This window comes from Pantoea sp. B65, from assembly GCF_047308185.1.
Lineage (GTDB): Bacteria > Pseudomonadota > Gammaproteobacteria > Enterobacterales > Enterobacteriaceae > Erwinia.
The window spans coordinates 17,665-74,626 of sequence record NZ_JAHXPU010000023.1; the positions used below are offsets into that span (position 1 = coordinate 17,665).

Annotated in this window: 55 protein-coding genes, 3 tRNA genes and 1 pseudogene (1 of these 59 cut by a window edge); 29 read left to right on the forward strand and 30 right to left on the reverse strand. The window is 52.7% G+C overall.

Features of this window, described 5'->3' with window-relative positions; genetic code table 11:
• From JWF83_RS10090 to JWF83_RS10120, 7 genes are all read right to left on the reverse strand, one after another.
• Positions 1 to 1,674 (reverse strand): ATP-binding protein (locus JWF83_RS10090; RefSeq protein ID WP_413650077.1); only part of this gene is annotated, 1,674 nt, incomplete at its 3' end.
• Positions 1,671 to 2,420 carry a DUF4194 domain-containing protein gene (locus tag JWF83_RS10095; RefSeq protein ID WP_413650078.1) on the reverse strand — a complete coding sequence of 250 codons (750 nt, stop codon included), beginning with the start codon at positions 2,418 to 2,420 and terminating at the stop codon, positions 1,671 to 1,673. The genes JWF83_RS10095 and JWF83_RS10090, both read right to left, overlap by 4 nt.
• Positions 2,421 to 2,422: 2 nt before the next feature.
• Positions 2,423 to 3,922: a DUF3375 domain-containing protein gene (locus tag JWF83_RS10100; protein WP_413650079.1), complete on the reverse strand. Its 1,500-nt coding sequence runs from the start codon at positions 3,920 to 3,922 to the stop codon at positions 2,423 to 2,425.
• Between the two features lie 200 nt (positions 3,923 to 4,122).
• On the reverse strand, positions 4,123 to 4,437 hold the full coding sequence (locus JWF83_RS10105; protein WP_413650080.1) for an AzlD domain-containing protein: 315 nt from the start codon (positions 4,435 to 4,437) through the stop codon (positions 4,123 to 4,125).
• Entirely contained in the window at positions 4,434 to 5,168 is a 735-nt protein-coding gene (locus tag JWF83_RS10110; RefSeq protein ID WP_413650081.1) for an AzlC family ABC transporter permease, read from the reverse strand. Before JWF83_RS10110 ends, JWF83_RS10105 begins: the two co-directional genes overlap by 4 nt.
• Before the next feature lie 239 nt (positions 5,169 to 5,407).
• On the reverse strand, positions 5,408 to 6,943 hold the full coding sequence (locus JWF83_RS10115) for a methyl-accepting chemotaxis protein (protein WP_413650082.1): 1,536 nt from the start codon (positions 6,941 to 6,943) through the stop codon (positions 5,408 to 5,410).
• A gap of 421 nt (positions 6,944 to 7,364) precedes the next feature.
• Positions 7,365 to 7,577 carry a hypothetical protein gene (locus tag JWF83_RS10120; RefSeq protein ID WP_413650083.1) on the reverse strand — a complete coding sequence of 71 codons (213 nt, stop codon included), beginning with the start codon at positions 7,575 to 7,577 and terminating at the stop codon, positions 7,365 to 7,367.
• Here JWF83_RS10120 and JWF83_RS10125 point away from each other — a divergent pair.
• From JWF83_RS10125 to JWF83_RS10140, 4 genes are all read left to right on the forward strand, one after another.
• The gene (locus JWF83_RS10125; RefSeq protein ID WP_413650084.1) at positions 7,576 to 7,848 is read left to right on the forward strand and encodes a DUF3289 family protein; all 273 of its coding nucleotides are present in this window, start codon (positions 7,576 to 7,578) and stop codon (positions 7,846 to 7,848) included. The two genes, JWF83_RS10120 and JWF83_RS10125, sit on opposite strands and share 2 nt — an antisense overlap.
• Positions 7,849 to 7,853: 5 nt before the next feature.
• Positions 7,854 to 8,351, forward strand: coding sequence for a DUF943 family protein (locus tag JWF83_RS10130; protein ID WP_413650085.1), 498 nt, complete (start codon positions 7,854 to 7,856; stop codon positions 8,349 to 8,351).
• A gap of 269 nt (positions 8,352 to 8,620) precedes the next feature.
• On the forward strand, positions 8,621 to 9,478 hold the full coding sequence (locus JWF83_RS10135; protein ID WP_413650086.1) for a DUF3289 family protein: 858 nt from the start codon (positions 8,621 to 8,623) through the stop codon (positions 9,476 to 9,478).
• Positions 9,475 to 9,972 carry a DUF943 family protein gene (locus JWF83_RS10140; protein ID WP_413650087.1) on the forward strand — a complete coding sequence of 166 codons (498 nt, stop codon included), beginning with the start codon at positions 9,475 to 9,477 and terminating at the stop codon, positions 9,970 to 9,972. The genes JWF83_RS10135 and JWF83_RS10140 overlap by 4 nt, the downstream gene beginning before the upstream one ends.
• Positions 9,973 to 10,149: 177 nt before the next feature.
• On the opposite strand, the gene tkt is transcribed toward JWF83_RS10140, so the two are convergent.
• The 7 genes from tkt to pdxA form a co-directional block, all read right to left on the reverse strand.
• On the reverse strand, positions 10,150 to 12,153 hold the full coding sequence (gene tkt / locus JWF83_RS10145) for a transketolase (RefSeq protein WP_413650088.1): 2,004 nt from the start codon (positions 12,151 to 12,153) through the stop codon (positions 10,150 to 10,152).
• A 22-nt stretch (positions 12,154 to 12,175) separates the two neighbouring features.
• Entirely contained in the window at positions 12,176 to 13,126 is a 951-nt protein-coding gene (tal, locus tag JWF83_RS10150; protein ID WP_413650089.1) for a transaldolase, read from the reverse strand.
• Positions 13,127 to 13,158: 32 nt separating this feature from the next.
• Positions 13,159 to 13,617: a ribose 5-phosphate isomerase B gene (gene rpiB / locus JWF83_RS10155; RefSeq protein ID WP_413650090.1), complete on the reverse strand. Its 459-nt coding sequence runs from the start codon at positions 13,615 to 13,617 to the stop codon at positions 13,159 to 13,161.
• 84 nt (positions 13,618 to 13,701) lie between these two features.
• Positions 13,702 to 14,076 carry a PTS glucitol/sorbitol transporter subunit IIA gene (locus JWF83_RS10160; RefSeq protein WP_413650091.1) on the reverse strand — a complete coding sequence of 125 codons (375 nt, stop codon included), beginning with the start codon at positions 14,074 to 14,076 and terminating at the stop codon, positions 13,702 to 13,704.
• Between the two features lies 1 nt (position 14,077).
• Positions 14,078 to 15,103: a 2-keto-3-deoxygluconate permease gene (locus tag JWF83_RS10165; protein ID WP_413650092.1), complete on the reverse strand. Its 1,026-nt coding sequence runs from the start codon at positions 15,101 to 15,103 to the stop codon at positions 14,078 to 14,080.
• Between the two features lie 96 nt (positions 15,104 to 15,199).
• Positions 15,200 to 16,918 carry a four-carbon acid sugar kinase family protein gene (locus JWF83_RS10170; protein WP_413650093.1) on the reverse strand — a complete coding sequence of 573 codons (1,719 nt, stop codon included), beginning with the start codon at positions 16,916 to 16,918 and terminating at the stop codon, positions 15,200 to 15,202.
• A gap of 37 nt (positions 16,919 to 16,955) precedes the next feature.
• Positions 16,956 to 17,963 (reverse strand): 4-hydroxythreonine-4-phosphate dehydrogenase PdxA, encoded by a 1,008-nt coding sequence (pdxA, locus tag JWF83_RS10175; protein ID WP_413650094.1) that lies wholly within the window; start codon positions 17,961 to 17,963, stop codon positions 16,956 to 16,958.
• 252 nt (positions 17,964 to 18,215) lie between these two features.
• Here pdxA and JWF83_RS10180 point away from each other — a divergent pair, with 252 nt between their 5' ends.
• Positions 18,216 to 19,010 (forward strand): triose-phosphate isomerase, encoded by a 795-nt coding sequence (locus tag JWF83_RS10180; protein WP_413650095.1) that lies wholly within the window; start codon positions 18,216 to 18,218, stop codon positions 19,008 to 19,010.
• 35 nt (positions 19,011 to 19,045) lie between these two features.
• A complete protein-coding gene (locus JWF83_RS10185) occupies positions 19,046 to 20,008 on the forward strand; it encodes a sugar-binding transcriptional regulator (protein ID WP_413650326.1) in 963 nt (320 codons plus the stop codon).
• Between the two features lie 124 nt (positions 20,009 to 20,132).
• Here JWF83_RS10185 and JWF83_RS10190 read toward each other — a convergent pair whose 3' ends face one another.
• From JWF83_RS10190 to JWF83_RS10210, 5 genes are all read right to left on the reverse strand, one after another.
• Complete coding sequence (locus tag JWF83_RS10190) at positions 20,133 to 20,606, reverse strand: lysozyme inhibitor LprI family protein (RefSeq protein ID WP_413650096.1); 474 nt, start codon at positions 20,604 to 20,606, stop codon at positions 20,133 to 20,135.
• 170 nt (positions 20,607 to 20,776) lie between these two features.
• Positions 20,777 to 21,223: a lysozyme inhibitor LprI family protein gene (locus JWF83_RS10195; RefSeq protein ID WP_413650097.1), complete on the reverse strand. Its 447-nt coding sequence runs from the start codon at positions 21,221 to 21,223 to the stop codon at positions 20,777 to 20,779.
• A 241-nt stretch (positions 21,224 to 21,464) separates the two neighbouring features.
• Entirely contained in the window at positions 21,465 to 21,944 is a 480-nt protein-coding gene (locus JWF83_RS10200; protein WP_413650098.1) for a lysozyme inhibitor LprI family protein, read from the reverse strand.
• Positions 21,945 to 21,988: 44 nt separating this feature from the next.
• Positions 21,989 to 22,456: a lysozyme inhibitor LprI family protein gene (locus JWF83_RS10205; RefSeq protein WP_413650099.1), complete on the reverse strand. Its 468-nt coding sequence runs from the start codon at positions 22,454 to 22,456 to the stop codon at positions 21,989 to 21,991.
• Positions 22,453 to 23,382 (reverse strand): peptidoglycan-binding protein, encoded by a 930-nt coding sequence (locus JWF83_RS10210; RefSeq protein ID WP_413650100.1) that lies wholly within the window; start codon positions 23,380 to 23,382, stop codon positions 22,453 to 22,455. The genes JWF83_RS10205 and JWF83_RS10210 overlap by 4 nt, the downstream gene beginning before the upstream one ends.
• 372 nt (positions 23,383 to 23,754) lie before the next feature.
• Between JWF83_RS10210 and JWF83_RS10215 the strand changes: the two genes are divergently transcribed.
• Positions 23,755 to 24,465, forward strand: a complete 711-nt coding sequence (locus JWF83_RS10215) for a GNAT family N-acetyltransferase (protein WP_413650101.1) — start codon at positions 23,755 to 23,757, stop codon at positions 24,463 to 24,465.
• Between the two features lie 56 nt (positions 24,466 to 24,521).
• On the opposite strand, the gene opgB is transcribed toward JWF83_RS10215, so the two are convergent.
• The gene (gene opgB / locus JWF83_RS10220; protein ID WP_413650102.1) at positions 24,522 to 26,819 is read right to left on the reverse strand and encodes a phosphatidylglycerol--membrane-oligosaccharide glycerophosphotransferase; all 2,298 of its coding nucleotides are present in this window, start codon (positions 26,817 to 26,819) and stop codon (positions 24,522 to 24,524) included.
• Positions 26,820 to 27,089: 270 nt separating this feature from the next.
• Positions 27,090 to 27,479 (reverse strand): tautomerase family protein, encoded by a 390-nt coding sequence (locus tag JWF83_RS10225; protein WP_413650103.1) that lies wholly within the window; start codon positions 27,477 to 27,479, stop codon positions 27,090 to 27,092.
• A 118-nt stretch (positions 27,480 to 27,597) separates the two neighbouring features.
• Here JWF83_RS10225 and JWF83_RS10230 point away from each other — a divergent pair, with 118 nt between their 5' ends.
• From JWF83_RS10230 to JWF83_RS10240, 3 genes are all read left to right on the forward strand, one after another.
• Positions 27,598 to 28,521 (forward strand): LysR family transcriptional regulator, encoded by a 924-nt coding sequence (locus tag JWF83_RS10230; RefSeq protein ID WP_413650104.1) that lies wholly within the window; start codon positions 27,598 to 27,600, stop codon positions 28,519 to 28,521.
• Between the two features lie 190 nt (positions 28,522 to 28,711).
• Entirely contained in the window at positions 28,712 to 29,746 is a 1,035-nt protein-coding gene (locus JWF83_RS10235; protein ID WP_413650105.1) for a tartrate dehydrogenase, read from the forward strand.
• A gap of 55 nt (positions 29,747 to 29,801) precedes the next feature.
• Positions 29,802 to 30,356 carry a GNAT family N-acetyltransferase gene (locus JWF83_RS10240; RefSeq protein ID WP_413650106.1) on the forward strand — a complete coding sequence of 185 codons (555 nt, stop codon included), beginning with the start codon at positions 29,802 to 29,804 and terminating at the stop codon, positions 30,354 to 30,356.
• A 50-nt stretch (positions 30,357 to 30,406) separates the two neighbouring features.
• On the opposite strand, the gene JWF83_RS10245 is transcribed toward JWF83_RS10240, so the two are convergent.
• Positions 30,407 to 31,228 carry an SDR family oxidoreductase gene (locus tag JWF83_RS10245; protein WP_413650107.1) on the reverse strand — a complete coding sequence of 274 codons (822 nt, stop codon included), beginning with the start codon at positions 31,226 to 31,228 and terminating at the stop codon, positions 30,407 to 30,409.
• A gap of 100 nt (positions 31,229 to 31,328) precedes the next feature.
• Between JWF83_RS10245 and JWF83_RS10250 the strand changes: the two genes are divergently transcribed.
• The gene (locus JWF83_RS10250; RefSeq protein WP_413650108.1) at positions 31,329 to 32,222 is read left to right on the forward strand and encodes a LysR substrate-binding domain-containing protein; all 894 of its coding nucleotides are present in this window, start codon (positions 31,329 to 31,331) and stop codon (positions 32,220 to 32,222) included.
• On the opposite strand, the gene JWF83_RS10255 is transcribed toward JWF83_RS10250, so the two are convergent.
• Entirely contained in the window at positions 32,215 to 32,769 is a 555-nt protein-coding gene (locus JWF83_RS10255; protein WP_413650109.1) for a histidine phosphatase family protein, read from the reverse strand. The genes JWF83_RS10250 and JWF83_RS10255 overlap by 8 nt on opposite strands.
• A 621-nt stretch (positions 32,770 to 33,390) precedes the next feature.
• On the opposite strand from JWF83_RS10255, the gene JWF83_RS10260 reads away from it, so the two are divergent.
• The 3 genes from JWF83_RS10260 to JWF83_RS10270 all read left to right on the forward strand — a co-directional run bounded on the left by JWF83_RS10260 (position 33,391) and on the right by JWF83_RS10270 (position 36,908).
• Entirely contained in the window at positions 33,391 to 34,782 is a 1,392-nt protein-coding gene (locus tag JWF83_RS10260) for an MFS transporter (protein WP_413650110.1), read from the forward strand.
• A 92-nt stretch (positions 34,783 to 34,874) separates the two neighbouring features.
• Positions 34,875 to 35,909, forward strand: a complete 1,035-nt coding sequence (locus JWF83_RS10265) for a LacI family DNA-binding transcriptional regulator (RefSeq protein WP_413650111.1) — start codon at positions 34,875 to 34,877, stop codon at positions 35,907 to 35,909.
• 12 nt (positions 35,910 to 35,921) lie between these two features.
• A complete protein-coding gene (locus JWF83_RS10270; RefSeq protein WP_413650112.1) occupies positions 35,922 to 36,908 on the forward strand; it encodes a nucleoside hydrolase in 987 nt (328 codons plus the stop codon).
• A gap of 41 nt (positions 36,909 to 36,949) precedes the next feature.
• Here JWF83_RS10270 and JWF83_RS10275 read toward each other — a convergent pair.
• The 3 genes and pseudogenes from JWF83_RS10275 to JWF83_RS10285 all read right to left on the reverse strand — a co-directional run.
• Positions 36,950 to 37,150: pseudogene (locus JWF83_RS10275) on the reverse strand (PepSY domain-containing protein); the annotation flags it as partial.
• A gap of 30 nt (positions 37,151 to 37,180) precedes the next feature.
• The gene (locus JWF83_RS10280) at positions 37,181 to 37,648 is read right to left on the reverse strand and encodes a YbaK/EbsC family protein (protein WP_413650113.1); all 468 of its coding nucleotides are present in this window, start codon (positions 37,646 to 37,648) and stop codon (positions 37,181 to 37,183) included.
• Positions 37,649 to 38,139: 491 nt separating this feature from the next.
• Positions 38,140 to 39,237 carry a diguanylate cyclase gene (locus JWF83_RS10285; protein ID WP_413650114.1) on the reverse strand — a complete coding sequence of 366 codons (1,098 nt, stop codon included), beginning with the start codon at positions 39,235 to 39,237 and terminating at the stop codon, positions 38,140 to 38,142.
• Positions 39,238 to 39,478: 241 nt separating this feature from the next.
• Between JWF83_RS10285 and JWF83_RS10290 the strand changes: the two genes are divergently transcribed.
• Positions 39,479 to 39,760, forward strand: coding sequence for a DUF1435 domain-containing protein (locus JWF83_RS10290; RefSeq protein WP_413650115.1), 282 nt, complete (start codon positions 39,479 to 39,481; stop codon positions 39,758 to 39,760).
• 117 nt (positions 39,761 to 39,877) lie between these two features.
• Here the strand turns inward: JWF83_RS10290 and JWF83_RS10295 are convergent.
• The 4 genes from JWF83_RS10295 to rsmC form a co-directional block, all read right to left on the reverse strand.
• Positions 39,878 to 39,964: transfer RNA gene (locus JWF83_RS10295), tRNA-Leu, on the reverse strand.
• 31 nt (positions 39,965 to 39,995) lie between these two features.
• Positions 39,996 to 40,082, reverse strand: a tRNA-Leu gene (locus JWF83_RS10300).
• 27 nt (positions 40,083 to 40,109) lie between these two features.
• Positions 40,110 to 40,196: transfer RNA gene (locus JWF83_RS10305), tRNA-Leu, on the reverse strand.
• A gap of 172 nt (positions 40,197 to 40,368) precedes the next feature.
• The gene (gene rsmC / locus JWF83_RS10310; protein ID WP_413650116.1) at positions 40,369 to 41,403 is read right to left on the reverse strand and encodes a 16S rRNA (guanine(1207)-N(2))-methyltransferase RsmC; all 1,035 of its coding nucleotides are present in this window, start codon (positions 41,401 to 41,403) and stop codon (positions 40,369 to 40,371) included.
• A gap of 297 nt (positions 41,404 to 41,700) precedes the next feature.
• On the opposite strand from rsmC, the gene JWF83_RS10315 reads away from it, so the two are divergent.
• From JWF83_RS10315 to tagH, 14 genes are all read left to right on the forward strand, one after another.
• Entirely contained in the window at positions 41,701 to 42,120 is a 420-nt protein-coding gene (locus tag JWF83_RS10315; protein WP_413650117.1) for a DNA polymerase III subunit psi, read from the forward strand.
• Positions 42,083 to 42,523, forward strand: a complete 441-nt coding sequence (gene rimI, locus JWF83_RS10320; protein ID WP_413650118.1) for a ribosomal protein S18-alanine N-acetyltransferase — start codon at positions 42,083 to 42,085, stop codon at positions 42,521 to 42,523. The genes JWF83_RS10315 and rimI overlap by 38 nt, the downstream gene beginning before the upstream one ends.
• A 43-nt stretch (positions 42,524 to 42,566) precedes the next feature.
• Positions 42,567 to 43,247, forward strand: coding sequence for a pyrimidine 5'-nucleotidase (gene yjjG / locus JWF83_RS10325; RefSeq protein WP_413650119.1), 681 nt, complete (start codon positions 42,567 to 42,569; stop codon positions 43,245 to 43,247).
• An 852-nt stretch (positions 43,248 to 44,099) separates the two neighbouring features.
• Positions 44,100 to 44,606 (forward strand): SH3 domain-containing protein, encoded by a 507-nt coding sequence (locus tag JWF83_RS10330; RefSeq protein ID WP_413650327.1) that lies wholly within the window; start codon positions 44,100 to 44,102, stop codon positions 44,604 to 44,606.
• A gap of 24 nt (positions 44,607 to 44,630) precedes the next feature.
• Positions 44,631 to 45,134 carry a type VI secretion system lipoprotein TssJ gene (gene tssJ / locus JWF83_RS10335; protein WP_413650120.1) on the forward strand — a complete coding sequence of 168 codons (504 nt, stop codon included), beginning with the start codon at positions 44,631 to 44,633 and terminating at the stop codon, positions 45,132 to 45,134.
• A gap of 29 nt (positions 45,135 to 45,163) precedes the next feature.
• Positions 45,164 to 46,507 (forward strand): type VI secretion system baseplate subunit TssK, encoded by a 1,344-nt coding sequence (tssK, locus tag JWF83_RS10340; protein ID WP_413650121.1) that lies wholly within the window; start codon positions 45,164 to 45,166, stop codon positions 46,505 to 46,507.
• Between the two features lie 17 nt (positions 46,508 to 46,524).
• Positions 46,525 to 47,751, forward strand: a complete 1,227-nt coding sequence (locus tag JWF83_RS10345; protein WP_413650122.1) for a DotU family type VI secretion system protein — start codon at positions 46,525 to 46,527, stop codon at positions 47,749 to 47,751.
• Positions 47,752 to 47,754: 3 nt separating this feature from the next.
• Positions 47,755 to 51,381, forward strand: a complete 3,627-nt coding sequence (gene tssM, locus JWF83_RS10350) for a type VI secretion system membrane subunit TssM (protein ID WP_413650123.1) — start codon at positions 47,755 to 47,757, stop codon at positions 51,379 to 51,381.
• A 16-nt stretch (positions 51,382 to 51,397) separates the two neighbouring features.
• The gene (gene tagF, locus JWF83_RS10355) at positions 51,398 to 52,111 is read left to right on the forward strand and encodes a type VI secretion system-associated protein TagF (protein ID WP_413650328.1); all 714 of its coding nucleotides are present in this window, start codon (positions 51,398 to 51,400) and stop codon (positions 52,109 to 52,111) included.
• A gap of 23 nt (positions 52,112 to 52,134) precedes the next feature.
• Entirely contained in the window at positions 52,135 to 53,151 is a 1,017-nt protein-coding gene (tssA, locus tag JWF83_RS10360; protein ID WP_413650124.1) for a type VI secretion system protein TssA, read from the forward strand.
• Positions 53,152 to 53,208: 57 nt separating this feature from the next.
• Entirely contained in the window at positions 53,209 to 53,745 is a 537-nt protein-coding gene (tssB, locus tag JWF83_RS10365; RefSeq protein ID WP_413650125.1) for a type VI secretion system contractile sheath small subunit, read from the forward strand.
• 6 nt (positions 53,746 to 53,751) lie between these two features.
• Positions 53,752 to 55,251 (forward strand): type VI secretion system contractile sheath large subunit, encoded by a 1,500-nt coding sequence (gene tssC, locus JWF83_RS10370; RefSeq protein ID WP_413650329.1) that lies wholly within the window; start codon positions 53,752 to 53,754, stop codon positions 55,249 to 55,251.
• Positions 55,252 to 55,412: 161 nt separating this feature from the next.
• Positions 55,413 to 55,883, forward strand: a complete 471-nt coding sequence (locus JWF83_RS10375; protein ID WP_413650126.1) for an Hcp family type VI secretion system effector — start codon at positions 55,413 to 55,415, stop codon at positions 55,881 to 55,883.
• A gap of 248 nt (positions 55,884 to 56,131) precedes the next feature.
• Positions 56,132 to 56,962: the start of a type VI secretion system-associated FHA domain protein TagH gene (gene tagH / locus JWF83_RS10380; RefSeq protein WP_413650127.1), read on the forward strand. The gene runs 873 nt beyond the window's last position; 831 of the gene's 1,704 nt are visible here — the first part of the coding sequence; it begins with the start codon at positions 56,132 to 56,134; the stop codon falls past the right edge of the window.

Here is a 56,962-nt window from a genome sequence, read left to right on the forward strand (position 1 = left end):
TTTAACCGCCTCTCTCCACGGGTGATCTTTCCAGCTCAGCTTACGGGTAAAGCCGTCGTAAAAAAATGTGGGGGGTGAATGCGGTGTTTTTACTTCGAGCAAACGTACATGTAGCCGGTTGTGTCGCTGGTTAATCCAGCGCAGAGCTGGCTGAGCGGATTGCGGCGGCACCAGAATTCGTAGTCGGTGACTGCCGATGGCGCGCTCTATCGCGCCGCGCCATGCCTGTTCTTCAGGCCGGACCTGCACCAGTTCGGCGACAAAAGGCAGCACCGATTCATCAATATCCAGAGCAGCAGCCAGTTCGCTGCGGAAGGTCTGAAACGGGGCGGGAAGGTTAGAATCCGGCCGACGTTCAACCTCCGCTTTCTCTTTTTGCAGTTGCCGGAGCTGTTCGGTTAAGCTGAATTCTGCCGCGCCTTTCTGATAAACCTCGAGCTCTCGGGCGGGTATCTCATCATGTAACTGCGCCAGCCGTGCGCTGGCGGCATGTTGGTTCGCAAGTAATGTCGCCTTTGTCAGCTCTGGCGCTAGCGTAAGATTTCGCGCCAGCTGCTGATACTGTTCTGCCTGGATTTCTCGTTTGCCACGGATATTTTGCCATTCTTTGATGCGGTCCCTGAGCTCATCAATATTGCTGCCGCCGAGTTGCAGATAGCGTTGCAGGCAGGCGGTTACCCGCGATTTCTGCCGTTCAAGCTCTGTCTGCAGTCCGGCCCGGTTGATTTCCGCTGCGGCGATCTCCGCTGCCAGTTGCGTAACTTCAGCCTGCCACAGCTGAGATGCCTGCCCGGCAAACCAGCCGGGCAGCAGGGATTCAAGCATCAGTTTGTCGCTGAGTTTGCCTTCCTGCGTCTGATACTTAGACCAGCTATCGGCGATCGGTTGCAGTGAGCGTTGTTGCCTGCGTGCGGTTTCCAGTTCCTGATGGATATCGGTAAGATCATCAAAGCTGTTGGCGACTTCTGCTGCGCGTTCAAAGGCCGAGTGATCGTCGAGCACCAGTTCACGGAAAATTTCATCAATGCTGTTGAGCTGTTTCAGTCCTGCCGCCCGGTTGAGCAGGGTAAAGGCATTTTCACCCACCTCAAAGAAGTCGCGTAAGCGTGCCAGGTAGGCTTTTTTATTTGGCCACATCCAGATTCCGCTGCTGCTTTTTTCCATTTGCCGCAGCGACCGCATGCCGCCTTCGTGATAAATGTTGAGCCAGTGCTCCAGTGTCTGTTCCGGGTTATCACTGAACAGCCAGAGCTTTTTCAGATCAGAAGCGGCAGAGCTGGTATTTTCAAACCACAGCAATGCCCCCAGGCGAACTTGCTGACCTTCGCGCTCCAGCGTAGCGGCAATCGCGGTAACGGTTTTACCCGGTCGGGCGATATGAGACTGTCCGGCGCCGCCATCGCCAGGACCGGATACGCCACGAACATAAGATACCAGATCCCGGTCGCTCTCATGTCCGCCGGTTGAGGCCAGGTTGTAGCGGGGACTGGCGCACAGCAGTGTCATAAATGCATCAACCAGCGTGGTTTTGCCGCTCCCGGTTGGGCCGATGATCGCCGTTCCTGCCGCATCAATGGCAGCCTGGTGCCGTCCCTGAAAACTACCCCAGTTGAATAATTCAAGGTGGCTCATAATAAAGGTTTCATTTTCCGCCCGGAGCGTTATCGGGTTCATTCTCTCTCCTCCCTGAATTCATCCGATGTCTGCTCTGCCGCAGGTAGCCGGCGGTTCAGCTGTTCCCGTAGCCAAATCAGTAAGGCCTGCAGGTTAGCCGGAGAGGCGAGGTGAGCGATGATCGGTCGGATTATGACGCGTTCATGGGCATCCGGCGCGGACACCAGTCCATGGGCTTTAAGTTGATCCAACAGGTTAATCACCCGGGTTCGTTCCTTCGATTCGCTGCCGGGATCGCCAAGGTATACCTGTAATTGCGGGATCAGATCATCAACGGCAATCAGTGCCTGACTGGCGCCGGTACCGCTCTCCTGTTCGTAAGCGATAAAATGCTGACGCAGGATCGCCACCAGTAACGACTGCTCCAGATTGAGGCGCTGTCGCCGTACTAACGGATGTGACCACTCGTCCTCCTCCGCTAATTCATCCTGGCGCACCCTGATAAACAACAGGCCGCGGATTTCATCGATACCCATGCAAAGATCGAGAGGTTCGAGAATATCGGCTATCTGTGCGCTGCTGGTCAGGGCTGTGCGGTAAAGGTTGGGTTTCTGGTTCTCCTCAAGCAGGCCATATTTCAGCAGCTCCTGGGCGGCTTCGCGTACCCGCTTTCCGGTGCGCTGCTCGCTGTCGGCGCTGTCGGCCGGCGCCGGGTGGGAGGTTAAATCATCCGCTGGCGATCCTGCCGTTATGGTCAAGGGGTCAGGGGTCTCAGAGAGGATTGCCTTATCAAAAAAGCCAGCCATGCCTACTTCTCCCAGTCAATATCTTTCAACGCCCGGTTTTCCAGCCCGGTGTAAGGCAGGCTAAATTGCCAGTGGCGCTGCTGATGGTCGGTGAGTTCAATGATTTCCCGCTGTTCATCGCGCACCTCAATTCCTGCCTCACGCGCCATACCCAGCCATATGGCGAAGGTTTCCAGGTCGTGAACCGGCGGTAGTAAGCGCGCCAGCTCGCCAAGGGTGACCGCGCGGTTTTCCTGTGCCAGTACGTCCAGGGTTTGTCGGATCAGCGCTTCACGATCCAGGCCGTTAAACGCATCCCAAAAGTCATCGCCAATCTGTTGCAGATCGGCAGCATGCTGACTGAGATCCAGCACCTGTTCCGCATCTTCATCCATCTCTTTAAAGCGTAAACGTTCTACTGCCGAAACCCCGGCAACCGCCACACCTAACGCTGGCAGGGAGACTTCACGTTTGCGGGTAGCCTGTCGTTGCCAGTCCAGTCGCAGTGCAAGGCTGAAGAACTCATTTAGCAAGTGTCCGACGCGATGATGCTCAGCGGCCAGTCCGGTCTTCAGAAAACCTTTCACGTCGCGTTCACTGCGCGATCGCGCCTGAAGTACGGTCTGCGACTCATCGACCAGACGTTTAACCAGCCAGCGTAGTTCCTGGCGCTGAGAGCGCGACAGGGCATCAGCAGCGGCAGGATGGTGCAGAATAATGCGCAGACGTTCACTCATTGCCGTCAGCTCATCAGACTGGCGAAGTTGTTGCTGAAAACTGTCGAATACCCGGCCTTCGGCAGTATTGAGCAACGAGTCCTGATCGTTGAGCAGGCGGTCGACGATTTCACCCCGGTGATATTGTTCACCGATAATCGACTGTCTGAGCGCGCGATCGGCTTCACGCCAGGAGTCTTCCACGCGACGAAAATCGGCGCGTAACCCGCTGGCGAGGCTGTAGACTTCGCGAATGCCTTCCACCGCCTGATATTCTCCCGGCACGGTTATATGTCCGGCTTCGGCCTCTGCCAGCTCACGTTCAGTATCGGCTTTTCGTCGGCGCAGGGTGGCGATGCGGCTTGCCGGATTGGGGTTGAGGCTGGTTTCCAGGTTTTCGATTTCACGTTGCACTATCGACAGCCGCGAGGCGGTAGAGGTCATAATGCGATTATCGAGCGCTGCAACAAAATTGATCGCGACCTCCAGAGCATCCGTCGCATAGATGCGTCCTTCACGTTCCACAACCAGACGGCGCTTAATCCATTCCCGTAGTTCACGACCCGCCTGAAGCGCAGTGTTTTCAGCATCAATCTGGTACTGCTCCTGGCTGGCATGATCCGCAAGCATCACCGTTAATGCCTGCAGGGCATCTTCAACGGCGATGCCATCGTGTGATTTTTCAAATAATACCTGCAGGCAGCTTAGTACGAGGGGCGCGCGGCGCGCGGCAAGTAGCACCCAGGCTGGGTGCTGATTTCTTGCTGAAATGTATTTCTCGGTTCGTTGTTGCGTGTTTTCTTCCATGGTTACCGGGCCTTTTCTTGGTTAAAGGGAAACGGTACGGGATTGAATTCATCAACATCTGTTACAGTGAATAACGCTCAGGGGCCATGCTGTCAAGAAACGCGATATTGTCCGCTATCGTCATATCCGGCTGTCTATTATTCTGATTATAAATAATATTTTTTTGTATTAATGCCAGAACGGCCAACGCCATCCGACAGTTAGCCAACAAAAAACCAAATCAAATAACAGCCAACCCCTGCCAGCACCGTAGCAAACAGACTCCTGGTCAGAATGGCTACCAGCGTTGCCAGCGCCGCAGAAACCAGCGGCGCAGCGGTGCCACCCTGTTGTCCTGACTGGCTGGTCAGTTCTAATGCCACAATAGCGATCATAATCCCGGAAGGAACAAAGCTCAGCATATTTAACACAAAACGCGGCAGGGTGGCGCCAGCCAGAAAGACGATCGGTAAGGCCCGAATGGCGATGGTGACTGCCGCGCAAAGTGCCACGGTGACAACAATCGATGTGCTCATACTTCACTCCGGGCAGCATAACATTTCATAATGGTGGCACACAGGGTTGCGGCTACTGCCGTGGCAACCAGAATCGAGATATTCACATCCAGAATCCCCAGGGTCGCCAGCACCACGATGGCGGAAACCGCCATCGCCACAATTTCCAGCTTTTTATGTTTACTGCCAAAGTAATTAAGCGCCAGCAAGCCGATAAACATCGCGGTCAGGCTAAAGCCGAGCCGGTGCGAAACTTCTGCCGGAATATAGCTGGCAAACAGCGCACCAATAATATTGGCGATAATCCAGTTAGCGTAAGCGGTGACGTTTAGCCCCAGCATCCACCAGAACGGAATTTGTCCGTGCCTGCCGGCATATTGTGCCGCGACACCAAACGTCTCATCCGTCAGCAATATGCCGCTGGTGAATTTCTTTGCTGCGGATAGTCCGGCAAAAAAACGTGCGAGGAAGGAGCTCATCAGCAGATAGCGAATATTTACCAGCAGCACCGCCAGCAAAATGGCAATAGTGCCTGCGCCACCCGCCCATAATGAATAGAACAGAAACTGTGCCGAGCCGGCATACAGTAGCGCTGATAACAGCGTGATATCGGTTAATGAAAAACCGGACAACGATCCAATCGCGCCAGAGGCAAAGCCAATACTCCAGTAACCCAAAATTGTCGGACCGCAGGCGATAACGCCGGCGCTAAAAGCGGAGCCTTTCCCTGCTATGATTTCTTGTCTGCACATAGAGAAGCGATTAACTCATTCTGGTTGTCTTGATGGTTAGCCAGTTTATCCTGACGCGCTATTTCCGTATTGGAAAATCCTGCGCATGAATATACAACCAGTCCGGGTGTTTTAGATAACGGATTGTAAGGGGGGCATTAATGGCTTCAGGTATTCTACCGTAGAGGCGGCATTAATGCCGCCGGTGCTTATGGTTTGTACTGCTGCCAGCTTGTGGCTGGGGTTAAGGTATTCTCCCGTTACCTGGCATAAACGTTAAGCGCATTAGTCAGTCGTATTGCCTGGCGATTGATGGTTTCCGCCGTGTCCGCCGACTGGAGAACCATTTCGGTATTGCTCTGAGTCATGGTTTCGATCTGGGCAATCGACTGGTTAATCAGGCCGAGCGCCGAGGTCTGCTCCTGTGCGGCATCGGTGATCTCTTTAATCATGGTGGAAACTTGCGTGACTTCGTTGACGATTTCATCAATGTGCTTGCTGGCGTTCTCGACCATCCTTTCACCGGACGCCACGCTTTTAACATTGTCATCTATCAGCGTCTTGATCTCTTTGGCTGCGGAGGCGGAGTGCTGCGCCAGATTGCGTACTTCGGTGGCCACTACGGCAAAACCGCGTCCCTGCGCGCCCGCCCTGGCGGCTTCGACTGCGGCATTCAGCGCGAGGATATTGGTCTGAAACGCAATACTGTCTATGACGCTAATGATATCGACAATCTTGCTACTGGCGCTGGAAATGGACTCCATCATGCCGATAGTTTCGGCCATGATCTCGCCGCCTTCCCGTGCGGTCTGGCTGGCCGCTTGTGCTAAATGGGTTACCAGAACGGCGGTTTCCGAGCTTTGTTGCACCGCGACGGTAATCTGCTCAATTGCCGCTGCCGTTTGTTGCAGATTGGCGGAGGTCTCTTCGCTGCGGCTGTTGAGCGCGGTATTGTTTTCGCTCATGCGCTGGCTGACATCGGTCATACCTTTTACCTGGGTGCCGACATCATCCACCAGCGAATTCAGGTTGAGCCCGAACTGGTTAATTGAGCGCAGCAGCAGGCCGATTTCATCCACGCGGTTGAGATGAATATGTTTAATTTTGCGTCCGGATACCAGGTTTTGCGCCTGCTGTTGTATGGTTTTCAGCGGGCGACTGATCTGACGCTGCAAAAAAAGATCGCACAGCAGAAACAGCAATCCGCTGATCAGCGCGTTCCAGCCGGGAGTGACGCCGCCGGATGCCAGCAGCACCGGGAGCAGAGCAGTAACAAATAGCGGGCTGCGGATGCGCCAGCGCACGGAGACTCTTTGTAATAGTGAGAGCGGCGAAAACAGCCCGGTACGGACCACCAGCCCTTTATAAAAACGGCGGCTTCCGGCCTGTTTTTTTCGCACCGCATCATACAAACGTTCGGCGAATTTGATTTCCTCAGCGGCTGGCGTATTGCGCACGGAAATATAGCCGGATAACTCATCGTTATGAAAAACTGGCGTAACGTTTGCCCGCACCCAGTAGTGTTCGCCCTGTTTACGCCGGTTTTTCACCAGTCCTGTCCAGCTGCAGCCCTGCTGCAGGGTATACCACATATCGGCGAAAGCCTCTTTTGGCATGTCCGGGTGGCGTACCAGGTTGTGAGGCTGAGTCAGCAGTTCCGCTTCGGAATATCCACTTACCCGGATGAAACTGGAGTTGGCATAAGTGATGTAGCTCTTGATATCGGTGGTGGACATTAATGTTGTATCCGCATCTAACAGATACTCCTGCTGTCTGACAGGCACATTGGTCTTCATCTTAAACCCTGATGTGAGATGGCACGGTGATAATTCATTCATGCCCGAATTCAGGCATGCAATAAAAAGTTATTAACATATGTCGTTTTATAATGATCATAAAAACGTAATAACTTAAATGGCGACGCTGTCAGCATCACCATTTTCTGAATTCGAATATATTGATAACAGTTTGTATAAATCTATGCCGCGGCTACGGATGCTGTCAAATTATTAATATTTAAAAATATTTTTATAATGGCATTAAGCAAAACGGGTTAAATTATCTGATTATAATAATTGTTTGTGTAATCGTATTGCTGCTGTCAGGAATGGTTTGTTATTATTTCTGGTGGGATTGTTTTATCTTGTCGCTAAAGTTAACCATATTTGATCGGTTTCAGTCGCAATGGCAGTCAGATGATTATAGCTGGAAATTGAATTAAGTTAGCAGAATTAAATGATGGCCTGCTGACTGATGCACTAACTTTTCCCAGCCAGCGGCGGCGATTGCGCTGGAGGATAAACAGAGGGTCTGCGGCGCGGTGAAAAAACGGAAAAATGTGATCGGGCAGGTTTCCGGCAGGCGCGTATTTACGCTATAAAAACCGTTCACGGGCATGAAGCCCAACCCGGACGAGAAGGAATCTCCCATGTCACCACCCCCGGCTTTAAGTTCCGCCGCGTTACAGTTTCCCTTTACGCTGTATCAGACAAAAAAACCGTTTGAGGATTATCATGCTGATGATATGAGGTATGGTGATTTAAGTGAAATTATTTTGAAAGCGTCTTATAAATTAAACCCTATTGTCGAAGGGGGCGCCCCCTGGCGGGGAGACGTTTCCACATATCCTTTGGGTAATTATTCTTTTGCCAGACCTTTTATGACCAATATAAGTGCTACTGTGGAAATGAGCGGGGAATGAAGTAAATGAAATACGCCATCTTAAAAATTTTGTTTGCTTTGCTGTTAATTATACTTTTATCTTTTTTCTGGAAACTCTCCCGTCCGGTAGAGATTGTGGCGATCCATTATATGAATTCTTCCGCCTATATACTGGTAAGAAACTTTCCCATAACCATCAACAGAAAAATTGCCTGGTGGCAGGAGAATAGACCGATGCTGGAAAAGAAATATGGTTTGCCAGCGCTGGATTATGATGGCATGCAGCGTATGTCTTTCTGGAATTTTGCTCAGGGGTATCAGACGGAGAAACCACGAGATGATACCTTTTTCCCCAGTCAGGATACCTCTTATCTGCTCTGCTTCGATGATATGCAGGTGAAAGAGAATTGCATAGTTAAAGATCGTCAGATGGATATGGGAAAAACCCGCGATGGGCTGGTACTGTTCTATTTCGCGAATAAAGTTTTTATTGAAAGACCTGATGGCGAAGTTGTCCGTGGCAAAGATCTGTTGCAACGCTAAGTTGCATCAATTTATTGATTCAGGAAACGGGATATATACCAGCAGTAAGATAATGTAAATATCTGGTTGTGGCATTAGCGTTTTCCGGGTAGCAGGAGTGGTATTTACGCCACTGTCAATGGCTGCGATTGATTGGCGGATAAAAGGCTATCTGCGGCGCGGTGAAAAAATGGAAAAATGTGATCGGGCAGGTTTCCGGCAGGCGCGTATTTACGCTATAAAAACCGTTCACGGGCATGAAGCCCAACCCGGATGAGAAGGAATCTCCCATGTCACCACCCCCGGCTTTAAGCTCCGCCGCGTTACAGTTTCCCTTTACGCTGTACCAGACAAAAAATCAGTTTGATGATTATCATGCTGATGATATGAGGTATGGTGATTTAAGTGAAAATTGTTTGAAGGCTCATTATAACTTAAACACTATTGTCGAAGGGGTTGATCCCTGGCGGGGAGAAGTTTCCGCATATCCTTTGGGTAATTATTCTTTTGCCAGACCGGTAATAATCAGTGAAACACGCCGCCATGCAGAGATAGCAAGAATATTGTTTGACCAGTTCAGGCGCTTCTCCTGGCCAATGTCTTTTATCGGGCATCGTGGGCTCATCCTTGATCTGATTAATCATATGCAAACTAACATAGGGACGCCATTTGATTCATCCGAACTGGATACCGCTTACTATATTCATATCCTTAATGATAAATCAGATAAAAGCTCATTGGCGGCAATTGGAGCTGTGTTGAAATCGAATATTGACTGGGATAATAAATATTATCCTTTTTCAAAGTCAGATGACTTTAATACTATACTGAAAAATACAATTTTACCTAAATTTAACCGCTGGCAGGATCGACTTAACGGATTGGGGGTTTCTGTACATGATGTTTTTGCTACACAAATTACCTTTCAATCTCTACATATTGCAGATGGACGTTTTCGCGCAATGATTCATTATAAAGGACAGGACCATTTTGGACTGGATGAGGGGGATATAATGAATCATTGCTTTCATAATATACCGCTTTTCCGTATCTGGTTTCTTTTGCAGCACTGGGAGAAGTTCGCTTTCAGACCTTTTATGACCAATATGAGTGCTACTGTGGAAATTAGCGGGGAGCGAAGTAAATGAAATACGCCATCTTAAAAATTTTGTTTGCTTTGCTGTTAATTATACTTTTATCTTTTTTCTGGAAACTCTCCCGTCCGGTAGAGATTGTGGCGATCCATTATATGGATTCTTCCGCCTATATACTGGTAAGAAACTTTCCCTTAACCATCAACAGAAAAATTGCCTGGTGGCAGGAAAATAAATCGATGCTGGAAAAGAAATATGGTTTTCCCGTGCTGGATTATGATGGCATGCAGTGGGTGTCTTTCTGGGATTTTGCTCAGGGGTATCAGACGGAGAAACCACGAGATGATACCTTTTTCCCCAGTCAGGATACCTCTTATCTGCTCTGCTTCGATGATATGCAGGTGAAGGAGAATTGTATAGTTAAAGATCGTCAGATGCAGTTAAGTAAATCCCGCGATGGGCTGGTACTGTTCTATTTCGCGAATAAAGTTTTTATTGAAAGACCTGATGGCGAAATTGTCCGTGGCAAAGATCTGTTGCAACGCTAAGTTGCAGAGGTGTATTGATTCAGGGATAGATCGGAAGATGGCTACTATCATTTATACAGATTAATTATTTTATTATTAAGTGGTTTTTTCTCTGATCCAGTTGGCACGCCATATAGCCGTGCTGAAAATAAAAAATGCTCCCACCCCGGCGGATGGAAGCATTTTACCGCTGCGGTTTTACAGCAGCGCTTTCGCTTTACTTACTACATTTTTTACCGTGAAACCAAACAGCTCGAACAGTTTATCCGCGGGTGCGGACTCGCCAAAGGTGGTCATACCGACGACGGCGCCATTCAGGCCGACGTATTTATACCAGTAGTCAGCGATGCTGGCTTCAATCGCCACCCGGGCCGACACGGCATGCGGCAGAACCGCCTCACGGTAAGCAGCATCCTGCTGGTCAAACAGATCGGTGGACGGCATGGAAACCACGCGCGCTTTCACTCCCTCAGCAGACAGCTGATCCCATGCGGCTACCGCCAGCTCCACTTCTGAGCCGGTGGCAATCAGGATCAGTTGTGGCTGACCGGCGCAATCTTTCAGGGTATAAGCCCCGCGGGCGATATCGGCCAGCTGTTGCGCGCTACGTGGCTGCTGCGGCAGATTCTGGCGTGAGAAGATTAGCGCGGTCGGACCATCATGACGTTCGACGGCATATTTCCACGCCACCGCCGACTCGACCTGGTCACAGGGACGCCAGGTACTCAGGTTCGGCGTCACGCGCAGCGCGGCCAGCTGTTCTACCGGCTGGTGAGTCGGGCCATCTTCGCCGAGACCGATGGAGTCATGGGTATAAACCATCACCTGGCGTTGCTTCATCAGCGCCGCCATCCGCACCGCATTACGCGCATATTCAACGAACATCAGGAAGGTGGAGGTATACGGCAGGAAACCACCATGCAGCGCGATGCCGTTGGCAATAGCGGTCATCCCGAATTCACGCACACCGTAATGGATATAGTTGCCGGCTGGGTTTTCATTGATTGCCTGCGAGCCGGACCACATGGTCAGGTTGCTTGGCGCCAGGTCAGCGGAGCCGCCCAGGAATTCCGGCAGCAGATGACCAAAGGCTTCGATCGCATTCTGCGAGGCTTTACGGCTGGCGATATTGGCCGGATTGGCCTGCAGATTAGCGATAAATTCCTGCGCCTTAGCCGCGAACTCAGCGGGCATCTCTCCCTTGCTGCGGCGGGCGAATTCCTCCGCCAGCTGCGGGAAGGCTTTGGCATAAGCGACAAACTTATTCTTCCAGGCAGTTTCCTTCGCCAGACCGGCTTCGCGAGCATCCCACTGCGCTCTGATCTCGCTCGGGATCACAAACGGAGCGTGTTTCCAGCCCAGTTGCTCACGCGTCAGGGCAACTTCCGCCTCACCGAGCGGGGCGCCATGGGAATCATGGGAACCGGCTTTGTTCGGTGAGCCGAAGCCGATGATGGTTTTGCAGATCAGCAGCGAAGGCCGATCGATAACGGATTTCGCTGCTTCGATGGCACGCTTAATCGCATCCGCATCATGACCATCCACGGCGCGTACCACGTGCCAGCCATAGGCTTCAAAGCGTTTTGCGGTATCGTCGGTGAACCAGCCGTCAACCTCACCATCAATTGAGATACCGTTATCGTCGTAGAACGCCACCAGTTTGCCCAGTTTCAGCGTGCCCGCCAGTGAGCATACTTCGTGGGAAATGCCCTCCATCATGCAACCGTCACCCATAAAGGTATAAGTGAAGTGATTGACGATATCGTGGCCCGGACGATTAAACTGCGCCGCCAGTGTGCGTTCGGCCAGCGCCATACCGACGGCGTTGGCAATCCCCTGGCCCAGCGGCCCGGTGGTGGTTTCAACACCGGGGGTATAACCCACTTCCGGATGTCCCGGCGTTTTGGCATGTAACTGACGGAAATTCTTCAGTTCTTCCAGCGGCAGATCGTAGCCGGTGAGATGCAGCAGGCTGTAGATCAGCATTGAACCATGGCCATTGGAGAGAACAAAACGGTCACGGTCAGCCCAGCACGGGTTTTGCGGATTATGGTTGAGGACATCGCGCCACAGGACTTCGGCGATATCCGCCATGCCCATCGGTGCCCCCGGATGGCCGGATTTGGCTTGTTGTACCGCATCCATACTGAGCGCACGGAGTGCGTTGGCGTACTCCCGCCGCTGGGATTTTGTGTTATTCATATTTTATCCTTGCCGGAAATAATCAAAGCATCTGGCGGATCTGATCTTCCAGTTTCAGTTGATCAGCCGCAAAAAGTCGGATCCCTTCAGCCAGTTTATCCACCGCCATCGGATCCTGATGATGTTGCCAGAGGAATTCAGCCTGAGTCATCGGGCTGGGGCGGGTTTCGCTGACGCGGCCCGGATGAAGCTGACGCGGCAGGGGATCGTTACAGGCCGCCAGTTCATCCAGCAGTGCCGGTGAAATGGTCAGGCGGTCGCAACCCGCCAGCGCCATAATCTGTTCTTTGCGCCGGAAGCTTGCTCCCATTACCACGGTTTCATAGCCATGGGTTTTGTAATACTGATAAATCGCCTGTACGGATTTGACGCCGGCATCGTTCTCAGCACTGTAGCTGGCCTGAGGCTGATGCTGCTGGTACCAGTCGTAAATACGTCCGACAAACGGCGAGATCAGAAACACCCCGGCTTCGGCACAGGCTCTGGCCTGAGCAAATGAGAACAGCAAGGTCAGATTGCAATGGATCCCTTCGCGTTCCAGTTCCTCAGCGGCACGAATGCCTTCCCAGGTGGCGGCCAGTTTGATCAGGATACGCGCAGGGTCGATATCATTCTGTTTATACAGCTGAATCAGTTTGCGGGCGCGTGATACGCAGAGTCCGCGATCCCAGGCAAAACGGGCATCGACCTCGGTAGAGATACGGCCCGGAACGTGGTTCAACACCTCACTGCCGATATCCACGGCAACCTGATCGCAGGCGTTAATCAGCTGGGTTTCCGCGCAGCCGCCCTGACGCCGGGCTTTACCGATGGCGTCAGCAATCAGCCCCTGATATTGCGGTAATTGCGCGGCTTTCAGTACCAGTGACGGGTTAGTGGTCGCGTCTTCTGGCGAAAATTTCTTAATTGAGTCAATGTCCCCGGTATCCGCGACGACGACGGTAAAGCTTTTCAGTGCTGCTAGCTGGTTCATACGGTTTTCCTTCTGCGAGGCAATACGGACAATCAATCTTTGCTATGTTGATTCTGGTAATAATCAATACGTTCGACTTTGACTGCAGAACTCCCGCCTTCATATTCTGATTCCAGCCAGCTCTGAACAATCTTCTTCGCCAGTTCGGTGCCAATAACACGCGCGCCAAGGGTGATAATTTGGGCATTATTGCTCTTACGTGCGCGCTCAGCAGAAAAGGTATCGTGACACTGCGCGGCACGGACACCAGGGACTTTATTGGCCACAATAGCCATGCCAATACCGGTACCACAGATTAAAATGCCGCGATCATGCTCCCCTTGCTTAATCGCCATCGCAACATCATGAGCGACATCCGGATAATAATTCGCGTCCTGTCGTTTGTCGCTGCTGTAATCAGTAACAGCAATACCATGTTCAGTTAAATAATTAACAATGGCATCACGAAAAGCAAAGGCCGCGTCATCGGCACCAATAGCGATATTTTTCATAACAGATTCCTTAAATTAGCAAGCAGAGTGATAGAGCAATCACAATGAGATAATGATTATCATCCCTTGTTAATGACTAATGACTTAATTCAGTTGCTGGTGAAAATAAAACAAATCGTTTGGCTCAATGGTTTCGGGTATCTGGCCTGCAAGATGAACCATTCCGGGAAATTCGGCCTCAATGGCACCGTCAAAATTCAATGTAATATGTCCGAGTTCTTTTAAATTCGCCGTTGCAACATTTCCGACTGCGGTGATGCGGTAAATATGCTGATTAATGTTGAGCGTTTGTCCGGGTAATAATGCACCGCTTAATTCCCCCGGCTGATGAACGACGCAATAATCAGCGATATCCTGTGGTACCGGTGCCGCAAACAGGATTAACTTATTTTCCCGCAGATAGTCTGCAACATACTGACCGACATAACTCACCCGGAGCTGATACAACGGCGTGGACATATTATTTATTCCCTTTACTGACCTGTGACGACAGTGGCGCGGACTGAACCGGTTTTACCGTTTCCGCTACCTGCGCCGGCACCAGTGGCTGGCGTTTTTTCAGGCGCTTATCAAACCAGGCAACTAAAATCGGCGCGGTCAGCATGGTAATAATGCTGGCGGTGGCAAGTTGCGCCGTCGCGGCATCGACATAGATGGCCAGTGACGGGTCGGCCTGGGCAACCATTGCCGGGGTCAGCGCGGAACTGGCGGCGGTGGTGCCGAGCGCTGCGCCGAGCGCGGTTTTATTTTTCAAAAACAGGTTATAAACGAAGTAGAAGATAACCCCGGTGCAGGCAGAGATCACACCCAGCACCACACCGGAAAGCCCGGCGGTAAACACGGTATTAATACTGGAGTTAGCGCCAATCGCGAACGACATAATGATGATAATCAATGGTTGTGCTGAGGCGCACAACTGTTTGAAGCGTTCATCAAGGTTGCCCCATGCCATACCGATCAGTAGCGGGACCAGCATCGACAGCAGGGCGGCAAACGGGATATTGGCCAGTCCGCTAACCCCTAACACCATCATCGTGACAAACGGACCATCTTTAACGCAGAACACCGAGATGGCCCCTGCGTCGCTGGCATCGCCATAGGTGCTGCACAACGCGATATACAGTGAACTGTTAGAGCTGGTCAGGCAGGCAATAAACGCCAGTGAAGAGATACCGATAAAACCCGCCGGTCCAAAGAGTGAGCCGATCACCCATACTGCCAGCGCCCCGGTCACACATTTCATTAGCAGTAATACCGCACCTTTATACAGCGGTAATCCGGCCTGGCGAATATTAATCGAGGTACCGCAGATAAGCAGGAATATGCCCATCATTGCGCTGGAGCCTGTTTTAAACAATGCGCTGGTTGGCCCGCCAATGGTCAGTACCGACGGCGCAAAGGTATTAATAAGGATTGCGGTTATCAGAGGTATGATAATTAATCCGCCAGGGACCTTATTCATTTTTTCTAAGATATTAATGTTCATAGGGTAACTCACGTACAGAAAGTAATGGAATAAATGATGAGCGACGTAAAACAGCCCGCGTAACGTGCACGTCGTTATCTTCGTTTTAAGACCGTATTACTGCAGTGACTCTTTATAGATATTATCAACAATGGTACTAATGATATCTTCCGGGCCGGTTAAACCCCCTTTACCGACACAAACCAGTCCGCTATATTCGCCGCCGATAATTTTCACCATATCGGTTTGCGGAATAACGTAATCAATCATTTCGATCCCGGTTGCGCCAAGTTCTTTCAGCACATTGACCATGGTATCGCCCCCGGTCATATACAGACCTTTTATTTCACCGTTAGCGCAGGACAAAATATCCTTAACAATAGTGGCGAGCCCTTTATTAATATTTTCCGCAGCGCTACCCGGGGCCAGCTCGAAGCGCTGTTCTTCTTCTTTTAAATCCAGTAACCGGCCGGTAAGTGCCGACTCAAAGACAAATAACGCATTTTTATGGCTGGCGACACACTGCCTCGCCTGGCGCACCACGCGGGCAATTTCAATTTCCGCCGCATTTTTCCGGTCCAGCAGCAATTCTGCATCCACCGGGATATGACATACGCGCGCGTCATTCGCGATCAGATGATTAAGTTGCTTTTTCGTCACCGGGGTGGCGCTGCCTGCCACGATCACGATTGAGCCCTGCTGTGTTTCCCGGCAAATGCTCTGCTGACTGCGTTGCTGATCGTTATGCATCAGGCTGCGGTTCATTGCCAGGCGTTCAGTAAAGGGACCTGAATCCACCGCCAGCACATTCCAGTTTAACGCCACGACCGCACAGGCGATGGCATTCACATCTTCCAGCGTAATCGCATCGACCACAATCACCCGTACACCCTGTTGCTGCTGATCCAGCAGGGCGGTCTGAATCTGTCCGGCACCCTGCATTACCTGCGACAGGTTAATATGCCCGACATGATGATGCGTCTGCGCGGCGAGCAGGCCGGGTACCCAGGACTCGGTTACCGGTGTGCGTACATCCCTGGCGACATCGGTGCAGGAGAGGGCAACCGAATCGATTACCGAATAACCGCCCACCAGAATACGGCGCGACTGCGGCATTGACGGTACTACCACGGCAATGGTCTCCTGCGGCAGCAGCTCCAGCATGGCGTCAATTTCATAACCAATACCACCGCGCAGAGTGGTATCAATGCGTTTGGTGAAGTAGTGGGCGCCGCGCGCTTTTAACTGCTGTACCGCGGTGCTGACACGTTGCTGCGCTTCTGCTTTCGGCAACGGACGACTGTCGCTACTGACCACCATGGCCGGATACTCTTCCTCACTACGGGCAAAAGAGTCGGCATCAAAAAACGCGGCGGTTTTCAGTCCGCTGTGCGCCAGCAGCACGCCAACGGTGGTTGCCCCGGTCAAATCATCGGCGACGATACCGAGTTTTGCTCCTTCGCCTGCCGGATACACCATTTCAATACAGGCCGGTGTGACGCCGGAGACGTAAATCTCTTCATGAATGTACTCCGCCAGCGGCCCGCTTTTCCCGGTTGGGTGCAGGTTAATGGTTGGAATACCACGTTTCGGGTAAAGACCGCAGCGCAGCGTGCCGCCACAGTCGATTACCATCAGGCCAATCTCTTCTTCCGGCGGTTCCCCGTACTTAAACACATCTACCGGGGTCCAGCCTGTAAGCTCAGAAAGGCGATCGACTACCGGGGGACGAATCCCCCCGGTGATATAGGCGATCTTCTTTCCCTGGGGGATATTGATGCTAAGTGGGCCGCCCCAGCCTTTACTGCCTTTGCTGATTAACAGATGTTTTTCCATTTCTCTGCTCCTGGCTTATCTTGGGAAACGGTGAATATCACTGATGTTTCATTTTCCAGTAACGTGCAGCGACCAGCGTGGACTCCAGCATACTGACCGTGCCGGCTTTGCCGGTACCCGCGATATCAAAAGCCGTGCCATGGTCTACCGAGCTACGCATAAATGGCAGGCCGAAAGTGATGGTAATCGAGCGTTCGAAGTCGAGGGTCTTACAGGCAATATGTCCCTGATCGTGATACAGCGATAAAATGGCGTCATAACGGCCCTGTTTGCCGAGGTGGAAAACAGAGTCCGCCGGGACCGGGCCGATGGCGTTAATCCCCATTTCCTGCGCCGCTTTTACTGCCGGGATCAGGTTGGTGGCTTCTTCATGACCAAACAGGCCGTTATCTGAGGCGTGTGGGTTAAGGGCGGCAACCGCAATGCGCGGTTTGGCAATATTCAGCGCGGTAAATTCATGGTGAATTTGCTGTACGCAGGCCAGTACGCGGTCTTTATTGGCGTAGTCACAGGCATCTTTCAGCGCGATATGGCGGCTGACAAAGAACACGCGCAGATTGTGGACGTGAAACATGGTCAGACCGTAGTCAGAGTGGGTTTCTACCTGATAAATTTCGGTATGTCCCGGTAATTTACAGCCCGCCAGTTTGATGGCTTCTTTATGGATCGGCGCGGTTGAAACCACATCAATCAGTCCGGCCTTGCCCAGCTCAATTGATTTCATCACATAGTCCAGCGACATTTTCCCTGCCTGCAGCTGGACTTTGCCCCACTCAATGTTGTCACAGTCATAGTCACCGACTTCCAGCACATCTACCGTGCCCCAGCGAAATTTCGCTTCCTGCGGGTGGGAGATTTTATTCAGCGGGAAGTCACATCCCTGGATTTTCATCGCGCGCTGGATAATCGGAATTGAGCCGATTAAAAATGGTTTGCACTCATCGTAGACGCTTTTATCCATCATGGTCGCCACGGTGATTTCCGGGCCGATCCCTGCAGGATCGCCAATGGTTATCGCTACAACGGGTTTTTTCTCTGATGACATAGTGGAGCCTCTTGATGGTAAGGAGTTGTGTTGTTCATATGTTCACTGGTGAATCACATGAACAAAACCTTAACCTATGGCAAAAAAATGATACGTGATGTTGGTCACAGATCATCGCCTGATTGATCATTTTGACGAGAAGTGTGATCTAACATATGTTCATAGTGTGATTAAAAGTTCAGTTTATTGCCAGAGACGACGGCAGTGATTATCAGGTCTCTGATTTATCAGAAAAATGGAGGTTAGTTGTTGATGAAACGCATCATGATTGGAACCAGCTGGAAAATGAACAAGCCGCTGTCTGCGGCGCTACACTATTGCGAAACCCTGGCAGAGCAACTACCGGCGGTGCTTCACCCGGCCATTCAGCCGTTTTTTATTCCGCCGTTTACGGCCATTCAGCCGGTGACGGAGTTTCTGCAGCGTCATCAGCTACCCTGTCTGACTGGCGCGCAGAATATGCACTACGCTGAAGAAGGCGCGTGGACCGGCGAGATCTCGGCCAGCATGATTGCCGAAACCGGCGCGACGCTGGTGGAGCTGGGGCATTCAGAACGTCGCCACGCGTTCAATGAAACCGACGGCGCGATCAATAAAAAAGTGCATGCCGCCCTGCGTCATGGCTTGCGTCCACTGGTTTGTGTCGGCGACAGCGCGGAAGAAAAACAGTGGGGCGTCTCGCCGGAAACGGTGATCAGACAGATGAAAATCGCCCTGCATGGCCTGACAGCGCAACAAGTGACACAAACGCTGGTCGCTTATGAGCCAGTATGGGCTATCGGTGAACAGGGTATCCCTGCGACACCACAGGAAGCGGCGGGTATCCACCTTGCGTTACGTGGTGCTCTTTGCCAGTGCTTTGGCGATGAGATCGGACAAAAAATTCCGTTGCTGTATGGCGGCAGCGTCAATATCGACAATGCTGTGGAGCTGCTTTCGCAACCGAATATTGATGGCCTGTTTATTGGCCGGGCAGCCTGGGATGCGGCTGGCTACTGCGCGCTAATCAAACGCGTAGTGGAGGATTTTATCGCGAAACAACAGTAGTATTAGCGAGGTATCAATAATGGAAAAACCAAGTGATGAATGAGCCGGATTCTGATTATGAACTTCTGACTGAGATTGCGGTTGCCTATTATGAACAGGAACAAACGCAGGAAGAGATTTCGCAGCGCTTTGGCATTTCGCGCATCAAGGTAGGGCGCTTGCTGAAAAAAGCCCGGCTGGAAGGGATTGTTGAAATCAATGTCAAATATCATCCGGTTTTCAGTTCGCAGATGGAGCAGCAGTTTATCCAGAATTTCGGCATAAAACGCGCGCTTATCGCTCTGGATCATCACGATGAAGAGGAGCAGCGCCAGCAGGTTGCGGCGCTGGTCAGCAACTATCTGGCCGGTATTTTAAAAAATAATATGACGGTGACCGTCGGTCAGGGGCGCAATGTGGCGGCGATTGCCAGCCATGTCGGTATTTTCCCTGAACGCACCTGCCGCTTTATTTGTGGTATTGGCGGTACCAAACGCGATGGCGAACTGATCGACGCCGACCATATCAGCCGGAATCTGGCGCGTAAGTTCAATGGGTTTAGCGAAACGCTCTACGCGCCGGCATATGTGGAAACACCGGAGTTACGTTCAGCATTTATGCAAAACCGGCTGATTAAAGCCACCCTTGAGCAGGCCAGTAAGGCGGATGTGGCGTTAATTGGTCTTGGCGATATGAACGAAAATAGTTTTATGGTGCAGCTGGGGTGGTTTACGCCGCAGGAAATTATCTCTGCGCGTCAGGAGCAGGGAGTGGTTGGCGATCTTGCCGGCTACAGTTTCTTTAATATTAAAGGCATGCCGGTTGATACGGTGATGAATGACCGGGTTATCGGTCTGAGTCTCGAGCAATTGCGCGCGATACCCTGTGTTATTGCGATTGCTTCCGAAAACACGAAAGCAACGGCGATTCTCGGTGCCTTACGTACCGGTGTGATCGATGTGCTGGCAACCAGCGCCTCTAATGCGCGTACCGTGATCAATTTGCAGAAAGCACAGTAATTGTTGCTGCGGCTGGTGTGCCGGAATTTATCATCCTTCCTTCTGCCGTTGGGAGAAGGAAGGGTTTCCCTGAAGAAAGCATCGGGCCATATACCTGCATCAATTTATATTCCACTTTTATAATTCAACTTATTGTTTTTTTATTAGAGCTTTCAGTAATAAGCTTTATTTCTTCTGTGCGTCTGTTATTCATTTTTATATTGCAGGACATCACCGAGATATCGTGTGAGGTCGCCCACTCGCCCATTAAGTTAGCATTTGCCTCGCATAAATCTTTTTTTGCCTTTTCCCAGGCCTCTTGTGAGCGTGCAAACTGTTGCAAAAATACGTTGCTTATCTTTTCCCCCTCTACATCATTCAAGTGAAAAGGTCCATCATAGTCTTTATTTATAATCGACTTCATTCTGATTATTTCTTTATCTAATCTATCCTGTGATATGCGGTTTTCGTTAGAAACACAGTTGTCGGTGTTACTGAATGTTGATGGGAGGTTAGTAAAACAAAAATCTATGGTATCTTCAATGTCCAGCATTCTGGCTGATGCATGAGCGGAGTAAATAAAAACCACTATAAGCAATAATGTATTCGTTACTCTCATTTTAGATTCCTTATTCTCTTTATGGTCATGTTTTCCTTAACGGCGAAGTGTGTTACGTTTAAGGAATAACAGCCGTATGCCAGGGGGCGCTGGTGAGATAAATTTCCGAAGAAATCTGGGCGGCGCGGTATTTATCCCGTAAGCGAAGGTTATCATTGCCAGACTCTGTATCAGGGATCCGGCAATGATGGCTGCGTTTCACCCATCATATTGATCTCTTCAATACGGCGTTGGTTCATATTGATAAAACAACTTGTTAACTCCTCACCATAAGAGTGGCTATTCTGTGACGCAGCGCTGGCTGATTTACAATAATTTATTTTATATTCTCTCCAGTTTTTTTGACTTAATTTGAAATTTTGTATCATATCATAACGTTGCTCTTTACTTCCCATCCACCAGGAAGAGTAATTAGCGGATTCTATTTGTTTTAATTTATCCTGATATATTTTATTAAGGGCCAGGTTCGATTTATCGCTGATGTCCTCAATACATTCATCGCTGTTATCACCAAACTGACTGCTACAATGAATGACATTTTTGTTTGATAGTATTCCCGACTGAATATTATATTTTGCATGGGCAGCAAAGATAAAAATAACAGGGGTGGATATCATTATGCGAAATATCAGAGTTCTCATTTTAAATAACTCGCTCTTATCTGGTCTCTATGATTATTACCATGATGTGGATCTGTTCCAGGATAGTGGGTGATTTCCTTCATGGAAGAGTGTGGTGGTTTATGAAATAACAGCAGTAGGCCAGAGGTGCGCTGGTAAAGGAGATTGCCGAGCCCTCTGGCAGTAAGCGACTCAGTGCTTATACCGTAAGTTAAAGTTATCATTACCGGGCTCTGTATCAGGAGGCCGGCAATGATGGTTGTGTTTCACCCATCATATTGATCTCCTCAATACGGCGTTTGTTCATATTTATTTCACATTGCTTAATCGTCGGTTGGTAATCAAAATCTTCATCACCAATTGCAGAGGCGATTGCAAGGCAAAATTCTTTTTTATATTTTTCCCATGTTTCTTGTGATTGTAACAACCTTTTTTGATAAACGCTTGCTCGGCTTTCATCACTTTTACTGTTAAAGGGATCTGTATAATTAGGATTATTTTTTATTGCATTTAATGTTTTTTTAAATTCTCTATTAACATCTTTATTGCTATTGCTCCATTTTTTTTCAATACAGTTTTCACCTTCATGACGGTTTTCTATACCTGAGTAGCATATTGTTGATTCGTTACCATCAGTAAGAGGATTTTCTGCAGCCACAGCTGAATGTAAGACTAGTAGAAGTATATATTGTATGCTTTTAATGATTATTTTATTCATTTAAATAATCTATCCTTTTTCTGCTTGATTCAAATTGCATTCATTCAGGGGGCCGACAATGATGGTTGCGTTTCACCCATCATATTGATCTCCTCAATACGGCGTTTGTTCATATTTATTTCACATTGTTCCAGTGTAGGGTGATAGTCAAATCCATCGGTGTCTAACGGGGTGAGCAAAGCAAGGCAATACGCCTCCTTATATTTCTCCCACACTTTTTGAGATTCAATAAATCTTTTTTGGTAAATATCCCCCTTGGTGTTATTGCTGTCATTTTCAAATGGATCGATATAATTCTGGTTGTTGTTTATTTCAAGCGCGGTGTTTTTAATCAGAGATTCTAATTGGTTATTACTACTGTTCCATTTATCATGAATGCAATTAACTGCATCACTGGCATGGCTATAGCCAGCAAAGCAATCGCTCCTTTCCTGTCCCTGATACAGAACACTACTTGCTATACAGGTCAAAGAGGTAAAAATAAATAAAATCGTGGTGATTAATATTTTCATTTTAAATAACCGATCCTTTTTCGGTCTTTTTCATAGTCCATATAGAGACTATCTTTCTGAATAAAAGATGCCAACTCTTGCCTGTCATTCTTTCTTACCACAGAGAAGAGAGTGCTAACGTCATGTGCCGACTGATAGAAAATATCCACCACAATGTCACGAATTTTGGCATCTAAATTATCCCAGGAAATGGCATCCGTACTATTTTTTGTATGGCGATGATATGAGATTCGGGCCTCATTTAGTTTTTTTTGATACGCAATTTCAAACAACTTCACCTGTTGCCGGTGGCTAATCTCGCCAACCATCGGGCCATATACCTGCATAAACGTTCTTGCCTGATTCCCTTTCAGTCCGGCCGCCTTGGAGCAAATCACCGCCTTATACTCCTCAATACCCGCCTGTCGCAGCGTGGCGTAAACCTCGCCGCGGCTACGGCCACCCATATCGTAGCCGCGCCCCAGCGTCACGCCGGAAGTGCTCCCTCCCGGCCAGTGCAAAACGCGTGAGAAATAGGGGGTCTTATGCGCTCTGAAGGGCGCCACCGCAGTGATATAATCATGCCCTTCAGCATCAAAGGTTATCTGTCCCGCGCGCACATGTAGCGGGCCGCCATGATGACGTTGCCGCTGGTGGGGCGACATCTGTTTTAACGCCGTTATAAACCCGTTATCGACCGGACTGACTAAGCCGTCCGGCGACAGATTAAGTAGCCGCTGATACCAGCGAATCGCTTCAATAGTCTGCTGGTCGCATTTGCCGTTAATCTCCAGCTCACGTCCGGTGGCCTGCTGATAACCGGCGTTGATTATCATCTGCTGGAGTTTTTTAACTTCTTCCGGTTGATTGCTGCCGCAGCTTCCCACGGAGGTAAATAGCGTATGCGGATTTAACACCAGCGGATCGTGATAACGTCTGTTGGTCATTGGATATCCTTATCATTTCGTCGCCATGTTATGGCGGCATCCGTTATTGCGCAGGAAATAAAATATCTTGTCAGGTGAAGATATAATATCTCTGGCTAATATTAATAATGTAATTAATTTTGATTGAAATTGATGGCCATAAAATAATTCCTTTTATTGTTGGGCTGGTAAAAATTAAATCACAACTGCGGTTTTTATTTCAACCGTCATTAACCGCTATTGCGCGATCGGTAGCAGTAAAATCGCTTAACCCGATCATGAAGACGCTGACGGGTTAATCTGGATCGGTAAAATAGCCGTTAAGTGGATCTTTCTAATGGTCCACTCATCGGCCAGATTAGTGGTCATCACTGTCTTACCAGGAGCTCGTTAATGACATCTGTTACCAATCAATATGGACAGCCGGTTGGTCCGGATCTGCCGGACTGGACGCCTCGTTCTTTACCCCCCTCGGTGACCATCCACGGACAATATTGCCGCCTTGAGCCGATCGATCCGGCTAAACATGCCGCCGATCTGTATGCCGCCTATGCGCAGGCCGCTGACGGACGTGACTGGACCTATATGTTTGCCGGACCCTTTGGTGACTTTGACAGCTACCTGCTCTATGTACAGTCAATGGCGGGCAGCCAGGATCCGTTGCATTTTGCGGTTATCGACCTGGTAACACAGCGGGCGGTGGGGTCGCTGGCGCTGATGCGTATCGATCCGCAGCACGGCATGATGGAAGTTGGGCATGTGACGTTTTCACCGCTGTTAAAGCAAACGGCAACGGCGACGGAAGCGCATTATCTGCTGATGAAACTGGCATTTGATCGGCTGGGCTACCGCCGCTACGAGTGGAAATGCGATAGTCGCAATGCACCCTCAAGAAAAGCCGCCCTGCGCTTAGGTTTTCAGTTCGAAGGGCTGTTTCGTCAGGCGCTTATTTACAAGGGGCGCACCCGCGATACCACATGGTTTTCAATTATTGATGCCGAGTGGCCAGGGGTAAAACAAGCGCTGGAAAGCTGGCTGGATAGCAGCAATTTCGATGGCGAAGGCCGGCAGATTCGTTCATTGCAGTCGTTCAGGCCGGAGTAAACGGCAACCCGCCACCATCGGTGACGCCCAGGGCGGCGCCGCCGATCGGTCGTGCGTTACTGCACCGTTGGCACCACCTTGATATCCACCATCCCAATCCCCAGCCGGCGCGGATCGTGACCGGTGATATTACCTTCATTGGAGAGCAACGGCGCTGGCGGAGCAATCACCAGCGTGTCTGCGTTATGCGGATTACGGAAATGCAGGGTAGTGGTGCTGTCCTGCTCACCCAGATTCAATTGCTGCTGCTCTTCACCGACGCTAACCGGTATGGGCCGGTGAATATTCTCGCCGATGGCGCGCGCGGTGATCACCAGATCAAAATATTCTGGCAGCGGCTGGTTATATTCAATCTTCACTTCCGGCGCCAGATCGGCATTCGACCAGCGTCCCCACTCTTCCGCGCGCGAGATGCCGCTAAAGCTTTTTACCGTTTGTGGCGCGCCGGGCAGATTAAAAATAAAGCTGTTGGCCTGATAGCGAATATCGTTATCAAGGATTTTCAGCTGGGCGAGATTGTTGCGGTAGCGCTTATTGTCACCTTTTATCCGTTTAAATTTAACGCTGCCTTTATAGTTGTCGCTGTTAACTGCCACCACCACCGGCTTGCCATTAAGCTGGCCGCTGGAGAGACAAAGCTGGTTAGACAGGGCTAAAGCGGGCGCCCACATGCGCGCCATTTTGAAGCATTTATCCACCCAGATAAATTTTTCATCAGCAGCGAAATCAGCCAGCTGGTAGCGTAGCGGCGCCGAGTATTCACCTTCCGGTAAGGGTTCGACTTTACCTTCGCTAACGCGCAGCAGTAGCGGCAATTTAAAGCTGGCGCCGGAAAAACTAAAGGTGCCTTCTTTCTGATCGATGGTATAGCTGCTAATGGTTTTTGGGAAATTCCACAGCCGGACAATCGCCGGTTTCCAGTCGTTGATCTTCTCTTTCATATTGAGGAAGAAGGAAGAAAGCGACATACCGGACAGGCTGCTGCGCCCCAGACCGAGGTAGTTATCGCCACCTAAAATATCCAGTACCGTTGCGCCATTATCCAGCGAGCTGCGTTTCACCGGCACCAGCTCACTGGCTGGCTGGTCGCCGCGCACAATAAAGAACAGGTTTTTGCGGTCCTGTTTGGTGAGATATTTCCAGGCGGTATTGTTCATTGCCAGGTGATCATTGGAGACCACAATCACGGTGTTATGGAAGTAAGGCGATGCCTTAATTCTTTCAATCAGTCTGGCAATATGCTCCTGACTGCAGGCCACCGCACTAAGGGATTGATTCACTTTTCCGTCGATGCTGTAACTTTTACGCTGACAGCTGCGCGAGATAAAACCGTCGGGATGGTGGGTATCCACCGTCAGGGTAAATAGCGCAAACGGCTTTTTCTGCTGTGACAGCTGGGTAAATTTCTGCCACACCTCGTCCAGCACGGTATCGTCGTAATAGCCCCAGTTGTTGCGGTATTTTGCATCATCGACCAGCGGTTCCAGCTCCTGCAAACCATAGAGATTTTTGCTGTCAAAACCGTGCGATTTGAGGAACAGATCTTTACCGGCAAAGCGCAGATCTGCCCCCTGCATAAAGTAATTGTCGTAACCGGCCGCTTTCAGAATATCACCAAGACAGATATTCTCCGGGTAGAAACTTGACAGCGCTGCCGAAGCATTGCCGGTAAAGGGCGCAAACAGGGGAATACCGCATTGCGAAGCGACCATCCCGGCGATGGTATATTCAGTGCCGGGCAGCTGTTCTGTCTGACTGAAATCAATTGCGTTCTCTTTTACGGCGCTTAATTCGGTTGTCAGATCGGGAAAGGCCTGCTGGTCAAAATAGGTGCGCTCCAGACTTTCGGCATAGATATAGACCAGGTTGAGTTTACCGCCATTTATCGTTTTATGCGGTACTTTATAGTGCGCCGTAAAATCAGAAGCGCCCTGGCGGGTCTGGGAACGCACCAGCTCAAACACTTGCTGAAACGCCGGGGTGGTTTTAATCGAAGCCAGCGCCAGCAGTACCGCCAGCAGGCTATAGCCAATATGGTGCGGACGATCCTTGCGCCGTAGCAATATCCAGGAAAGCAGGCAGAAAATAAGAAACAGGACCAGAATCAGCCCTATCCCGGGCAGCACATATTTACTGATCCCGGCGCCTTCCATGCTACTGGTTAAGGTGTAGATTACCGCATCGTTAATGCCATCACCGGTAAAATAATCACTGGCAAATAATGTGGCATTAAGAATGATAAATATGCTTAATATAATTAACAGCGCGCTGAACCAAAATTTATTACGGCCGGCTTTCGTCGCATAAATTATAATAGCAACGATAAATAACACAGCAGAAAGCAGTTCAGACAAGATCAATTCCCCTCATTATAATTCAGCACTTTCCCTGGAGCTTTTCCTCCTTTAACGGCAGCGATACCTTAGTCTAATTTAGCTCCGGGATCGCAGACAGGCAACTGGCAGCGGCCGAAATGCGGGGCAAATCAGAATCAGACTAAAAAACTGGCGCAGCGGCAGAAGGGCGTCCGCAGCGAAAATGGCGCAGGGTAATTGATTTCTGAGGTAATTTTAGCGGTGTTAGCGCATGATGCCTGACCACGCCAGGCATCACAGCTGCAGGGATTATAATTCGCCGGTCATATACTGGGCGACGCCGTTGCCAAAACTCCAGTCGCCTTTGTCGTTGGTGATAAAGGAGATCATCAGGTCACTCCCCTCAATGCCGCAGCTCTGTTTAAATTCACGCGCCAGTTCCGCCATAAACAGTTGTTTCTGCTGGTCGCTGCGCGGGCTGGTAAACACCCGCACCATCACCAGATTGTCAGTGCGTTGCAGTCCGAGACCGGTATCCTCAAATACCATCTGATATCTTTTATTTTCGTGAACAATCTGATAGCGGTCGCGTTGCGGCACCTGAAAGGCAGTGAGCACGGCGCGGTGCGCGGCATCAAGCAGGGTTTTTAATTCAGACTCTGAGCGGCCCTGGATAACGTCAAACTGTAATAAAGGCATAGAAACTCCTGATGATATGACTTAAGAGGATAATCTTACAGCTGTTATCCTGGACCAGCGGCTGACGAAGAAAAAGCGCTATACTTAAAATGATTATTTACTATATTGAACAATCATTATGAAAGAGCTGAAAACTGAAGCGTTATGGATGCATCTGCACTGGCTGACGGTGCTGGCCGAGCAGGGGAGTTTTACCCGGGCGGCAGAGCGACTGGAAGTGAGTAAAGCGGCAATGAGTCAGAAAATAAAGCAGCTGGAACAGATGGCGGGGGTGGCGCTGGTGCAGCGCACCACGCGCAGCGTGCGTCTGACCAGTGCCGGTGAAAAGCTGGTGGACGATTTGCGCGCGCCGTTTTCCCAGATAGCGCAAAGTTTTTACAGTGTGCGCGACTCCAGTGGCCCGCTGCGGGGGCTGGTGCGGGTGACGGCGCCGGTGGCGTTCGCCCGCCAGCAACTGGTGCCGCATATCAGCAGCTTTTTGCGTCAGCATCCGCAGGTGAGGGTGCAACTGGAGGTCTCCGATCGGCTGGTTTCACTGACCAGTGAAGGTTATGACCTGGCGATCCGCCACAGTAATTCGCTGCCGGAAACCCATGTGGCGCTGCCGCTGTGTAATACGCGCGCGCTGCTGGTCGCCTCGCCGGGCTATATTGCGCAGCATGGCATACCGCAAACGCCGCAGGCGCTGCAGCAGCATCAGTGTCTTTACTATCCGCGCGGCGTCGAGTTGCCGCGCTGGACCTTTGCCCATAGCACGCAAGCCGGCGAGCAGGTAACGGTCAGCGTCAGTGGTCCGTTTGCCACCAACAATAGCGAGTCGATCCGTGATGCGGCGCTGGATGGGCTGGGGATTGCCATGCTGCCGGACTTCAGCGCGCAGACGGCGCTGGATAACGGTACTCTGCAGGTGATTTTGCCGCAGTGGCATGCGGTTGGCGCTTTTGCCGAAAAACTGTGGATTGTACGGCCCTACGCGGCGCAGGTGCCGCGTGCAGTCACCGGCTTTACCCACTGGCTGCGCGCCGCTTTCCGTAATGACTAATCAACTACGCTTATAATAGTCACTTCTCACTGACCGCCAGGGCGATTCAGCATCATCTGCCGCGGCCAGCCGCTAAAAAAGCAGCGCAAATTGTCTGCTTTAGCGAAGATGGTGAACCAGATGGTGGCCACGCCAGCGGTCGGCGGTGGTGGTCTTTTACCCTGAACGGCAACAGTTTGCGAGGGAGTGGATGAACAACTATAAAGTGGCAGTGATCCCGGGTGATGGTATTGGCGTCGATGTTATTAATGCCGCCTGGCAGGTGCTGGAGCTGAGTGCGAAGAAACATCATTTCAGTCTGCAGGCCGAATGGTTTCCCTGGTCCTGCGATTATTACCTCGAGCACGGGGAGATGATGCCGAAAGATGGCATCGACCGGCTGCGCCAGTTTAAGGCCATTCTGCTCGGCGCGGTTGGCTGGCCCCAGCGGGTGCCGGATAATGTGTCGCTACATGGTCTGTTGCTGCCGATCCGCAAACAGTTCGATCTGTTTGCCAATGTGCGCCCGCATCGCCTGTTACCAGGCGTGCGCGGTCCGCTGCGTGAGGAGAATTTTGATATTCTCTGTATTCGCGAGAATACCGAAGGTGAGTACAGCGGTGCCGGTGGGCGTATCCATCAGGGCACGCCGCAGGAGGTGGCAGTGGAAACCTCGATCTTTACCCGTCAGGGAGTGGAGCGGATTCTGCGGTTTGGCTTTGAGGCGGCGCGGCGGCGCAGTGGACGTCTGGCATCGGTGACCAAATCCAATGCGCAGAAATACACCATGGTTATGTGGGATGAGATCACCGAGGAAATTGCCCTGCAGTATCCGGACGTTAAAGTGACGCGCTATCACATTGACGCCATCGCGGCACGCTTTGTGATGCAACCGGCGTCGCTGGATGTGGTGGTGGCCTCCAATCTGTTTGGCGATATCCTGACCGATCTCGGCGCCGCCATTCAGGGCGGCCTTGGCTATGCCGCCTCGGCTAACCTGAATCCCGATCCGACCATGCCATCAATGTTTGAACCGGTACACGGCTCCGCGCCGGATATCGCCGGGCAAAATATTGCCAATCCGATTGCCGCCATCTGGTCCGGGGCGTTAATGCTGGAACATCTGGGCGAGAAAGCGGCGGCGCAGGGCATTATGCAAGCTCTGCAGCGGGTGACGGCGGAAGTTCCGCTCCACCAGACACCGACTACCGCAGAGATTACCGCAGCGGTACTGCGCTTAATTTGATCGCCATGCTCCGGCGATGGTTAAATAGCCTGAGACCAGCGCCAGGAGCAACACGATGAATTACAGCAGGGTACGTATTGAGACTCCGCGTCTGATTTTACGCCCTTTTACCCCTGAGGATGCCGACAGCTGGTTCGCTATCATGCGCGATCCGCTGGTGATGCAATACTGGGGGCATGGGCCATGGCTGGATATCAGCCAGGCGCGAGAGGCGATTGCCGACGATATCGAAGCGATGGAGACCGGAGAGTATCTGAAGCTGGCGATTTGCGAGAAGTCGCAGGCTGAATGCCTCGGGATGTGCATTTTTTTCCATCATCACTATGGTTCACAGCGTGGTGCTATTGGCTATTGTCTGGCGCCGGAGGCGCAGGGCCGTGGTTATATGACGGAAGCGTTGCGCTACTTTTTTACTTTTTTGCACCAGCGTATGTCATTGCGCCGTCTGGAAGCGGATATCCATCCGGATAATCTGGCCTCGGCCCGGGTACTGGAGCGCCTCGGTTTTCAGCGCGAAGGGCTGATGAAAGAGCGCTGGTGTGTAGATGGCGTGATTTCGGATTCGGTGCTGTTTGGTTTGTTGCTAAATAAGCCGTCGTGGTCGCCATAGGTGGTACGGGCGGGATCGATTCCGCCCGCATAACGGTCAACGGCTGAGCCTTAAACCTCATCCATATCCGTCGACAGGGTAATGGCTTTACTGGCTTCGAGGTCGGCTAAACGCTGTTCCAGTGCTGCCTTGATCAGGTTCAGGGCATCACTGCCAAGGGCCAGGCGATGGGGCGCAGGCGAGCGGTCGACACTGGCAATCATCTCGCGCACCATCTTTTTCGCATCACCATTCCACGGGAACGGTTTACGCAGCATATGCGCCGGGGTATCAACATATTCCGCCATCGCTTCCGCCATCACCAGACCTTTATCACGGAAGCCGGTACGCGCGGCACCGGGTTCGATCAGGGTGAATTCAATATTAAATCCGCTGACTTCCTGACGTACCGCTTCGATAAACCCCTCAATCGCCCATTTGGTGGTGTGATAAAGACTCAGGCCTGGAAAGGCAATCTGCCCGCCCATTGAGGAAATTTGCAGGATGCGGCCACCCCCCTGGCGACGCAGGTGTGGCAGTGCGGCGCGGGTAACCTGAATCGAGCCAATCACGTTGGTATTAATTTGCTGCACAATCTGCTCATCGCTTAACTCTTCGGCAGCGCCGCCGAGGCCGTAACCGGCGTTACTGACAATCACATCAATACGCCCCAGTTCGCTAAAGGCACGATTGATTACCGCGCGTACCGCCGGGGTGTCAGTGACATCCAGTGCCGCGACCCACAGCGCCGAACCGTAACGCTGTTGCAGATCGTCGAGTTGCGCCGGGGTGCGCAGGGTGGCGGCGACACGGTCGCCGCGCGCCAGCAGGGTTTCAGTCATTTCGCGGCCAAAGCCGGAAGAGGTGCCGGTGATAAACCATGTTCTGGACATAATCGATTTCCTGTTGTTGTGTGGCTGGTTTAATCACTTTAAGCCGCATAGATTGGTGTTACTATCCGTCTAATTTCGCATGCAGAAGTGAAAATTAGCCATGAATCAGCAACCTGACCTGACATCACTAACGGCATTCGCCACCATTGTCAGCCATGCAAGTTTTCGCAAAGCGGCTGATGAACTCGGCATGTCGCCGTCCACCCTGAGTCATATGATGCGTACGCTGGAGGAGAAAATGGGGGTGAGATTACTGCACCGCACCACCCGCAGCGTATCGCCAACCGAAGCCGGCGATGCGCTGTTTGCCAGCCTGCAGCCCGTATTACGCGATCTTGCCAGCGCCCTGGCGCGGGTGGAGGATTTTAGCCAGCGTCCGCGCGGCAATTTGCGCATTAACTCCAGTGAGATCGCTGCACGTTACCTGCTTAATCATGTGGTTCCGCGTTTTTTGCAACAATACCCGGATATCACGCTCGATTTGGTCACCGAAGGACGATTGATCGATATTGTCAGTGAACATTTTGATGCCGGAGTGCGGCTGGCTGAAGGGGTACCGCAGGATATGATCGCGGTGCCGTTTGGCGGCCCTGCGCGCTTTGTGGCCGTGGCCTCGGCAGGTTATCTGCAGGGGAAGCCGCCACTGCGGGTGCCGGATGATTTAGTCCATCACCAGTGCGTACGTTTTCGTCTGCCGAGCGGCAGGCTGTATCGCTGGGAGTTTGCCCGGCACGGACAGGAGATCGCCATTGCCCCACAGGGAGCTCTGATGCTCGACCACCTGGAATTAATGGCGGAAGCGGCGGTAAAAGGTCTCGGCATCGCCTATGTCCCCTGGGCGGTGGCGCAGCCTTATCTGCAACGCAGTGAGTTAACACTGGTGCTGGAGGAGTGGTGCCCGGAAATTCCCGGTATGTGCCTCTACTATCCCGGCCATCGCCACGTTCCCGCCGCGCTGCGCGCTTTTATTGATACGCTGCGCCAGATTAAATAAACGGCCGGTGATAGATTGCCGTACTCCAGTGGCGGCTGCTGGCGTGTTTTTCTGCCTGCCAGCCCCGTTTACGTAATTCGCGGGCGATCATTTTGTTCATAATACCGTGACCGACCAGTAGTACCGTGCCCTGTTCGGACAGTCTGACCAGCTGCTGCGCCGCCCGTCGGGCCCGTTCGCTGGCTGATTTAAAGGATTCCACCGAACCGGAATAGCCGCAAAACCACAGCAGTCGCCAGAACGACAGCCAGAATGCCGGCGGCAGATGCAGCCCGGCAAAGGGCAGAATAGGTAACTCAACTTCACTGTACAAGGCATCGCTGTCATTAGCCTGCATCCCGAGTTTCTCCAGTGAAGAGAGGGCGCGTGGCAGGGTACTGGTGACAATTACATCCGCATGTTGCGCGATCACCACGCTGCGCTCCGGCGGCAGATCGCTTACCAGCGATAAGTTGTACTGTTCGCACCACTGCTCCATCGCCAGCGCAGAAATACGTGTCGGTGACTGATGATCAGGTCTGCCATGCCGCATTAATATAATAGCCATAATTATCAGTCCGTTTTGAAGTCCATTCAGAGTAGCTGATTGTGCCAGACGCTAACATCCTTGCACGGTACTTTCAGATTGAGGGCATTTTTAGCGCCACCGTCATCTGAATGACATCTGTTGGTGCGAGAAATACTGCGCCAGTTGAAGTTTCAGTAAAGCGGCATTCTTAGCGGTAAAAGATTAGCATCAGCACGGTGAGAAAAAAAATCAGCTCCTGTACCGGAGAGAATTACTGCGTAACTGGTTGATTTCCAGTGAATCCATTTTTTATTTAGCGGATTATTGTCAAGGAAATCTAATTATTCAGCGTCTCTTCTGTTGATTTATCTACGCGCGTAGATAAAATGCAAGGGCAGTGATTACCCACGGCGCTTGATGTTCAGGCTGCTAAGTGATGGTCCGGTTTGTTTCGCGTTATTTAAGCGATCGGTTAAATAAAAACCGACAGACGCGCAGCAACTTATAAGATCCTGACACCAGGGAACCCTTTACTGACCTTTCATCATGGCTCAGGCACTGAGCGTCTTTGCCGGGGAGTTATCTCTTCGTTTTGTTACAAGGGACTACCACCCACGGAAGGGCGCTCTTAAGATCTCCTAACATCAGGGAATTTTTTGAATGACCTCATATCAATCTGTGGAGCACTCGTCAGCAGGCGTGTCATCTGCTGCGGATGAAAGACTGGCCACCGACGAAGGACGCAAAGATTTCTGGCGCGCCACCTTCTCCTGCTGGCTGGGCACCGCAATGGAATATGCCGATTTTGCCCTCTACGGCCTTGCTGCCGGCATTATCTTTGGCGATATCTTCTTTCCCGAAGCCACGCCGCAGATGGCGCTCCTCTCCAGCTTTGCCACCTGGTCGGTAGGCTTTATTGCCCGCCCGATTGGCGCTCTGTTCTTCGGCTGGCTGGGCGACCGCAAGGGACGCAAAGTGGTGATGATCAGCACCATTATTCTGATGGGTGCCTCGACCACCCTGATTGGCCTGATCCCCAGCTATGCATCGATTGGTGTGTGGGCGCCGGCCTGTCTGGTGTTGCTGCGCTTTTCGCAGGGGTTTGGCGCCGGAGCCGAGCTGTCTGGCGGTACGGTGATGCTCGGTGAGTATGCGCCGGTTGAACGGCGGGGTCTGGTTTCTTCGGTGATTGCGCTGGGTTCCAACAGCGGTACCTTACTGGCATCGCTGGTCTGGCTGCTGGTAGTGCAAATGGATCAACAGCAGCTGCAGGCCTGGGGCTGGCGTATTCCGTTTCTCTGCAGTTCTCTGATTGCGCTGACAGCGTTGTGGATCCGACGTAACCTGCGGGAAACGCCGGTATTTGAACGTAAGAAAGCACAGCTTGCAGCGCAGCGTGCTGCGACCCTCGACGCGCATCCGCTGGCGGCTGATACGCGGAGCTTCTGGCAGCGCAGCAAGGCGTTCTGGATTATGGTGGGGCTGCGTATTGGTGAGAACGGACCTTCTTACCTGGCGCAGGGCTTTATTGTCGGCTATGTGGCAAAGGTGCTGATGGTTGATAAATCGGTACCCACCACGGCGGTATTTATCGCTTCACTACTTGGCTTCCTGATTATCCCCCTTGCTGGCTGGCTCTCCGACCGGTTTGGCCGCCGTATTACCTATCGTGGCTTCTGCCTGCTGTTAATGGTTTATGCCTGGCCTGCGTTTACCCTGCTCGACAGTCGCGAGCCAATGATTGTGATCCCGACTATTGTTACAGGTATGGCATTAGCTTCATTGGGGATTTTTGGCGTGCAGGCGGCCTGGGGCGTCGAGATGTTTGGCGTCCATCATCGCTATACCAAAATGGCGGTGGCGAAAGAGCTGGGTTCGATTTTATCCGGCGGCACCGCACCGCTGATTGCCGCCGCAATGTTGTCGTTTACCGGCCACTGGTGGCCGATTGCGGTCTATTTCTCGGCGATGGCGAGCATCGGTTTTCTCACCACTTTTGCCGCACCAGAAACCCGCGGGCGCGACCTTAATCTTCCTGAAGACGCCATTTAAACGCCGGATTAGCGCTGTGCGTGGTTTTCAGGCTGGCCGGGCGCTGCCCGGCTGGCATAATCTCTTTAATATCTTCACCACAAGGTAGCGTTTTGGTTAAACAACACCCTAAGCGTATTACGCGTGCCGATGTCGCCGCCCTTGCCGGAACATCCGTAGCGGTAGTGAGTTATGTCATCAATAATGGTCCACGCCCGGTGGCTGCGGCAACCCGTCAGCGGGTGCTTGAGGCGATTAAACAGACCGGCTATCGCCCTAATGGCATTGCCCGCGCGCTGGCGTCAGGCAGTAGCAAAACCTACGGCTTAGTGGTTCCGAATATCTCAAACCCTTTTGTCGCCGCGATGGCGCATGAGCTGATTCAGGAAGCACTAAAGAAAGGGATGGTGATTTTGCTTGGGGATGCCGGCGACGATCGGCAGCGTGAGCTGGAGCTGATTCACAGTCTGTTAAATCGTCAGGTCGATGGTCTGTTTTATAACAGCGTCGACCGCCATCCCTATATTGAGCTGATCAAAGCCAGCGGTACGCCATTAGTGATGCTGGAACGGGTTGATCCGCAGTTACAGGTCAGTATGCTGCGGGTGGATGAGCGTGCGGCGGCACGTCTGGTCACCGGGCATCTGCTCAGCCATGGCTATCGTGATGTCGGCATTATCAGCGGCCCGCAAGAGATGCTGAACGCGCAGGATCGGGTTAACGGCTGGCGTGATGCCATGAACAGCTATGGCTTAGCGATCGAGGCGAACTGGATTTTCCCCAGCCCCTATACCCGTGAGGGCGGCTATCAGGCTGCCTGCCAGATGTTGCAGGGCGACAGTTTACCGCGCGCCCTGTTTGTCAGTAACGAAGCGCAGGCTATTGGCTGCATTCGCGCCCTACAGGAACAGCAGATCGGCGTACCGGATCAACTGGCGCTGGTATGTTTTAACGGAACGGATCAGGCGGCGTTTCATGTTCCGGCGCTGACCTGCGTACGTCAGCCGATTCAGGAGATGGCGAAAACGGCGATTAACATGTTGCAGGCATGGAATGGTGAAGCCATGCTGCGTGAGGTCTCACACCAGCTGCAAATCGGCGAGTCTTGCGGCTGTCAGTTCTCTCCAGCGCAACGCGCGGAAAAATAAAGATAATAAAATATGAAACGAGTAATTATTGATTGTGATCCGGGGAATGGCATTGCCGGCGCCAATGTTGATGATGGCCTGGCCTTAGCGCTGGCCATTGCTTCGCCAGATATCTCACTGGAGCTGATTACGGTGGTTGCCGGTAATACGCCAGCGCCGGTCGGATACAGCGTGGCGCAGGATCTGGTGCAGCGTTTAGGGCTGGCGATTCCGGTGCTAAAGGGTGAAGAGCAGGCGCTACAGGAGCCGGCAGAGCCGTGGCGCCAGGCGCTGGATCAGCGGGTGTATCAGCTGAATCTGGCTGATCTGTGGCGCGGCGTACGTCAGCCGTTGCCGCGGGCGGCGCCGGATCGGGATGCGGTCGATGCTATCGGGCAGCTGATTTGCGACAATCCCGGTGAGATTACGCTGGTGGCGATTGGTCCGCTGACAAATGTGGCGCGCGCGATGCAGCGTTATCCACAACTGGTGGAGTCGGTCGCCGAAATTGTCATTATGGGCGGCGTATTTGCCCTTGATGATTATCTGAAAGATACCAACTTTGGCCTCGATCCGGAGGCGGCGCATCAGGTGCTGACCAGCGGCGCAACCATCACGCTGGTGCCGATGGATGCCACAACCCAGACGTTAATGACGCATCAGGATCTCGATCGCATCGCGAAATCTGATACGCCGCTGGCACGCTTTATCAGCGAAACTTTCCGTCCGTGGATTGATTACTCGATTAAAACCCGCAGCCTGCCCGGCTGCTGGATCCATGATGCGCTGGTGGTTGCCTGGCTGCTGAATCAGCGGGTCGCCACCGCCACGGATTATCAGGTGGATGTTGAGCTACACGCCGGCCCCACACGCGGTAAATCCTGGCGCTATCGTCAGCCGTTGCGCGTGACGGTCGGAATTGAACAGCCGGCAGGTGGACTGGTACATGTGCTGCAACGGGTTGATAACGCGTTGCTGCTCACCATGCTGGAGCAAGCGCTGGCGGCGTCCAGCGACTGAAAAAACCGGGCGGCATCGCTGCCCCGCTGGTTAATCGCGCTGGTAACCTGTTGTAAAAGCGGACGATCTACCCCCACTAAGTCGGTAAGCCGCTGATGGGCATACCGATGGTTTTCCCGCTGCGGGGCCTGCACACAGAGGGTGCCGGTCAGGGCGGCGATAAAGATAAACGTGCCAATAAACAGACCGATACAGAAGTGCAGACGCAGTAGCAGATGTATCAGCGTCTGAGTATTGGGCATGGTTTCGGCACGGCGTGGTGTGCGCAGCCGCTACTGCGGCGGCTGGCATACATCGATCCATTGCGCTTCGGTAAGATCCGCCATCTGTTGCGGTGAAATACGTACCGCGCTGTGGATCCCTCCGGCAGCCGGCAGCACTTCACTGAAGCCCTTCAGGGAGATATCGCAATAGACCTGCAGGGGATTTTCCAGACCAAACGGGCATACCCCGCCGACCGGATGACCGGTCCAGCTCACCACTTCATCGGTGCTCAGCATGCGCGCTTTGGCGCCCAGCGCCGCTTTTAATTTGCGGTTATCAAGACGTGCATCGCCGCGCGTAACAATCAAAATCACCCGATCTTTTACCTTCAGCGACAACGTTTTGGCAATTTGCCCTGGCGTGACACGATGGGCTTTTGCCGCCATCGCCACGGTGGCCGTGCTCTCTGCCAGTTCAATGATGTCAATTTCGGGGGCGCGCTCGGCAAAGTACTGCCGCACAGACTCGAGGCTCATGCTTATCTCCACAATTTAGCAGCTGATAAAACTGCCACAATGGCCGGGGTCTGTAAACTAAAGGGGACGGGAAAATTTGTCAGCAAATAGCCGCGCACCACAGCAGGCATTCCGGCTGCCTGCGGGCAACCGGTCTGAGGGCGAGTGATTGCCAGCGGCGTGGGGCAATGGTGATTAGCCATAATATTTGCAAGGTCAATTATTGTCATTAACGCGGTTGATTAATTAACTTTGGTTAACTGATATTTTTATCAGCCGGTGAAGAAAATAGATCGCTTCGGGCAAATTAAATAATGAATAGCCAGTTAATTTGCTAAAAAAAACTATTTTCCCTAAGTTGGCGAATTGACGTATTACGATTATTAACCACTGCGGTCTCTGTCAGCCGTAAAAAATTCAGCACAATAGCGCTGACGCTATTGTAGCGGAAAGGAATAACCCTGATGGATAAGCGACGCGAAAATATCAGCCCCGGCAGGGGCTAATCGGTGTTAAACCGCGTCTGCAGGCTGGGCACTGGCAGATTTTGGCAGATCGTCCCAGCAGAGAATGGTATTACGGCCGCGGTTTTTCGCGACATACAGTGCACGGTCAGCATGGGCCAGCGCCTGCTCAAAATCATCATCATACAGCGGGGCAACCCCTGCACTGATGGTGACATGGGTGGCAACCCGTTCATTAAAGCGATGCGGGATCTCTAAATTCAGTACGTACTGCCGGATACGCTCAGCCAGTTTCATGGCAATCGAGGCATTAACATTGGTCAGCAGTACCAGGAACTCTTCGCCGCCGTAGCGGGTGACAATATCGCGTGAGCGCACCGCATCACGAATCGCCACCGACACGCGCGCCAGCGCCTGATCGCCCATGGCATGGCCATAATTGTCGTTATAGGCTTTGAAATGATCGATATCCAGCAGCAGCACGAAATGGCTGCCGGTATGGTTCTCCAGCACATTTTCCAGACGGTTTTTCAGGCCGCGGCGGTTATATAAGCCGGTGAGCGGATCGAGCATACTGAGGTCGCTATAGGTCTGTTTCTCTTCATACAGCTGAAACATCAGGCGGCGGGTAAAGTCATCGCTGCGTCGGCGCAAAAAGTGATGCAGGGTAAAGCCGCTGAGCGGCAACAAAATGGTGGAGAGAATCATCGCCAGGTTATGACCGTTATCAAGCAGCAGCACGGTCAGGGCCCCCGGCGCAGTATGCAGGCAGAAAGCGGGCAGATTGTCGTTGAGCGCAATCGCGCTGATAAAGAAAACGCTGAGTAAACTGAGCGGTAAATAGCTGCCGTTAAAATAAAATACCAGCGCATGTTTAAGTGAAATATGCCAGGCCCAGAGGATCCCGGTTATTAATGCGGCGCTATTTAATAGCGATAATTTGACTTTAGGACGGAAAAAAATCCATAAAAATAACGCAAAACTCAACCCCGGGATTAGCAGGGTTGGCAGCAGCATCGTCGACGAAAAGGCATAACTGGTGTTCAATAAAACGAAAAGTGATGAGACTATGTTTAAAAAAAGAAAAAACATCATCGTCAGGCGATATTTGCTGTGAAGCAATTCGTCATAAGTTTGTAATTTCATATTATATACTCGCTGCAGCCCTGAAATATCAAAGCGCTAAATCTGACATTCGATTTTATTATTCGGTCAGGAATAGTTCATAGCAGTTATTATGGTGTTTTTTAGTAGTATGCTGAACGGCGCAATTTAACACTTTACAACTGGTCTGTCATCCCTGGGTACAAAGTTTCAACAATCTTGCTGCATAATGACAAAAATTATCATATGCTATTGGTAATCATTATCATCTGGAGCTGTGTCGATGCTGGTGGTAATTGCAACGGCGTGTGGATTATGGGGAGTGAGCTGGATGTTGGGGAAACGACTGGATAGCGCCTGGGGAGTGCTGTTGCCCTGTGCGATGATACCGCTGATGGCGTTGATGGAACTCTCCTTTTCACAGTGGCGTTTGCTGATGGTGATTGCGCTACTGGCGACGGTCAGCATGCTCTACCACAAGCGTCTGCGTCACTATCTGCTGCTGCCATCTTGTATGGCGTTAGCGGGCTGCATGATGGCGATTTCACTGAAAACGGTGGTGTGATTTTGCGGTAAAAAACAATAACGATTACAGCGGGAGAGAGTAACTAAGCCACTGGTAGCAAACGAAATATCAGAGAGGAGCAGCCGGAAGGCTCTTTAGCGGGGGGGTGTTTACAACTGGTGCGAAGAGAGGGACTTGAACCCTCACGTCCGTTAAGACACTAACACCTGAAGCTAGCGCGTCTACCAATTCCGCCACCTTCGCATCTTCGTTGTAAAACTTATATCGCTGCATTTGGTGCGAAGAGAGGGACTTGAACCCTCACGTCCGTTAAGACACTAACACCTGAAGCTAGCGCGTCTACCAATTCCGCCACCTTCGCGCAAATGCAAAGCAATATCATGGTTGTTGGTGCGAAGAGAGGGACTTGAACCCTCACGTCCGTTAAGACACTAACACCTGAAGCTAGCGCGTCTACCAATTCCGCCACCTTCGCGTACCGACAATACAATTTGTATTGCAACCACGGAGGCGCATTCTAGAGATTTTACCGGGCACGTCAACAGATATTTCATCGTCATGGGATGATTGCCGGAAAAAGCAACATCTCCATGACGATAAGCCGAATCAGTAAGTTGCAACCCTGCAGGCCATCCGCAGCGGACAAATTAACGTTTTGCCCGGGCGCCGGCTCCCATTATCGCACGATAAACCTTAAACCGTCCGGTTTGCGCCAGCACTTCATGGCTGCCGAAGATTTCGTCCAACAGCTTCGGATAGGGCAGAAAGGCGTTGGCCACAATACGCAGCTCGCCGCCGCTATTCAGATGTTTTACCGCGCCACGAATCAGCGCCTGTGCGGCATCAAGGCTGGTTTGCGTGCCTTCATGGAATGGCGGGTTGGAAATAATCATATCGAAACGGCCGGTCACATCGGAGTAGACGTTACTGGCAAACACTTCGCCTTCCAGTTGGTTTGCCGCCAGCGTTGCTTTACTGGCTTCAATCGCTGCTGCGCTGACATCCGTCAGCCACAGGCGTACGCGCGGCGACTGGCTGGCCAGCAGGGTCGACAGAACGCCGGTACCGCAACCGACATCCAGAACTTTCCCTCTGGCATGCGGCGTCAGGGTCGACAGTAGCAGATCGCTGCCAATATCCAGTCCGTCGCGGCTGAATACCCCCGGCAGGGTTTTAATGGTGACATCGTCGAGGGTATATTCGCCCCAGAAGCTTTCGGCATCAAAGTCCGGCTGTTTGTCGAGGCGGCCATGATACAGGCCGCAGCGACGGGCGCTGTCAATTTTGCTCAGGGTTGCCCACGGCTCCAGCATCTGCTCTGCGCTACGCACGCCACTGCGGTTTTCACCGATGACAAAAATGTCGCTGCCGATCGGTAGCAGGGACAGCAGATTCTGCAGCTGGAACAGCGCTTCCGGCTTATTTTTTGGCCAGTAGTAGATCAGGGTATCGCAGTCGCTCACCATCTCAGCACTGGCCACCAGGCTGTATTGTGCTCGCTCGCCCATCGTCCGGCTGAGAGTCTGCCAGTGATGATATTGCTGGGTATGAACTTTGCTGACAGCAGTCTCCAGTTGAGCGGGCAGGTCATCCTGCAGGTCACCGGCAAACAGCACGCGGCGTTCAATAAATTCATCACTATGGCGCAGAATCACTTCACTGGCCGGGGTAAAAGCGGACATCGGATGGCTCCTTACTAATCAGAACAGCGATTATACCGAAAGTGAAAGCCGTTGCAGTATTAATACCGTCAGTGAGACCGATACGCTGCCGTGATGGTGGCTGGCGCAAATTATTGGCGCCGGCGGCATAAGGTGGCATAAATGCCGCCACTACCGGAGGGGACCTGGGGGGATTTATCGCTCCCGTGCTGCGGGTGTGCAGTGGCATTACATCGCCATCGCATGCAGGGGAATTGGCGCCGTGGGGTGGGTTTTGCTAGCATAGCGACGCAATCGGGCGACCAGACGGGAAAAAAAATGTCTGCCAGACGTGACTGGTTATTACAGCAAATGGGCATTACGCAGTATGTACTGCGGCGTCCGCGTGCCTTGCAGGGTGAGATAGCCGTCACTCTGCCGCCGCATACGCGCCTGCTGATTATCGCCGATGTGCCGCCCTCTACCGATGATCCGCTGGTCAGCGATGTCCTGCGTGCGCTGGCTATCGACCAGCATGATGCTGTTGCTCTGACGCCGGATCAGCTGGCGATGCTGCCGGATGATAGTCCCTGCGCCAGCTGGCGCCTCGGTATTGATACCCCGCTGACCTTGCAGGGGGCACAGCTTGCATCTCCGGCTCTTGATGAGCTCTACCAAAATGCCAGTGCCAAACGCGCACTCTGGCGGCAGATTTGTGAACATGACTCAGATTTCTTTACTCACCCCGAGCGACCTTAGCCAGGCCTTTGCTATCGAACAGCGTAGCCACGCTTTTCCGTGGACGGAAAAAACTTTTGCCAGTAATCAGGGCGATCGCTATCTCAATTACCGGCTTGATGCCGATAATGTTATGGCGGCCTTTGCCATTACCCAGATCGTGCTTGATGAGGCCACGTTATTCAATATTGCCGTCGATCCGGCTTTTCAACGTCGTGGACTGGGACGCCAGTTGCTGGAGCATCTGATTGCCGAACTGACGCAGCGCGATGTGCTGACATTGTGGCTGGAAGTCCGTGCCTCCAATCGGGGCGCTATCGCCCTGTATGAGCAGCTGGAGTTTAATGAGGTATCGGTGCGCAGGAATTATTATCCGACCGCAGAAGGACGTGAAGACGCGCTGATAATGGCTTTAACCCTGTAGCGGGGGCAAACCCGGAACAGATAAAACAGGATTTAACAACAAGATGTTAAACGATTGGGATTGGATCTTATTCGACGCTGACGACACGCTGTTCCATTTCGACGCTTTTGCCGGTCTGCAACGGATGTTTCGCGAGTACGACGTACAGTTTACCGCTGCCGATTATGATGACTACCAGGCGATCAATAAGCCGCTGTGGGTGGATTATCAGAATGGGGTGATTAGCGCCTTACAGTTACAGAATCAACGTTTTCAGAGCTGGGCCGACAAATTGCGCGTTGCCGCCCATGAGCTGAATCGCGACTATCTGGCGGCGATGGCTGAAATTTGTATGCCGCTGGAAGGCGCGGTAGAACTGCTGAATACCCTGAAAGGCCGGGTAAAAATGGGCATTATCACCAATGGTTTTACTGCCTTACAGCAGGCGCGTCTGCAGCGTACCGGCTTTCTTGACTATTTCGATCTGCTGGTGATCTCCGAGCAGGTCGGGCATGCGAAGCCTCATCCGGCAATCTTTGACTATGCGTTAGATAACATGGGCAATCCGGCCCGCGACCGGGTGATGATGGTGGGGGATAATCCGGATTCGGATATTCTCGGCGGCATCAATGCCGGCCTTGCCACCTGCTGGCTGAACGCGGACAACCGCGCGAAACCAGAAGGCATCACACCCACCTGGCAGGTCTCTTCGCTGACCCAGTTAGCCGCACTGCTAACAGCATAACTTTTCGCGCCTGCCAATATGAGGTCGGTCTGGACTGATGAGAGAAGAACATCTCTTCAGCCCGGCGCCGATCATTAAACTGCCCCCCGATCCTGCGACAGTAACCGTCCTTACTCCCTTTATCAGTATCATGCCCGGCGCAGCCGGTTAAATTTTCCCGCGCAGAATAATATTTTTTATCGGCTGATGTTGCATTTTTCGCCTTTTTTGTGCGCTACTTCATAAATAATACTGATGTATGCATGATTATTTTTATATGCACAGCGGGATGTGTCGCAGATTATTACGGTGCGGTACGATTTACCCTGACTAATGAATAATGCTTTGCAGGCAAAGCGTTGAATTTTTTCAAAGACACGATAAACTGCGCCAGTTGTATCTTGTTATACCGTACCAGTAAACACCACCGGATGCTGCCATGTGCAAGCTCGTGCGGTAGCCATGGAAATGGTTTATTAGGTAATATATTGATATTTAATAGTTTGAATGGTTGGTTAATTACCCCTGACCCGTGATTGTGCCTTGATGACCTTCGCAATGAAGTCCCTTCATTAGACGATAGTAGAGAATCAAAGCATGGATGTTTTAGGTCGCCGTTGCGCATCATCCCCTGATGCCGATGGTTTCCGCACATGGTTGTGCAGTGTCTATTTACTCGTGAGTTAAACAATTACCGCGCTGTTATTCCTGAATGGTTATGAGTTTTGTTAGTGCCTTTGTATAAGTTTAATTGCTTTGTTCTGTGCTGGGGCGCTGGTGACCGCTATGCGTTTTTGGCGGGTTTTTCAGCCCTTTTTTTACTGCGTCAGCCTGCTGGCGTCTGGCTATTTTTACGAAAAATTTATGAGGATGATGGTGAAAATTCGTATCGCATTAAGCCTGATTTTTGTGTTAACCGCTGCCGGATGTATTGCTCCGAACCCGCCATTAACCGATGACACGCTGGTCTCCAGCACCGTTGACGGCGTAACACTGACTTATCGTCACGCGATTACGCCGCCCGCGCAGTTTATACCGCTAAATGAGCAGCACCGCGCGCTGTATACCGCGTCGGTAATGAGCCGCCCCGATTTTGGCGGCAAGCTGGTGCGCTATCTGGATTACGGCGAGACCTATACCGTACTGGGAACGGTGGAAAATAACTGGCTGGCGATCGCCGGTGGCGATCAGCAGCAGTTGCTCGGCTATGTTCCCCGGCGCGCTGGCGTCAAAAGCGATCTGTGGGAGAAGACCATTAAAGCCGATGCCCGGCGTAAACGCGCGCGCGCCACCCCGTCCAGTAAACCGAACTGTCTGGCGGTCGATGGCGATAGTAAAGCCTGCCAGAGCAGCAATAACGGCACCTGGATCATTAACTAAAACCGCTTCAACGGAAGCAGCATAATGAATAGACTCACTTTATTGCGCCTGAAGATGCAGGCGCTTTTGCTGGCGGCTCTTACTCTGCTGACCGGCTGTTTTTCGACTGCACATAACATGCCTGCCCACTACAGCCTGTTTTTTCAGGCTCATCCACAGATCAACCAGTCGGCGCCGCTCAGGGTGAGCGTGCTGTTGCTGAAATCTGACGCGGACTTTATGTCGGCGGACTTCTATTCGCTACAAACCAATGCTGCGGGCGTATTGGGTTCCAGCCTGCTGAATGTTGAACAGTTCTTTCTGCGGCCAGGACAACTTAACCAGAACATTATCGGCCAGAGCAGCGCCGAGGCGCGCTACATTGGCATTCTGGCGGAATATCAACATCCCGACGGTAAAACGTGGCGGCTGTCATTACCTCTTTCCCCGCCGCGGGAGCGCCATTTTTACACTCTCTGGCAGGGATCGTCAGATGAAGTACGTGCTGAAATCATTGCGGATATCAGCGGTGTTCGCGCGCTGCGCTAACAGGATAAGTGCCAGAAAAGGACGTCATTATGGATTACGCCGCAAAAGTGGTGTGGAGCGAGGGCATGTTTCTGCGCCCACACCATTTTCAGCAGTGGGAAAGTTATCTGCATACCCGGATTCGCGACTGGGGTCGGCTGCAGCAGCCCTGGATGTGGGGATTTCTTGATTTTGAGCTTGACGCGGCACTGCTGCGTGAGGGGAAAGTGGCACTTAATTCCGCCAGTGGATTACTGCCTGACGGGACTTACTTTGCATTCCAGGACCGGCGCCATGGACCGGCGCCGCTGGCAATCGCCGATAACCAGAATGGCGCCAGGGTAGTTCTGGCGCTGCCTGCGCGTCGTGGCGGGCGTGAGGAGGTTATTTTTAGCGAAGCCGCGGATTCACTGGCGCGCTTTATCAGTTTCGAACAGGAGGTTGATGACTGGAATGCCATGTCGCTGGACCAGACCACGGTTCAGTTCGGCAAATTGCGCCTGAAGCTGATGCTGGAGAGTGAATTGTCCGCCGAATGGACGGCGATGGGCGTTGCGCAGGTGGCGGATAAACGCAGTGATAATCAGCTGCTGCTCGATACGCATTATATCCCGCCAATGCTGCACAGCAGCGCCTGCAGCGTGTTATTCGATTACCTCCACGATATCCAGGGATTGCTGGGGCAACGTAGTCAGCAGATTGGGAAACGTCTGCAGCAGCCCGGACGCTTAAGCGGTGCGGAGAAAATGGATTTTATGCTGCTGGCGCTGATCAATCATCACCTTGGCCAGACCAGCCATTTTAAAAGCCTGCCGCTGTTGCATCCCGAACGGCTCTATCGTCACTGGCTGGCATTCGCCTGCGAATTAACCACTTATACCCCGCAGCGCTACCCTGCCCAGGCGCTGCCGGTCTATCAGCACAACGATCTGGCGGGCTGCTTTGCCCAACTGGCGCTGATGATTCGCAATGGTCTGGCGCAGGTGATGGAAGAGCACGCCATTCAGTTGCCGCTGACGGATCGTTCGCATGGCCTTAAGGTTGCCACTCTGGCGGACACGACCCTGATCCGCGATTTTGCTTTCGTACTGGCGGTGCGCGCCAATGTGCCCGGCGATACGCTCCACACCCATTTTCCGGCGCAAATGAAGGTCGCTCCGGTGACGAAAATCCGCGATCTGGTGCATCTGCAACTGCCCGGCATCGTGCTGCGCGCGATGCCAGCCGCACCGCCGCAAATGCCGTGGCATGCCGGTTATAGCTATTTTGAACTGGAAAAGGGCGGCGAGCTGTGGAAGGAGATGGAGAAATCCGGTGCTTTCGCCCTGCATCTGGCCGGGGAGTTCCCGGGACTGGAGATGCAGTTTTGGGCCATTCGTAGTCAATCAGCCTGAATAAGCAGGGAGCGCTTATGTTGCAGGATCCTGATACCACTCTGCCGGAAGCATCCAGCCATAATCTGCTGGTTGCCGCAGCTAACCCGCTGCTGAATGCCATCCCGCAAATCCGTCACTCTGTCAGCCATGACGATCCCGCAGGGCTTCGTCAGCGACTGATTGATGAGATTCGCCATTTTGAAAGTAAAAGTCAGCATGCCGGCTTGCCCTATGAGGTGATCGTGGGCGCACGTTATTGCTTATGCACTGCGCTGGATGAAGCCGCCGCGTTAACTCCCTGGGGCAGCCGTGGCGTCTGGCCGGGTAGCGGCCTGCTGGTGACCTTTCACAATGAAACCTGGGGCGGCGAAAAATTTTTTCAGCTGCTTTCCCGCCTGTCACAAAGTCCGCGTGAGCATATTTTTCTGCTGGAGTTAATTAACTACTGTCTGCAGATGGGCTTTGAAGGGCGCTATCGGGTGATGGAAAACGGCCGGTCACAGCTTGAAACGATCAAACAACGTTTACGGCAGATGATTTATGCGGTACGCGGCGGGTATGCGTTGCCATTATCGCCACACCCCAAAGACCAGCCAAGGGTTAGTCAGCTGTGGCGGCCGGTGGTTCCACTGTGGGCGTGCGCCACGCTGGCCGGTTTGCTGGCCTGTCTGTTCTATATCTCCCTCAACTGGCGACTGAGTGATAAAACCAGCCCGGTACTGGCGGCGCTGTATCAGACCCGACTGCCGGAAGTCACCATTCATAATCCGGCGCCCCTGCCGCCGCCGGTGCTGAATCTGCGCGGTTTCCTGCAGGAGGAGATCAGACAGGGGTGGGTGACGGTGCGTGATGAGGTCGATCAAAGTGTGGTGACACTGAATGGCGACGGTCTGTTCCCCTCCGCGTCAACCACGGTGCGCGACGAGTACCTGCCGGTGCTGAATCGGATCGCGCAGGCGATGAATAATGTCAGCGGCACCATCCGGGTGGCGGGTTATAGCGATAACCTGCCGATACGCAGCGCGCGTTTCGCCTCGAATTATCAGCTGTCGCTGGCACGGGCGGAAGCGGTGAGCAAATTATTGCAGGCGCATCTGACCCGGCCCGAACGTGTCAAAGCGGAAGGGCGGGGTGACAGCAGCCCGGTGGCGCCAAACGACAGTGCGGAAAATCGTGCGCGCAACCGCAGGGTAGAAATAACGCTGCTGGTTGCACCGGTGCAGACACAGACGGAGCTGAACGCTTTAGCGCAAGGAAATTAACCGATGCTGAATAGTCTGTTTTCTCTTATTACCCACCGGTTGCTGTGGGGATTGATTGGGATTAGTGCGCTGGCCTTAACCCTGTGGGTGGTTGGCCCGCTACTCTCGATTGCGGACTGGCGCCCCCTGGAATCGGAACGCAGTCGCCTGATGATCATCGCCTTACTCTATCTGTTGTGGGTAATCAGCCATCTGCTGCCACGGCTGTATAACGCCTGGCTTAATCGTCAGCTTATGGGCAGCCTGAGCAGTGCGCCAGCGGAGGATCAGCCGCGTCTTAACAGTGACGATCGGCTGTTAACCGAGCGTTTTAATGAGGCGGCGCAGTTACTCAAAAAAGCGCATTTCACCCGGAGCGACGGCCAGCGCAGGTCACGCTGGCTACAACGTTTCAGTAGTCAGTACCTGTATCAGTTGCCCTGGTACATGATTATTGGCGCGCCAGGGGCGGGGAAAACCACGGCGCTGGTTAACTCCGGTTTGCAGTTTCCGCTGGCGGAACGGTTTGGCAAAACCGCCCTGCGCGGTATCGGTGGTACGCGCAATTGCGACTGGTGGTTTACAAATGATGCCGTACTGCTGGATACCGCCGGGCGCTACACCATGCAACAGAGCCAGCAGCAGCAGGATGCGGGCGAATGGCAGCGCTTTGTCGCGCTGCTACGCAAGTACCGCGGACGTCAGCCGGTCAATGGGGTAATTATTACCCTTAGCGTGAGCGATCTGCTGACCCAGAATGGTGAGGCCGCTCAGCAACACGCCCGATCACTGCGTCAGCGCCTGACGGAACTGCGTGAACAACTGGCTATCCACTTTCCGGTATATGTGCTGGTGACGAAAGTCGATTTGTTAAAAGGTTTTCGCGCCTATTTCTCGGCGCTGGATAAGCCGCAGCGCGAGCAAATCTGGGGATTTACCTTCCCATGGCAACAGGCAAAACTGGCCGATTTCGATCTGAACGGTCGTTTTAGCGCGGAGTATGCCCTGTTGCAACAACGGCTGGATGCCGGGCTGGCGGATACGCTGTTGCAGGAAAGCGACGCGAAAATGCGCGCCGAAAGCTATCTCTTCCCGCAGCAATTTGCCGCATTGCGCCTGCTGTTATCTGAGATGCTTGGTGCGCTGTTTTCCCGCTCTGATTATGACCAGCCGTTTAGCGTGCGCGGCGTCTACTTCGCCAGCGGCACCCAGGAAGGGTTACCTTTTGATCGCGTGATGGGGGAGCTTAACCGCGCCATGCAGCTGCCGCCGCACGAGGGTAGCCATGCCGGCAGTGGCGCTGCCTGGGATAGCGTTAGCAAAGCGTCGCCGATTCCGGCCAGTAAAGGGCAAAGTTTCTTTCTGAAACAACTGTTGCAGGAGGTGGTGTTCCAGGAATCGGGATTAGCGGGCAGCAACCGCTGGTGGGAGCTGCGCCATCGGGCGTTACTCTGGTCAGGCTATATTCTGTTGTTGGCGCTGATGATCATCGCCGCACTCTTCTGGCTTACCAGTTTTAGCAATAATAAGGCTTACCTGCAGGAGATGCAGGCAAAAGTGCCGCAAGTGGAGCAGCAAAGCCAGCAACTGCAGACCCAGGGTGACAGCGACCTGTTCTCTCTGTTGCCATTTCTTAACAGCCTGCAGCATCTGGCTGAGAGCCAGTATTTTGACCTTAACTCCCCACCCCTGACGAGGCGCATGGGGCTGTATCGCGGGGGAGAAATCAGTGATGCCAGTACTGTGCTGTATCAGAAGTCCCTTAAGCAGCTATTACTGCCGCAGGTGGCGCAGGCGATTACCCGCTGGCTGCGTAGCGTTGACGGCAGCGATGCGGATTACCGCTATGAGGCGTTGAAAGCCTACCAGATGCTGTATCAGCCGAAACAGTATGACGGTAAGTTTTTGCGCGCCTGGCTGATGCTGAATATTCAGCGATCTCTGCCTGCCGGTGTCACTCAGCTGCAGCTGAATCAGCTGGAGGCGCATCTGGTTCAGCTGCTGGAAACGCAAATTCAGACCTCTCCCTACGCGCGCGATGACAGCCTGGTGGCGCGTGAACAGATGCAGATTAATCAGCTGCCTCTGTCGCAACGTGTGTATGGCCGGCTAAAACGTATGCTGGAGCATGACGACAGTTTAAAACCGGTTTCACTGGCGTCGCTGGCCGGTTCCCAGAGTGAACTGGTGTTTTCGCGGCAGAGCGGTAAACCCGCCAGTGAAGGGCTGGCGGGTCTGTATACGCCGGATGGTTACTGGCTGAGCTTCAATAAAAACATGGCGCCGGTTACGGCGGCCTTGCATCAGGATGACCTGTGGGTGCTGGGGGGACACAGTCAAAATGAAGATCGGCAACAGACCGATAATGCGGTACGTCAGCGCTATATCAGCGATTTTATTGCGCAGTGGGAGAGCCTGTTACAGGACATCCAGCTGAATAGCAGCAGCGATCTGACACAGCGCATCAACACCGCGCGTCTGCTCTCCGCGAATAACTCACCGCTGCGCCGTCTGGTTATCAATCTGGGCCAGTATCTGATGCTGGAGAAAGGTCCTGATGGCCAGACTGATGCCACGCTACAGCAGGCGGTCGAACCGCTTAACAACGCCACCCGCACTTTGCAGGCACTGTTTCGTTCGCAGCAGGCCGCCAGGTTACCACCACAGCAGCAGACGCCCGAGCAGGCGGTGACCAGCCATTTCGCGGCATTTTTAGAACTGGCGCAGCCGCTGGAAAAGGGCGGCGAGGCTATCGTGTTCGATGACATTATCAAACAAATTGATGAGGTGTATCGCTATCTGAATACCGTTCAGGACGCGGCCAATAGCGGTATGCCGCCGCCGGCCAGTGAACCGGTCAGCCGCTTACAGGCCAGCGCCGGGCGCTTACCGCCAGCGCTGCAGAAGATGCTGACCAGTCTGGCGATTGGGGCCAGCAGCGATACCCAGCGACGTGACCTGGAGAATGTCAGTAAACGCATCAATATGGAGGTCGGCAGCTTCTGCCGTCAGGCGATCGCCGGACGCTATCCGCTGGCGCGTGCCGGGCAGGCGGAAGTGACGCCGGACGATCTGGCTCGCATGTTTGCTCCCGGCAGCGGCCTGATGGATGCCTTCTTTCGCGATAACCTGGCGAATAAAGTCGATACCACGCAGGCGAACTGGCGTTTTATGCCGGGCATTGACGGTAAGAGCTTGCCTGGCGGCGAAGCGATACTGCGCCCTTTCCAGCAGGCGCAAAGCATTCGCGATGCGTTCTTTGCCAGCGGCGCCACTTCACCCTCGTTCCGTATCACGGTACGCACCCTGAGTATGGATAACGACATCCTGAACCTGACGCTGGATGTCGATGGCCAGCAACTGCGCTTCAGCCACGGTCCGCAGGCGGTGCAGCAGGTGAGCTGGCCAGGCCCCGGCGGCACCAGTCAGGTGCGGATGCAGTTAGGGCTAACGAACGGCACCACATCAACTTTAGTGACTAATGGCCCCTGGGCGCTTAATCGTTTCTTTGATCGCGCCCGGCTGAGCGCCGGCAGTAGCAGTTTGAGTCGCCAGGCGGCGTTTAACCTTGACGGGCATCAGGTAGCGCTGGAGTTCACGCCCGGCAGCATTCGCAACCCATTTCAACTCTCCGGGTTCTCATGCCCATAGCTGCAAGGAAATGATGATGACAAGCCACTCCACTGCGATTATCTGGTTCGGGAAATTACCCAGCGCCGGTGATTTTTTGCAGCGACGTTTTCCCGAAGAGTTGATCAACCAATGGACCCACTGGTTTCAGGTAGGGCTGATGAACTGGCAGCAGAATAGCGAGGAGCGGCAGGCGAGCGGACGTCATTTTCACCATGCGCCGGTATGGAATTTTGTCGTGCCGCCGATGCTGGGTAGCCAGCTGATACAGATGGGCTGCCTGCTGCCGGCCTGTGACAGTATCGGGCGCCATTACCCGATTTGCGCGCAGCGCATCTTTACTCCGGCGCAGTGGTCTGCGCAAATGTTAACCATGGCCGGAGAGTGGTATCAGCGGTTGGGGAGCACGGTACTGCAGGCCGTTCGGGATGGTTTCTCGGCAGAGCAGCTTGATCAGGCTCTGCTGAGCATTCCGGCGCCGCTGGATCCGGCGGCGGAGCGGCGTTCGGATATTCTGGATGTGATTGGTTATGGCGACGGCGTCACCAGCCTGAGCTGGAAACAGGTATCCGACTGCTTTGACCCACAGCGCTACACCAGCTTTTGGTGGAGTAATCAGACCGATGGTTACCCGCTCTATACCCATGTTCACAGTGGCAATCTGACCGGCCAGCTGTTCTCCATGCTGTTCGATCCGGCAGCTGGTTCGCGCCCCGGGCGCCATGGTCTTTATCCACCGATGTTTGACTGAGCCAGAGAGCAAAAGGAATCAATATGGATCTCGACGCCTTGTTAGCGCCGATTAGTGATGAGCGGCCATGCGGGGAAAATCTTGAATATCACGCTGACTTTATCGCCATGGAGCAGGCGTGTGCGGGCAAAGCTGAACAGCAGTTTGGCGACACCGTGATCCCGGCAGAGCCTGCTGACTGGAACCGGGTTGAAGCGCTGGCGACCAGCCTGCTGATGCGCAGTAAAGATCTGCGCGTGATGCTGGTACTGACCCGGGCATGGACACAACTGCAGGGACTCAGGGGCTACGCCAAAGGCTTACAGCTAATTGCTCAGTCAGTACAACGCTTCTGGCAGTCGCTTTATCCGGCGCTGGATGAGGAGGGAGAAGCTGAGCCGTGGCACCGGATTAATGCGCTGGCAGGGTTAAGCGATAAGTCCGCATTAACCATGGCGGTGCGCCACTCCTCGCTGCTGCGCTCAGTTGCCGATGAGATCACCTTACGTGATGCCTGTTTATTGCTGGAGGGCAGTAAAACCGACTTAGCGGATTATCCCGGCGGACGGGTACGCCTGATGGATGAACTGGCGCGCAGTCAGCATCCGAATATTGCAGCGCTACTTAATATTAGTGAGTACCTGCAAACCGTCAGGGCGCTACTGACTGAACGGCTTGGCGAGTCGGCGGTGCCGGCTATGGAGCAACTGATTAAAACCGTGAACACCGTCGCTCAGGCCTGCCATGCCACGGATCTCGCCGCGCTGATACCGACGCAGGTCAAAGCCAGCGGGGTTAAGTCGCACCCGGCGCCGGTAACTCTGGCGAGTGCTGGCGGCGATGACTGGCGCAGCGCCGTGCTGCAGTCGCGTGGCGATGCGTTGCTGATGCTGGATAAGGTGAAACAGTTCTTTGCCGAGAATGAGCCTGGTCATCCCGCGCCGTTAATGATTGAGCGTGTGCAGCGGGTTATCGGGCTCGACTTTATGGAAATGATGCGCGAGCTGGCGCCCGAGGGGGTGACTCAACTGGAGAATATCTTAGGGCGCCGCGCTAACTAAGCACGCTACGCACCAGGTGTTACCTGTTGTTACTACGCATATTTGATGGAGCAAACTATGCCAATAAATAAATCCGGCGGGCAGAAGTTTATCGCCCGCAACCGCGCACCGCGGGTACAGATTGAATACGATGTGGAAGTGTATGGAGCAGAACGCAAGATCCAGCTGCCTTTTGTGATGGGGGTGATTTCCGATCTGGCCGGCCGGTCAGGCGGTGAACTGCCGGCCCTCGACCAGCGCAAATTTGTCGATATCGATAGTGACAATTTCGACGAGCGAATGAAGTCCCTGCAACCGCGGGTGGTGTTTCAGACCGAAAATACGCTGGGCGGCGAAGGGCAGCTGCATATCGATCTCACCTTCAACAGTCTGGATGACTTCTCACCGGATGCGGTGGCGCGCAATGTGACGGCTCTGAGCCACCTGCTTGATGCACGTACGCAACTCTCCAATCTGTTGAGTTATATGGATGGCAAAAATGGCGCAGAGCAGCTGATTGCCAATATTTTGCAGGATGCAGAGTGCCTGAAGCGACTCAGTGAGTTACCTGAGTCGTCCGCGGCATTGCCGCCACGTTTAGCGGGAGAGGAATAAATAATGATGAGTAATATCAGCCAGCAGCAGCCGACGCTGCTTTTGCAGCAATATAGCGAAGAGGAATTCAGCGCGCTGTTAGATAAGGAGTTCCGGCCGAAAAGCGAGCAGGCGCGTAATGCGGTCGACAGCGCGGTAAAAACCCTCGCCCGGCAGGCGGTTCAGCACAGTCCGACCATCTCTGGTGATGCCTGGCGCACCATCCAGACGCTGATAGCTGAAATCGATCAGCAGCTGTCGCAGCAGATCAATCAGATCATCCATCACGAGGAGTTTCGTCAGCTGGAGGGGGCGTGGCGCGGTCTGAGCTACCTGGTCCAGAATACCGAAAGTGACGAAATGCTGAAGGTGCGGGTGCTCAGCGTTGGCAAAGCGGAACTGGGGCGCACGCTGAAGCGCTATAAAGGTGTTAGCTGGGATCAAAGCCCGATTTTTAAAAAGATTTATGAAGAGGAGTATGGTCAGTTTGGCGGTGAGCCTTTTGGCTGTCTGGTGGGCGACTACTATTTTGATCACAGCCCGCAGGATGTCGAGTTACTGGGTGAAATGTCGCATATCGCGGCGGCTTCGCACTGTCCGTTTATTACCGGTATCGCACCGGGCATCCTGCAGATGGAGTCATGGCAAGAGTTGGCCAACCCGCGCGACCTGACCAAAATTTTTCAGAATAGCGAATATACGGCGTGGCGCACGCTGCGCGAATCTGAAGATGCGCGCTACCTTGGGCTGGTAATGCCACGTTTCCTGGCGCGTTTGCCTTATGGTATCCGCACCAATCCGGTGGACAGCTTCAATTTTGAGGAGCAGAGCGAAGGCGCCGATCATAGTCATTACATCTGGAGCAATGCCGCCTATGCGATGGCGGCCAACATTAACCGTGCGTTTAAACAATATGGCTGGTGTACGGCGATTCGCGGAGTGGAATCGGGTGGGGCGGTGGAGAACCTCTACTCACACACTTTCCCCGGTGATGACGGCGGGGTGGATTTAAAATGCCCGACGGAGATTGCCATCAGCGATCGTCGTGAAGCGGAACTGGCGAAGAGTGGTTTTATCCCGCTGGTGCACCGCAAAAACACCGATTTTGCCGCTTTTATTGGCGCGCAGTCGTTGCAGAAACCGGCTGAATATCATGATGCCGATGCCACCGCCAATGCCCGTCTGGCGGTGCGTTTGCCGTATCTGTTCGCCTGCTGTCGCTTCGCGCACTATCTGAAATGCATTGTACGCGACAAAATCGGCTCCTTTCGGGAACGTGAGGATATGGAACGCTGGCTTAACGACTGGGTGATGAATTATGTCGATGGCGACCCGCTGAACTCTTCGCAGGAAACAAAATCGCGCAAACCCCTGGCCGCCGCCGAAGTATTGGTGGAAGAGAGCGAAGAGACGCCGGGTTACTACGCGGCAAAATTCTTTCTGCGCCCCCATTATCAGCTGGAAGGGCTGACGGTTTCGCTTCGGCTGGTATCAAAATTACCGTCACTGAAATCTGACAGTAACTGAGAAAGAATATGGTTAATTAATTAACCATACCCTCTGAATAATCTCATGTAGCAGCGATATTCAGACGCGAGGCAGAGGTAAAGCATGGATTGTTTTATTTGACATCCATGCTTTTCTGTATGCCATATCAGAGCCTTAAAGTTAAGAGAGGGAGGATAGATATGTCTACTGATATGTATTTAAAAGTTGAGGGTGTAAGTGGTGAATCAAAAGATTCCAATCATAATGGCTGGACGGATATCACTTCATTCTCCTGGGGCGCAACACAGCAGGGTAATACGGGTGGCGCGGTAGGGAAAGTGAATTTCAGTGATTTGCATATTACCGCGCCGGTAGATAAATCGGTAACGGCGTTAATAAAGTATTGTGCGACCGGTAAGTATGTTAATAAAGTGGAACTTTCTCTCTGTCGCGCCGGTGGTCAGCAAATCGAGTTTCTGAAAATTACTCTGCAGGATGTCCTGGTGACCACGGTAGATTTCAGCGGTGCGACCAAGGACGATAAGCTGGCGGTGACCTACTGCTTCCAGGCGGCGAAGGTCAGACAGCAATACTGGGAAACCACCAGTTCGGGTGGCAAAGGCGCAGAAACCAGCGCCGGCTGGGATATTAAAGAGAATCGCGAGATTTAATGAGAATGAGCAATCTCTTATAACGGGAGATTGCTCTGTTAGTTTTGTCTGCAGGGCGGGTGATTAAAATCTTCGAGGTAGTGAAGTTAAATATCCATATGCTGTAACGGGCGGTAATATCCTGTGATTATTGCTAAATATAATAACGCAGGTGATAAGTGACTATTTATGGCTAACTTATAAAGTAATTATTTATTTTTTATGTCCATCTGGTTGAGTTATAAATATATTAACCGCAGGATAACGTTATGCGATTTACTATTATAACCATTAAAAATGATCATCAGCCGCCGCAGCACTATTGCGACTTTTTACCGCCTGGCGGCACCATTGGACGCGGTATTGATAATAATCTGGTATTGCCGGACGATGACCGCGCTATCTCCCGCTTGCAGGCGATAGTACATATTACCGCCGAGGGTGAATGTCGTATTACCAATCGCGGAAATGTGACACGGGTGGTGCTGAATGATATCCCACTGGAGCGTGGTCGCCAGGTTGATTTACAGGACGGCGATATTCTCGGCATTGATGATTATCGATTACAGGTTAACGAGCTGAAAGCGGGCGTGCCCCCCGCTGCGCCGCAGCTGCCTCTGGTTGCGGCGCCAGCTGCTGCGCCGGGTTTAATCCCGGACAGTGCGGAAGCTGCGCCAAAAGCGATCCCAAATGAGATTTGGGACGATCTGATACAGGAGTTCGCGCCCCATAATCCCCCGGCCAGTCGCGCTGAGCCAGAGCCTGCGGCAGATAATCTTAATCCGTTAACCGACCTGATTAGTTCAGCCGAACCGTTACCTGCGCCCGATGCAAATGGCGCCGGGCTGATATTTTCCCAGCCGACGCCTTCAGCCGATGCGCTGTTTGCTGAGGAATCGCTGTTCCACCAGCACAGTCTGCTGGCCGACTCCGGCCCCAGTGTACTGATGGCGAATTTTGCGCCGAATGAACCTGAACCACAACGTGCCATCGCATCTGATGAGCAGGATCCTCTGGCGCTGTTTGGCGCCTGCGCGGAAGCCCTGCCGGGCAGTAGCCTGGATCCGCTGGGTTTAATCAGCGCTGCTACGCCGCTATCT

Bases quoted from the DNA above. Each gene is read 5' to 3' on its own strand.
- tssJ (WP_413650120.1), top strand. From the start codon at position 44,631: ATGAATAGACTCACTTTATTGCGCCTGAAGATGCAGGCGCTTTTGCTG.
- JWF83_RS10255 (WP_413650109.1), bottom strand. From the start codon at position 32,769: ATGGCTATTATATTAATGCGGCATGGCAGACCTGATCATCAGTCACCG.
- JWF83_RS10165 (WP_413650092.1), bottom strand. From the start codon at position 15,103: ATGAACATTAATATCTTAGAAAAAATGAATAAGGTCCCTGGCGGATTA.
- JWF83_RS10135 (WP_413650086.1), top strand. From the start codon at position 8,621: ATGTCACCACCCCCGGCTTTAAGCTCCGCCGCGTTACAGTTTCCCTTT.
- JWF83_RS10260 (WP_413650110.1), top strand. From the start codon at position 33,391: ATGACCTCATATCAATCTGTGGAGCACTCGTCAGCAGGCGTGTCATCT.
- JWF83_RS10210 (WP_413650100.1), bottom strand. From the start codon at position 23,382: ATGACCAACAGACGTTATCACGATCCGCTGGTGTTAAATCCGCATACG.
- JWF83_RS10290 (WP_413650115.1), top strand. From the start codon at position 39,479: ATGCTGGTGGTAATTGCAACGGCGTGTGGATTATGGGGAGTGAGCTGG.
- pdxA (WP_413650094.1), bottom strand. From the start codon at position 17,963: ATGTCATCAGAGAAAAAACCCGTTGTAGCGATAACCATTGGCGATCCT.
- JWF83_RS10185 (WP_413650326.1), top strand. From the start codon at position 19,046: ATGAATGAGCCGGATTCTGATTATGAACTTCTGACTGAGATTGCGGTT.
- tssB (WP_413650125.1), top strand. From the start codon at position 53,209: ATGCCAATAAATAAATCCGGCGGGCAGAAGTTTATCGCCCGCAACCGC.
- tssK (WP_413650121.1), top strand. From the start codon at position 45,164: ATGGATTACGCCGCAAAAGTGGTGTGGAGCGAGGGCATGTTTCTGCGC.
- JWF83_RS10270 (WP_413650112.1), top strand. From the start codon at position 35,922: ATGAAACGAGTAATTATTGATTGTGATCCGGGGAATGGCATTGCCGGC.
- JWF83_RS10180 (WP_413650095.1), top strand. From the start codon at position 18,216: ATGAAACGCATCATGATTGGAACCAGCTGGAAAATGAACAAGCCGCTG.
- JWF83_RS10230 (WP_413650104.1), top strand. From the start codon at position 27,598: ATGAAAGAGCTGAAAACTGAAGCGTTATGGATGCATCTGCACTGGCTG.
- JWF83_RS10095 (WP_413650078.1), bottom strand. From the start codon at position 2,420: ATGGCTGGCTTTTTTGATAAGGCAATCCTCTCTGAGACCCCTGACCCC.
- JWF83_RS10110 (WP_413650081.1), bottom strand. From the start codon at position 5,168: ATGTGCAGACAAGAAATCATAGCAGGGAAAGGCTCCGCTTTTAGCGCC.
- JWF83_RS10200 (WP_413650098.1), bottom strand. From the start codon at position 21,944: ATGAATAAAATAATCATTAAAAGCATACAATATATACTTCTACTAGTC.
- JWF83_RS10115 (WP_413650082.1), bottom strand. From the start codon at position 6,943: ATGAAGACCAATGTGCCTGTCAGACAGCAGGAGTATCTGTTAGATGCG.
- JWF83_RS10140 (WP_413650087.1), top strand. From the start codon at position 9,475: ATGAAATACGCCATCTTAAAAATTTTGTTTGCTTTGCTGTTAATTATA.
- JWF83_RS10125 (WP_413650084.1), top strand. From the start codon at position 7,576: ATGTCACCACCCCCGGCTTTAAGTTCCGCCGCGTTACAGTTTCCCTTT.
- tssC (WP_413650329.1), top strand. From the start codon at position 53,752: ATGAGTAATATCAGCCAGCAGCAGCCGACGCTGCTTTTGCAGCAATAT.
- tssA (WP_413650124.1), top strand. From the start codon at position 52,135: ATGGATCTCGACGCCTTGTTAGCGCCGATTAGTGATGAGCGGCCATGC.
- JWF83_RS10235 (WP_413650105.1), top strand. From the start codon at position 28,712: ATGAACAACTATAAAGTGGCAGTGATCCCGGGTGATGGTATTGGCGTC.
- JWF83_RS10105 (WP_413650080.1), bottom strand. From the start codon at position 4,437: ATGAGCACATCGATTGTTGTCACCGTGGCACTTTGCGCGGCAGTCACC.
- JWF83_RS10245 (WP_413650107.1), bottom strand. From the start codon at position 31,228: ATGTCCAGAACATGGTTTATCACCGGCACCTCTTCCGGCTTTGGCCGC.
- JWF83_RS10190 (WP_413650096.1), bottom strand. From the start codon at position 20,606: ATGAGAGTAACGAATACATTATTGCTTATAGTGGTTTTTATTTACTCC.
- JWF83_RS10285 (WP_413650114.1), bottom strand. From the start codon at position 39,237: ATGAAATTACAAACTTATGACGAATTGCTTCACAGCAAATATCGCCTG.
- rsmC (WP_413650116.1), bottom strand. From the start codon at position 41,403: ATGTCCGCTTTTACCCCGGCCAGTGAAGTGATTCTGCGCCATAGTGAT.
- JWF83_RS10330 (WP_413650327.1), top strand. From the start codon at position 44,100: ATGGTGAAAATTCGTATCGCATTAAGCCTGATTTTTGTGTTAACCGCT.
- JWF83_RS10225 (WP_413650103.1), bottom strand. From the start codon at position 27,479: ATGCCTTTATTACAGTTTGACGTTATCCAGGGCCGCTCAGAGTCTGAA.
- JWF83_RS10215 (WP_413650101.1), top strand. From the start codon at position 23,755: ATGACATCTGTTACCAATCAATATGGACAGCCGGTTGGTCCGGATCTG.
- tagF (WP_413650328.1), top strand. From the start codon at position 51,398: ATGACAAGCCACTCCACTGCGATTATCTGGTTCGGGAAATTACCCAGC.
- JWF83_RS10170 (WP_413650093.1), bottom strand. From the start codon at position 16,918: ATGGAAAAACATCTGTTAATCAGCAAAGGCAGTAAAGGCTGGGGCGGC.
- yjjG (WP_413650119.1), top strand. From the start codon at position 42,567: ATGTTAAACGATTGGGATTGGATCTTATTCGACGCTGACGACACGCTG.
- JWF83_RS10100 (WP_413650079.1), bottom strand. From the start codon at position 3,922: ATGGAAGAAAACACGCAACAACGAACCGAGAAATACATTTCAGCAAGA.
- rpiB (WP_413650090.1), bottom strand. From the start codon at position 13,617: ATGAAAAATATCGCTATTGGTGCCGATGACGCGGCCTTTGCTTTTCGT.
- JWF83_RS10315 (WP_413650117.1), top strand. From the start codon at position 41,701: ATGTCTGCCAGACGTGACTGGTTATTACAGCAAATGGGCATTACGCAG.
- JWF83_RS10195 (WP_413650097.1), bottom strand. From the start codon at position 21,223: ATGATATCCACCCCTGTTATTTTTATCTTTGCTGCCCATGCAAAATAT.
- tssM (WP_413650123.1), top strand. From the start codon at position 47,755: ATGCTGAATAGTCTGTTTTCTCTTATTACCCACCGGTTGCTGTGGGGA.
- JWF83_RS10130 (WP_413650085.1), top strand. From the start codon at position 7,854: ATGAAATACGCCATCTTAAAAATTTTGTTTGCTTTGCTGTTAATTATA.
- JWF83_RS10240 (WP_413650106.1), top strand. From the start codon at position 29,802: ATGAATTACAGCAGGGTACGTATTGAGACTCCGCGTCTGATTTTACGC.
- JWF83_RS10345 (WP_413650122.1), top strand. From the start codon at position 46,525: ATGTTGCAGGATCCTGATACCACTCTGCCGGAAGCATCCAGCCATAAT.
- tkt (WP_413650088.1), bottom strand. From the start codon at position 12,153: ATGAATAACACAAAATCCCAGCGGCGGGAGTACGCCAACGCACTCCGT.
- JWF83_RS10120 (WP_413650083.1), bottom strand. From the start codon at position 7,577: ATGGGAGATTCCTTCTCGTCCGGGTTGGGCTTCATGCCCGTGAACGGT.
- JWF83_RS10160 (WP_413650091.1), bottom strand. From the start codon at position 14,076: ATGTCCACGCCGTTGTATCAGCTCCGGGTGAGTTATGTCGGTCAGTAT.
- JWF83_RS10280 (WP_413650113.1), bottom strand. From the start codon at position 37,648: ATGAGCCTCGAGTCTGTGCGGCAGTACTTTGCCGAGCGCGCCCCCGAA.
- JWF83_RS10205 (WP_413650099.1), bottom strand. From the start codon at position 22,456: ATGAAAATATTAATCACCACGATTTTATTTATTTTTACCTCTTTGACC.
- JWF83_RS10375 (WP_413650126.1), top strand. From the start codon at position 55,413: ATGTCTACTGATATGTATTTAAAAGTTGAGGGTGTAAGTGGTGAATCA.
- JWF83_RS10250 (WP_413650108.1), top strand. From the start codon at position 31,329: ATGAATCAGCAACCTGACCTGACATCACTAACGGCATTCGCCACCATT.
- tal (WP_413650089.1), bottom strand. From the start codon at position 13,126: ATGAACCAGCTAGCAGCACTGAAAAGCTTTACCGTCGTCGTCGCGGAT.
- rimI (WP_413650118.1), top strand. From the start codon at position 42,083: ATGACTCAGATTTCTTTACTCACCCCGAGCGACCTTAGCCAGGCCTTT.